This is a genomic window from Desulfovibrio sp. JC022, assembly GCF_010470665.1.
GTDB lineage: Bacteria > Desulfobacterota > Desulfovibrionia > Desulfovibrionales > Desulfovibrionaceae > Maridesulfovibrio.
Genome location: NZ_VOPZ01000003.1, coordinates 1 through 57,671, shown reverse-complemented (window position 1 = coordinate 57,671; position 57,671 = coordinate 1). Strand labels below are relative to the sequence as shown.

Below are 57,671 nucleotides of genomic sequence, written 5' to 3'. Positions count from 1 at the left end.
CCGACCCTAAGGCCGGCCCTCTATATTTATCTACGTGGATCTAAATCCAGTAGCTGGTGCTTACTTGAAGCGGCTACGTACGATAGCAACCATGGGAGCAAGCATCAGGAGCAGCCATTCCAGACCGAAGCCAGCTGCGGGGTTGAATACACAACCGGAGGAGCTGGAGGAACCGGGAACGGAGCCGAGTACGACCGGGTCAACAATACCGTAGTTGGTGGAACTGTTGGTATCGTAGCTGCCGTTATCTTTAACAACCCAGTTTACGTAGTAGGTCTGAGTAGGATCAAGAATGGAATCGTTACCCATGTAGGTGTCACCGATGTTCTTGGAAACCCACCATACACCGTCAGTGGTAGTGGCAGCAGAGTCAGCGTAGGTCAGGTCTGCAACGGTAGAACCGTCGTTCATAACCTTGTAGAGACGCAGCTTCTGGATGTTACCACCAACACCTGTTACCTGGAAGGAAGCGGTGTAGTAGAATGCTTTGCTGCCCATCACACCGGAGGAAGTTACGGAGTAACCTTTAACGTCGGTGAGCGGGGTGAAGTCAGAGGGCAGGCCAGTCCACTGTGCGAGCAGAGTTTTCTGGGTGTAACCAGTGCTGTTACGGAGGTAGCGGCCGAGGTTCGCGCCGGTCATGGTAGCGTTATCCTGGTAGCCGGAGTTACCGATAGGAGCGGTAGTTGCTGCGGTGGGGATCAGGAATGCCAGCGAGCGGTAAGTAGCGTCAGTTGCAACGGTCTCGTAGATACCTACGGTGAACACTTTGTCAGCAGACTGCTTACCGTAAAAGTAACCGCGTACGGTCCTGCCGTCAGTGTCGTAGATAGTCATGTTGGACTGATCAATAGCGAACTGAGAGGTGGACTCAACAGCAACGGAATAACCGGTCAGAGACTGGTCAGCTTTAACCATACCTGCGGATACAGCACCGGCATCAGCGGTCAGAACACGTGCGTTACCGCGGAGGCCGAGGTTAGCGTCAACGCTGAACTGCATGATACCTGCGGTTGCGTTACCGAGTTCCTGGTTTTCAACACCAGAACCTGCGAATACGAGGTTGAATGCACGGCTCTTAACATCAGAATCGCCGAGGGTAGTAGCATCTTTAACCATCACAGCGAAGAGACGCTGGTCACCAGTGTCAACATAACCGGTGATCATGTTTTCATCAGCGTTGATGGTACCGTTCTGGATAAGGGTAAGATAACCGGCCTTGGCTTTAGCGAGGTGGAGGTAACCACCGGTGGTGCCTTTGGTCATACCGGTTGCGTTGTAGGTAGTGGAAGTTTTGCTGGTTCCATCGGTACCATTCTGCAGATAGTAAGCAACATTTACGTTGTCAGTACCGGTGAGAGCACCGATTTCAACCTGACCGTAGATAGTTACGGGCTGAGCTTTTCTGATACCGTATGCATAGAAGGACCAGGAAGTGTTAGCAGAGTTTTTGAAAGTACCGTTCTGGTAAATCATGGGCATGGAAACACCAAAACCAGGCCAGTTGGCGTAGATACCCTTCTTACCAGCAGCAACTGCTACAGCGGTGCTGTTGTAAGTAGAGTTAACAAGACCAACCATCATCTGGTAGTTACCGGCTGGAACGAAGTAAGTGGTAGAGTTCAGGGTGTTGTTACCGGGCTCGTAAGTAGTCAGACCGGAAACATTACCAAACAACTGGTCAAAATTGAGGTGCGGGTGGTTTGCAACGTTAGCGGTACCAAGAGAGTTGTTACCGAAGTCTCTCTGACGAGCAACAGAACCGTTGGTGAAAGAGATGGTACCGTTGAAGGAGCCTTCAGTCACGGCTGCTGAAGAGTTGACGTAAAAGAGGTCACTCTTAGTAGCACCAGAAAGGTTACTGGTAACGAAGACTACTGTACCCTGAGTTCTACCAAGAACTTTGGTGGTAGCGTTAAGGCCGAGGCCTGTAAAGTACAGGGAAGTACCGTTGTTACCTACACCGCCACCGTAGGTAGCACGGTCGCCACCGATGGAGCCGTTGTAGTAAGCCGGGAATTCAGCAGTAATTGCTGCGAATGCGCTGGATACGCAGAACACGAGCAGTACTGTAAAAATACCGATAAGTTTTTTCATAATGAAAAACTCTCCATGTTTGTTTGCGAATGCCTGAAAACCCCGTGTTTTCAACCCATTTCACAAATTTATAAAATTACTCATACAGGAAGCACTGCCAAAAGACAAGCCCCAAACACATTAAATCACCTCATAAATTCTGACCATAGGGTAGCCGTCATAAACGAGTTTGAAATTATTTTTCACTTCCGGATCAGATGGATTTGAAAGAAGCAGCTTCAATAAAAGACTGTTCCTCGTAAACTCATCAACCAGATAACTCTGGCTGGCAACTGTGTTGATAACTACAAAGGGGCCGACTGCATCCGGAAAAACCCTGAATTCTCCCCGCCCCTTTTGCGCAACATCATAACCGGAAATGGGGACAACGCCGCCGCCATGAAAAATAATCCTGCCGTTATCCCTGTCAAGATTAAAGCCTTCACCAATAGATGAAACATTAGGATGCGTCCCCTGACCGGTGGCTAAATTGAATGAACCGTAATACAAAAGCCAGTATGCAAGCCGGACATCAGACCAGCTGGCAACTATAAACTGTTTGGGTGAACTGCTGTATCCAAGCTGTTTTGCCCCCATTGAGTAGATAAGCTTCTGGACATCATCCACATTCATTTTTTCCCAGGCCAGATAGGGTGCGCCGTTATGCGCGGCACTGTACTTCATGAACTGGCTGGCCTGAAGGTAGGACGGGGTGGTATATGCAAAGGCAAGCGGAAACAGCAAAGGCCCGCCATGCCTGCCGCCGTCGGCAAAAGATTTTCTTCCCGTAAAATACATTGTTGCGTAGCCCCAATCCCACCAGGTCCAGAAGGTACTGTCTTCAGGAGCAAATTCAGAAGCTGCGATCAAAGCCTTTGCATGTTCTTTATAAATGATCGTGGAAGGTGCTGTTTTTTGATATTGAGGAAAAATACTTACCATCAAAAAAATAACCATACAGCCGGAAGCCACAATCCTACACAAGAGATTATTCTTCCGATACGTCAGAAACCTGTCCAGAATCCAGTACAGCAGATATGCTCCGCCCAGGCCTATAACTATTCCGGAAAACATGGAGAACCGCCCGCCAAGCTTGGCAGCAGCCAGAGACATGACTGCAAAAGGCAGCAGGAACAGAGTACAAGGACGACGGTATAAAACAAAAAGAAATCCGAGCAATCCAAAAACAGACAAGTAGGTATTACCTGTCAGATTTTGCAGCAAAACACCCCATTCAATATTCTGCGCCTCAATAACACTCTGAGTTATACCGGGATAATGAATTTTTGCCTGCTCAGTAGTTGCAACATCAGCAACAGGCTTGAGGTATGACAGAATCTTCTGGCCAAGAAAAAGCAACTGCATGCCTGCCTCGCTGAAGATCAACAAGGCGGCTATAAGAGAAAGATAAACATAGATATTTCCCAAAAGAGGAACATCGCCTGCTTTCAAACGCTGATTAGCGGCTATCAAAACCAGGGCCAAAGCTATTCCAATCCAGCCCCACAAAGCTGCCGCACTGAAAAGAACCAAACCTTTGAGCAATTCAGGCCGGTTCTCCCTGCTTCCGCAAAATAGAGCCAGAAAAACAGACGCAAACAATGCAAACAGGCCAAACAAAAAAACATCACCGTGCCAAAGCCGGCCATAACTGACCAAAGCCCCGGCACTGAGAGGAATCAGATACTGCCATAGAGCAGGCTTGAACTTTGCAACCTGCTCCTCAAAAGAAAACCACCCCCTACGCATCCCCCAGCTCAACCATCTGGCCAGCAGAAGCGAAATCAACAGGGGAAACAGAAGAGTCACCAGATCAGTATCATAATAACTCAGCCTTGTTCTGAAATAAAACATCGGAACTGAAGTAGCATAAACCCCGGCACAGAACCCTATCCACGGCCCGGCAACAAGCATGCCCCAGGCAAAAGCTGCTATGCCTGTAAAACCTGCAAACACAGCCGGAAGCCAGAAGCCGATATTCCCGTACTTTGCCCCGGTAACAGCACCTATTACTTTGACAAGTCCAGACATGGGGTTGGTGGCAGCCTTGCCGACACCCTTGGCACCAGCAAGCCAGCAATAAGCATCGTGCGTACCCATGATAAACTCGCCATCAACCATAAATGCCGGATTATCCCATTTAGGATAATTCATCGCCCGCAGGCCGAAAGCAAAAACAAATGAAAGGACTGCAAACAACAGAAAGACCTTCCAATCAACAGCCCATCCCGATTTGTGGGATTCATCACGAGTATTCATAATTATATACCTGTAAAAAATAATTTAACTGCAAAAGCAGCCCGCAGAACTAGAGCTTGGTAACCCTGACCACTTCTTCAAGGGTGGTTACACCCTCTTTCACAAGGCGGACGCCGTGGTCGACCATGGTTTCGCGGCCCATTTCCCTGGCGTAGGCCTTGATCTGATCGGAAGAGGCAACCTCCATGATCAGGCCGCGCATATCCTCGGTGACCGGGATAAGCTCATAAACACCGCGCCGCCCGCTGAACCCGGTGAAGTTGCAATGCTCACACCCGGCCCCGGCTGTCTGCGAGAGAGGCAGTCCTTCTGTTTCCTCAAAAAGCTTATAGGTGTTCTCGGAAACTTCCACCGTTCTGGAACAATGCTTACAATTGACGCGCACCAGACGCTGACCGAGAACAAGAGAAAGGGAAGAAGCAAGCAAGAAAGGCTCAATACCCATGTCGAGCATCCTGGTCACGGCCGTGGCTGCATCATTGGTATGCAGGGTGGAAAGCACAAGGTGACCGGTAAGTGAAGCCTGTACTGCGGTGCTGGCTGTCTCCTGATCTCGGATTTCACCAACCAGAATAATATCCGGGTCCTGCCTGAGGAAAGAGCGGATTGTGGTGGCAAAAGTCATGCCCGCAGCCTTGTTAACCTGCACCTGATTGACCCCGGAGAGCTGGTATTCCACCGGATCTTCAACAGTTACAATGTTCTTGTCATCGCGCGGAAGCTCACTGAGCCCGGCGTAAAGACTGGTGGTTTTACCGGAACCGGTGGGACCGGTAACAAGCACAATACCGTGAGGCTGGGCCAGAACCTTCCTGAAAAGTTCAAGGTCAGGGCCTTTAAGGCCGAGATCTTCAAGGTTGAGAATGTTTTTGGAACGATCCAGAATACGCAGAACAGCTTTTTCACCGCTCATGGTCGGGATGGTGGAAACACGGACATCAACTTCCTTCTGTCCGAGTTTGAGAAAAATACGTCCGTCCTGCGGCTTGCGGCTTTCCGCAACGTCCATTTCCCCCATAACTTTAATACGGGCGATAACAGTAGCCTGAAGACCTTTATCCAGCCGCTTTACAGCCTTAAGTACACCATCCTGACGGTAGCGTACTACAAAGCCATTGCCTTGTCCTTCAAAATGGATATCACTGGCTCCGGTAGAAATGGCTTGATGCAGGGTTTTGTTGACCAGCCTGACTATGGGTGCGTCATCATGAGACCAGCCGAGCAGATCCTGACCATCTTCGCCCTCGGCATCATCAGAATCAGATTCGATGGCACTCTCTTCTTCCCAGACCGTGAGAGCCTGCTCAAGCAGAGGAAAAAAATCCTCTTCAGATACAATTTCAGAAACTACATTCTTACCCATTTTCCAAGCCAAAAAATCAGCCATAGGCAAAGAGGTTTCATTCTGGAGAAGAACCTTAATTTCTTTATCCCCAACTTCCACAGGAATAAATTCATTCCGCTGAGGGAATGTCAAAAAAAGATCCACCACCTCACGCGGGACCAAATTCAAATCGTAAGCACTGCTCAATGTATTGCCCTGCTAACCATCAGACATGGACGAAGTAACATCTTCGGATTCTTTGGAATCGCTTCCGATGGTATTAAATTCTTCATTAATAAAATTTTCAAACCGCTTACGCTGACTCCTGTACTTATCCATCTTGGCCTTACTCAAGGCCTCAAGCCCCTCGGTGGTCTGAATTATCCGTGCGGAAAGAAAAACCATCAAAGTGTTTTTATTGCCACTGTTAGTGGTGGTTTTGAACAGCCATCCCAGCAAAGGCAAATCAGAAAGATAGGGAACTCCGGCTTCGGTATGAGTTTTATCACTTTGAATCAACCCGCCGATAACCATGGTTGAACCATCAGCAAGCAGAACCGTAGTATCAGTTATGCGGTCATTAGTAATGGGTAAATCAGTGGTACTGGCAGAAGAAACAGTATTATAAGTCTGATATACTTTTAATTTGATCAGTCCGTCTTCACGGTTGATTCTGGGTGTAATCTTAAGTTTAATACCAACATCTTTGTACGAGTAGGTGGAAACAACGCCACTGCCGGTGGTGGTACTTTCGCCAGTTTTATATGGCCTGTTTTCACCGACGAATATCTCTGCCTCAGCGTTGTCCAAAGTCATTATCTGGGGCGCAGAAATGAGATTAAAATCAGTTGCAGATTTTGTGAAGTTTACTAAGGCCCCAATTGACGGGAAACTCTTGCCTGCATATGAGATGGTATCACCCAGCACCCCCATGGAATATCCACCGGGTACACTGGAAGGATTAGTTCCATAGGCCGGAAGAGCACTGTCTTTAGTTTTCGTATAACCTAAAGTGGCAACACTCCCTCCCATATCAATTCCACCCTGCCATTCCACTCCGAATTCCTTGGCGTTATCCAGTTTTGTTTCCAGAACCAAGGCTTCAATATAAACCTGATCCTGCGCCTGATCCAACTGCTCAACAAAATTATCAATCTGCGGCAATTGATCGGCACTGGCCATAACAATCAAAGTGTTGGTGGTTTCATCGGCAGAAACTTGAATTTCATCTGAATTGCCGGAAGACGATGTGGAAGCATCAGATGCGGAACTCTTAGAAGAAGCAGTTGATCCGGACTTGGAATCTTTTCCACTATCTTTAGAACTACCGGAAGAAGGTATTCCTCCGCCGGTAACAAGGCTCTTCAAAACATCTCCGGCAACAACGGCCTCAATGTTATGCAACCTGTAAATTTTCATTTTTGAATAGGATTCGCTGCCCTTGTCCAGTCTGGAAATAAGACTCTTGATGGTAGAAATTTGATCATTACTCCCCGACACGAGCAAACTATTAGCCCAATCCAGAGACTCAATAACAGGAGGCGTTCCGGTCTTTCCGGAAGTAGAAAGTTTTTTATAAAACGATGTCAGTTTACTGGCCACGGTCTTGGAACTTGTCTTTTCAAGCTCAATCAATGCTGATTCCTGCTGGGCACCGGCACGCTTCAAAATCCCCAACAGCTTTTTCATTTTATTAACATTACTCTGTAGATCACGGACCATAACCGCATCAGCCATGGGAACAGGGGTAACCTGACCTATACGGGACGAAACCTGCGAAAGCACACTTTGCACCTTAGCCGGAACCATTTTACCTTCAAGCTGAAAAACAGAGGTAATTATCTCTTCACCCTTACCCTGCGAAGGCGAAGCCTTGATATCAGGAGAAATTAATTTTGCATCCCGCATCGGCAACACATAAGTCACGTTATCTCTAGTGACCGCATGAAATCCAGCACCTGTCAAAACCTGTTGAAAAACAGCCATGAGCTCCGGTTCAGTCAGAGACTGTCCGGCATAAATGCTGATATGCGACCCGGGCAAGGCCCCTTTCTGGAAAACAATATTCCTGCCGGTATAACGCCCTACGAATTTGATGAATTCAACAAGGGAAATACTTTCAAGGTTGGCATGAACAGAGTCGCCCCCCTCTGGCTGGGCCACGGCAACAGAGACCATAAGCACCATGGACAAAACCAAAGCCACAAAAAATCTACAAAAATTCTTCAGCATATTAAGCGCCATAAGCTCCACCGGGATTTCCGGTAAGAATCATTTTTTATCTGCATAGAATTACAGCCAGCAATCCAGCCGACAATTCTAACGTTCTGACAATTAAAAGAGTTGCATCCCTGCAAACATCCTACACTTGTAAACGCCCGTCAAGGTTTCCCCAATCAGGGGAAATCACATAAACTGATAAAACAAAAATGCGTTGTAGGCAAAGTGGATGAGGGTAGCCGAAACAACGCTGCGATATCTTTGCCAGATATACCCAAAAACAAAAGAAGGAAAAAAAGTAAGCAACGCCCAATGTGCAGGTTGATGGATCAAATGCATGCATGCAAAAGTCAATGAGGCCAAAAGATTCGCTATGCTTAATGGCCCCAGTCTCCATCGGTACTTAAGTAATCGATCAATTCCTTCCTGCAATAAAAACCTGAAAAAGAACTCCTCGAACAATGCCTTGAGAAACAACACTTTCAAAGGAAGCTGGAGATCCGGCTCGGGGACATAAAGCCCGACAAATCCTAAAGAAAAAAATAAATAAAAAATAGGATCGGTAAGACTTATCGCTCCCAATTTGAACTGATACCAAATCCCTTTCAAGATTCGATTTACGAAAAAATCATAAACCATATATTTCTTTATCTACTCAATAGTTAATCATTACAAGGTCATGAGAGGGTCTTCATTATCAAGAACCTCAAAGGATTACATCTTGTAGCAGGTTTAAACCCTATCTAAAACCCTTAAAAGCACATCTTCCGGCATAACCTTTGTCAGACAAGCCAAGTCACCACGGTCACAACTTTCCCGGCCACACGGCTCACAGTCAAGTCCTGCCACAACCTCCTCGTGCTCAGGAGAAGGAAAAACCCAGCTTCCGGACGAACCGGGCATAACAATACTCTGAGTTCCAACAGCGACGGCAAAATGCCTTGGAGCGGAGCAATTCCCGATATGCAATACTGCCCGCTCAATCAGGGCCGCCATAATTCTCAATGAGCCCGGCTTCTCAACCATGACACACTTATCGGCCACTCCGGATTCTTCCCTTACCTTAAGGGCAACATCTTTTTCACCGGGACCGTAAAGCAGATAGAATTTGAATTGGGGCCGTTTTTCAGAAATTAAACGGATCAGTCTGCCATAATATTCTTCTGGCCACTTACGAGTATGCCGTCTGTGAGAAGCATCAATAGTTATCAGCGGTTCTTCATCAGCAACACCCAATGACTTCAGGCAGGACTTTGCTTCAGCCCGTTCTTCATCAGAAACAAAAATTTTAGGACACTCGGAATTCCAATTAATTCCCAGAGGCTTAAGCACACCGGCCTTATACATGGCGGCATAACCGTCCGGTATGGACTGGGGCCAATGGGTATACAGCCAGCGATTATACCACGGCGGCATCTCGGCAAGCTTGACCGGGGCATCGCTGAAAAGCACCACCCAGCGACAACGGGGAAGCTGCTGAAAATCGACAATCAAATCATATCCAGCCCGACCTACTTTCCAATAAAAAGATAAGGCCTTGAACGGGTTACGTAATTCCTTCTTATTTATGGCCCAAATATGGCTGACTGCCGGATTGTTATCAAATACCTGCGTACACTTATCTTCTGTCAGAACATGAATTTCAGCATGGGGATATCTTTTATGAAGCAGGGAGACAGAAGGAGTTGCCAAAACCACATCACCGATCTGACGCAACTGGCAAACAAGTATCTTCTTTGGATTAATTGATGATATATCTTTCACTTTTAAAAGCTCACAAACCTTGTTTAAAACAATCACGACAGCCGAAAGGCAGAGAAATAAAGCATACCCGACCGGCAAAGTCCAGACTTAGTAAACCAAAAATAACTACCGACAGCCTGCAAGTAAACCAGCCCGTGGCCCCGGTCAAGCTCACGACTTCAAGCACCGACGGCTTTTTAAAAACAACTTTGACAAAAACAGCACAGATCAATTAAATTAAAACTAAGTACATTCCCTTCATTCACTACACAAAATTAAACGGGAGAAATCATGAAAAGACTGACTTTGTGCTTCATTGTTTTACTCATTACGGCCCTAGCATTGCCCAGCGCCTCCTTTTCAGCAGACACAAAGATGAAAGACACAACTTTACAGCTCAGCTACTCTCCCATTGATATTGTCCTGCCTCCCTGCCCGGTTAAAATCGCGGTAGTCAAATTTACGGAGAGCAAACCAATTAATAAAATCGGACAGAGCAAGCTTTTCAATTACTATCCTTCCGTCGACATCGGAACTTGGATGGGACAGGCGGTATACAATCAGCTCAAAGCCGAAGGCTTAAACGTTGAATACTTTGAAACCATGGACGAAGCCGGCGACCTTTTCATCATCACCGGCATAGCTAACAAGGTATACATAAACCGCCCCGGACAACTGGAAATGGATTACAAAGTCAGGCTGGACGGTATGGTAACCAGAAACAACAAACTTCTCTTTGCACAGAACTATACCTCCAAACAAAATAAGGATCTGTCCAACACCGGAGACAACGCCGGTAAACTTATGGCCGGACTACACGACATCTTCAGCCTCTTCCTCCCGCAAGCAATAAAAACCATAAACGAAAACAAATAATTACCTGCATAACAAACAATACAAACCAATGCCCGGTACATCTCGTGTGCACCGGGCATTTTATATACACAAAAGAAGGTATATTATTTTGCCCTGCAAGCTTGCTTAGTGCATAAAATACCGCTATTAGAACCATCCCCGGCCTGCATCATATCCGATACTACTTTATCCTTAACAATCTTCTTTTGAAGGCGCCCAGCGCAATACAGTAACAAGAGCAATGAACAGCTTTATCAATAATATAGAATACTATCTTCCAGAGCATACAATTGACTGCCACGAGCTGGATAGAATCAAACCGCACTGGCATGTACGCAACTCACTCCCCAAAACCGGAGTGCGCTACCTGCACCATTCCGAAAAAGATGAAACAACCTTGCAGATGGCACATAAGGCCGCGTCAAAAATTCTGGAAGGTCTTTCCGAGGATGAGCAACCGGACACCTTGATCGTCTGTACTCAGACCCCGGACCAACTTTTGCCCCATGTCTCAGCCTGCTTGCAGCATGAGCTGGGACTTCCGTCATCAACCAAGTGCTTTGATGTAAGCCTCGGTTGCAGCGGATACTGCTATGGCCTCTCCATTGCTTACGGGTACATGGCTGCCGGAATTTCTGAGCGAGTACTTTTCGTAACCGTGGATAATTACTCCAAAGCTATTGACCCTGAGAATAAGACTTCTTTCCTTATTTTTTCAGACGGAGCAGCAGCGACAATTATCGATAAGCCCACGGCTGCACCCTCATTCCTTTTCGGGACTGACGGAAGCCGCAGCGAATCAATACGCTGTCTTAACACCGGAATCAGCGTTGTCACCGGAAAGAAAGCCGACACTCCAATCGCAAGACCGGATATGCAAATGGATGGTTTCAAAGTTTTTCAATTCACAGTAAAAACCATTCCCGACGAAATCAGAAAGCTGGCCGAACAGGCCGGAACAGGCATGGAAGGAATTGATCTTTTTGTATTCCATCAGGCCAGCAACAAGGTTCTTGAATCACTTGCCGACAAACTGGACATTCCGGAAGATAAGATGATCATGGATCTGTACGAGGTAGGGAACACCACTTCCTCCACCATCCCCATCGCCCTTAAGCGGGCAGAGAAAAGCGGCAAACTTCGCCGGGGAGACACAATCATGCTCTTCGGTTTCGGGATCGGCCTGAGCTGGTCAGGAACAGTGCTCAAATATTAAAAATCTCCCCGGAATCCATTTCCCGGGGAGATTTTTCACTTCATCTATCGGCAGGACCAACTAAAGCTTCACTTTTTCCAGAATAAATTCTTTCACCCTCGCCACGGATTCTTCAAGCGTTTCCTTATCAGTTTCCACAATAAGGTCAGGATGTTCAGGAACTTCATATGGTGCTGAGATTCCGGTATAATTTTTAATTTTACCCTCTCTGGCCAGCTTGTAGTATCCTTTCACATCCCGATCCTCGCAAATAGCAAGGGGGCAGGTGATGAATATTTCATAAAAATCATTCTCACCTATAACATCTCGAGCCATTTGCCTGTCACTAAGCAAGGGAGAAATAAAAGCGCAGAGGCATACTGTGCTGTTTTCAACAAACAGCTTTGACACTTCTGCGATACGTCGAATATTTTCAGTCCGAGCAGTAGGAGAGAAACTCAAATCCGCACATAAACCGTGACGAACATTGTCTCCGTCAAAAACATACACCCGCATCATAGAATCAAAAAGCTCCTTTTCCACTGCATGAGCAATAGTGGATTTTCCCGATCCTGAAAGACCAGTAAACCAGAAAACAGCAGCTCTGTGCTTATTCCGATATTCCCTGTTTTGACGGGAAACCTCTCCCCTAAACTTCTTAATATTCTTTTTCTCTTTACTCATATTTGACCGCATTTATTCACATTTAAACATTCATAAATTGATTACTGATAAACACCCTATTCCTCCTACTCGGCAAGAAACATTGGGTCAATCCTCTGCTTTATGCAAGTACACATCCTGTTGCGGAAAGGGCATGACAATCCCCTCTTTATTAAAACGCTTGTAAATATCCCGACTGAGTGTATGGATAAGCCGGCCCCGGTCATGAGGACGGGCTGCCCAGCAAAGCAACTCGAACTCCAGGGATGATTCACCGAATCTGCGAAATCTGACCCTTGGTTCAGGATTTGAAATGGCAAGCCCGTTATTTTCCGCCAGCTCCATGAGAATTTCTTCCACCCGGTCTACGTCTGAACCATAGGCCACACCAAGCTTAATACGCACTCTGAAATGAGGATGAGGCCTGCTCTGGTTGACCACCTTGCCGTTGGTGATAACCGAGTTGGGAATGGTAATCATGATGTCGTCACGGGTCTGTATCTTTGTGCTGCGCATTCCCACAGCCTTGACCTCACCGCGGTCTCCATTATCAAGCACAATGTAATCACCGGCCCTGAATGGACGGTCCATAAAAATAGAAACACCGCCGAAAAAATTCGCCAGAGTCTCGCGGGCCGCTAAAGCAATGGCCATACCGGCAATACCTGCTGAAGCAAAAATTGCCGTAACAGGGATACCAAAGTAACTGCCAACATTATAGAAAAGAACAAAAACCAGAACAAATGAACCCAGCCGGCATCCAAGCTTAATCACGTCGGCATCAAGTGCTTCTTCTTTCACCTTTGCAGTAACAAGTATCCCGCGCATAAGCACGTCGCCACCGATAATGATGGCAACACCTGCAAAAACTGCAAAAATCAACTCCATCAGCATGGTCACAACGGAAAGAACGTCCCCGGTAATATTGATCTGGTCGTCAACAATGTATTCAATAACAATGCAGACCAGCATGGCATAAAGAGGAAAAAGCAACCTTTCCAAACGCCAACTCCACTTGCGGGACCTATTTTTCTGAGCCCGGTGCCAAAGCCAGAATCCCCACAAACTTGAGCCTCCAAGAATAACGATCAACGCAAGAGCTATCCATTGCCAGACAGCCTGCCCCAGATAGCCGCCCTTCATCCACTCAGGCAATTTTTTTAAAAAACCATCCGGGATCATCCAACCGGAAGAATATATATACTGCTCATAAAATCCGGTATATTCATCCCCTTTGTCGCCACGATAGGGTAAATGATCCACTTCATTGTAATATTCTTCCAGCCGGCGCACTGTTTCAGGGGTGATCAAATATGCGCCCATACGCGGACCATCAGGGCAACGCCCTATAGTTATCTCAGTGTGCGGGATTCGCCAGAGTAGAATTTTATGCTTCTTAACTTCATACTTATCCGGGACATCGGCCATGTCCGGCAGTTCAATACGATCAAGTATCTCCCGCAAACGCAAAACTGATTCAATACTGACATCAGAGACCAGAGTTGGGGGAACTTTACTGAAATCAAAACAGCGTTCAGCTCGCTGTAAAAACTCTCTGGCAAGAAAAATATCTTCCTCAGCCGCTGTTGCCGCCTCATAAAGCTTATCCGTGTAGTGGATAAAACTTGTAAGAGTCGCCCTCGGGCTGGATGTATCCGGCGGTTCCAACGGGAAAATATTGGAAGCCAGCCCCTGCTGGGCCAGCAGCATTGAAATGGCCAACATGAAGAACAAGTAACGCAGGCAGGATTTCATATAAGTCCCCTTTTTCAATTTCTGCCACACCTTAACACGATCAAACCTAAATTTTCCATTGTTAAAACCACGAAAAAACCCGTCCCTGAAAACCAGAGACGGGTCACCTAAACAAATTTAATCTCGACAAATCAACCTAGAAAATCCACCAGAACTTTCCAGATGCGCTCTGAAGCATGACCATCCCAGCCGTCGATTTTCGGAGCCGGATTACCTGTCTTTTTAAGGGCTGCCTCGGTTTCACGCAAAATATTTTCTCCGGAAATTCCAGCCAGCACATTGGTACCCTGTTCAATAGTCACCGGGCGTTCAGTATTCTTACGCACTGTCACGCAGGGAACACCCAGCGCAGTTGTTTCTTCCTGCAATCCGCCGCTGTCGGTAATTACCACCTGCGCATCTTTCCACAGATACAGGGATTCTCTAAAAGAAAGGGGCGGGAAGGTATGTACATTCTCAGAAAATGAAATCCCGAACTGAGCCATCATCTTTTCGGTACGAGGATGGATGGGGAACAACAGAGGCAATTCTTCGGCAATCTTGTTCAAAGCCTCAACAATCCCTTCCAGAACCTCACGCTTATCAACATTGGAGGGACGGTGCATGGTCATGAATCCATAACGACCAACTTTCTCCTTCAATTCCCGGCTCTGATAATCGGTAACAACTTCCGGTCCCAGACGGTCCACATTATGAAAAAGATTGTCGATCATCACGTTACCCACATGAAAAACATCATCCGCACTCTTGCCTTCGCGAAGCAGGTTTTCCCGGCCATGATCTTCAGTGGTAAAAAACAAGTTACTGATGGAATCAGTAACCATGCGATTAATTTCTTCGGGCATGTCCATATCGCCACTACGCAATCCGGCTTCAACGTGAGCCACAGGGATATGCAATTTACGCGCAGTCACAGAGCAGGCCAGAGTGGAGTTTACATCGCCCACCACCACAACAAGATCAGGCTTCTCTTCCATGCACATCTTCTCGAAAGCAATCATAATCGCCCCGGTCTGTTCCGCATGGGTTCCGGTGGATTTGCCCATATTGAACTTGGGTTTGGGAATATCCAGATCTTCAAAAAAGACCTGTGACATCTGGCGATCGTAATGCTGTCCGGTATAGACCATCTCGCACTGAATGGAATCAATGTTCCTCGCAGCACGAAAAATCGGCGCAACTTTCATCAGGTTGGGTCTAGCCCCAGCAACAAGAAATACTTTTTTCATATAATTTTCCTAAATAACCTATTCAGGACCAAAAAGTTTATTTTGCAATTCATCTAAAGTGCGACAGGTCTCGGACTGATAAATAGGTCCGTAGCCGAGCCTTTTAGCCTGCTTGAGACGAGTGTCCCCGCCTGATGCAGGCCTGATGCGACCATTCAAGTCCACCTCACCCCAGAAAACTGCTCCGGGCTGTAATGGACGATCATAAAACGAGGACAGCACTGCGGCCACCACACCCAGATCAAGTCCGGGGTCACGCATGGCCAGGCCGCCGCCGATCTTGGCATAAATATCCAGCTGACCCAAGTTCAAATTGAGCCGTTTTTCCAGAACTGCCAGAATCAGGTTTAATCTGTTGGTATCAAAGCCCAGCGCGGTACGACGCGGAATGGACAAAACAGTCCGGCTGGCAAGAGCCTGCACTTCCACGGCAAAAGGCTTATGCCCGTCCATGGCCATGACCACCGCAGCCCCGGAACAGGAATCATCCCGGTCGCCGAGAAAAAGAGTTGAAGGATCTTCCACGATCTCCATACCTGCTTCGCGCATGGAAAAAACCACAAGTTCATCACTGGGGCCGAACCTGTTTTTAAGCACCCGCATAATGCGCATCATATGCTTGCGGTCACCCTCAAGATACAGAACCGTATCGACCATGTGCTCCAGCAGCTTCGGCCCGGCAATCTGCCCATCTTTGGTCACATGCCCTACGATAACCAATGTAGTACTGGTTTTCTTGGCTGCTTCAACCAGCTCCGAGGAAACCGCCCGCACCTGACTGACGCTGCCCGGAATGCCATCCGCACGAGGCGAAGTCAGAGTCTGCACCGAATCCACAATCATCAAATCCGGCTTGTCCGGTGCTTCCAGAATGGAAAGAGCTTCTTCTGCATTTGTGGAAGCCACCGCCAACAGGCCGGATTGCAGCACGCCCAGACGGTCTGCTCTGCCCCGGATCTGAGCCAGTGATTCTTCGCCTGAAAAATAAACGGCATTGTTGCCCATGCGGCATTGTTCCGCCGCCAGTTGCAGCAACAAAGTAGATTTACCAATGCCCGGTTCCCCGCCCACAAGCACGGCACCGCCCGGAACGAATCCTTTACCCAGCACGGTATCAAGAGGCTTGAACCCGGTAGAACGGGCCTCAGTATGCTCAATGGGAATCTCGGAAAGCGGAACTGCCAGAGCATTTGCAGGAGCATGGCTCACTCCGCCCTTGCGACGCACCACAACCTTTTCCTGCAAAGTGTTCCACTCGCCGCAGCGAGGACACTGGCCCTGCCATTTTAAAGCCTGCGCCCCGCAATTAGTACAAACAAAAACATCTTTAGTTTTCATGGTGGATGCCTCCGGCGGCTGGGGAAGGGAAAACTTTTGCAAAAGTTTTCCCTTCCCCAGACCCCATCCCTTTCAAAACCTTTTAGTATGCTTCGCTCTTAACTTTTAAAAAAACGAAACTGAAATTTTACAAAATAAAAAGGCGGGAGATTTAGCTAAAAGCCATATCTCCCGCCATTATTAACTTCTAATCAGCACAATCTCTCAAGCTGTTACCCAGTAAAAACTATTAAAAGTTTTTGGGATTCTTAAACCCTTTTGCAAAAGGGTTTAAGCCCCCGGAGGGACTCCCGGTAGGGCCGCCGGAGGCATGCTTCTATTTCTTAGGCGGATTCTTGGCGTCTACTACGTTGATGACATACTCTTTAACTGCGGGCGAGGGCTTGAAAAATACGACCATGAACGGCGTATCCATACCCGGCTTGAGCAGCGTATTGTTGGAGAGTATGCCGACCTTGGAGCCAAGTCCGGCCTCTATTTCCTCTTTGGACTGCACTTCCAGCTGAAACAGGGAAAGTGTGTTTCCGCAAAGCAGACGCTTGGAATCGAGTACCTGTCCCTTGTCATCGAAAAGCTGTGCTTCAACTTCAATCAGCTCTTTGGGCTTGCTGAAGTTGTTAACCACCTTACCTTCGATGATGAACAGCTGTCCGGCCTTGTCATTGTTGACGTAGAACTGGCGCAGATCCTTAAAGGAGAACTTGCTGAACCGCTTGGAAGGCGGCTCGTTGGAATCAGCGGTTCCGGCATCATCGGAAGAGATAAAAGGAATGCTGAAAGGCAGGGATTCCCAGGCCTTGAAGTACCATGCGGCCCCGGCACCACCTCCGAAAAGAAGTAAGAGCACGAGGGTAATGATCAGCCCTTTCTTGCCCTTTTTCTTAGCTTTCTTGGACGGAGGAGCGTCAAGGTCGTCATCAAGATCGAATCCGGCTATTTCTCCATCATCAAGGGAGAGGCCGTCATCTTCGTCAAAATCCTCTTCTTCAAAGTCCTCGTCTTCCTCAAAATCTTCCTCTTCCACCTCGCCGTCATCTTCCTCTATCTCTTCATCGTCATCAAAAAGATTATCTTCGGAAAGCTCAGCACCGTCATCGTCATCACCGAAAAGGTCATCATCGTCAAAGAGGTCGTCACTTTCGTCTGCTTCAGATGCGGGTGCTGCTGACGCAGCGGGCTCTTCGGTTTCATCGTCGTCGCCGAAAAGCTCATCATCTATATCAAAATCATCTTCCGGAGCTGCTGCTTCCTCAGCAACAGGCTCGGCAAGGGGATCATCATCGTCGTCAAAAAGGTCGGCCCCGATTTCGGCATCAGCTGAATTATCATCAGAACCGAAAAGATCATCTTCAAGGTCGTCCGAATCATCTGCCGCAGGAGCTTCCGGCTCATCAGCACCGAGATCACCGAACGGGTCCTCACCAAGCTCATCACCCAATTCATCGGCGGCCTCATCAAAAAGGTCATCGTCAAAATCCGGCTCAGACTCAGGTTCCGGCTCGGGTTCCGGTTCCGGCTCAGGTTCCGGTTCCGGTTCCGGTTCCGGCTCAGGTTCCGGTTCCGGTTCCGGTTCCGGTTCCGGCTCAGGTTCAGGCTTTGGTTCCGGTTTCGGTTCCGGCGCAGACTTGGGCTGCTCCTCTTCAAGCATGGACTCAACTTCATCCTCCGGCTCGGGAGCGGGAGGAGTTACCTTAAAAATATTTCCGCATTTGGAGCATTTTACTTTGGCTCCGCCTGCCGGAATCTTACTTTCCGGTAAATTGAATTTGGTCTCGCAATTTGAACACGTAATAATCATGGACCACTATACCTGCCATTGAATAAGTTTAACCGACTCGTTTTATTGCAATTTTATAAACAGAACCCTAAAATCTAGGCATTCTCAAGTTCATACACTGCACTTAAATACCTGTATTTTTCAGCATAGTCCATTCCGTATCCCACAAGAAAGCCGTGGTCGAGAATAAAACCGGGAAATTCAACTTCCAGATCGATTTCGCGACGCTCCCTCTTATCAATCAGAGCACAGGTCTTTACGCTCAGCGGGTTACGTTTTTCAAACACATGCTTAAGGAATTCTACGGAATGTCCGGTGTCAACAATGTCTTCAACAATCAAGACATGCTTGTCGGCAATGGATACTTCAAGGTCCTTGGAAAAATTCATATTTCCGGTGCGGCTGGTTCCGGCTCCGTAGCTGGAGAGGCGCACGAAATCTATTTCAGGATCAAGGCTCAGGGCGCGGGTGATATCAGCGAAAAAGAGGTAGGCCCCTTTAAGTACGCATACACAAACCAGCGGTTCCTGACCGTATGTTTCGGAGATATCTTTACCGAGCTTCTCAATTCTTTCAGCGATTATTTCTTTAGAAAAAACTTCTTTAAGGCTATGGCCCATGACAGTTTTCCTTATTTATTTCAGTTTCATGATCATTGGAATTTCATCGCAATCCGGGAATTGGGGACAGTTGATGCAGTCCGCCCAGATTTTCTGGGGCAGCACATGTTTGTCTGTCTCCACAAAGCCCAGCTTTGCAAAAAACTTCTCAATATTAGTCAAAACAAAAACGTCGCAAACACCCAGTTCACGCGCTTCCTGAATACAGGCTTCCACCATCTGTGCACCCAGATTGGAACCCCGTGCTTCAGGCACAACAACCAGAGACCGCACTTCTGCCAGACAATCCCAGCTTATGGCAAGTGCACAACAGCCGATAATCTTACCGTCTTCAGCCTCGGCAACAAAAAAATCGCGCAGATGCCCGTAAATGGAATTCAAAGGCCGGGGCAGAACCATGGCGTCCCTTGTCCGGTCTTTAATAATAGAGTGGATGTTCTTGGCATCCTCCATGGAGGCCTTTCTGATCTTTACCATCCTCGTCTACCGATCCTTTAACATCTTATTAATATATCTTTCAAACATGGCACCGGGGTAGCTTCCTTCCTTGTCGAAAACCCGCTGCCCCGCAGGGTCGAAAAGCATGGTTCTGGGGATGGATTGAATCCTGAAAGCACCGCCCACATCATCTGCCGCAAAATAAACCGGATAATTGAACTTTTCTTCATTGAGCATAAATTCATCAACTAAATCACTGCTTTCATCAACAGAGACACTGATCATCACCAGCTCATCATCAGAAAATTTCTTGCGCAGCTCAATGAGCTCCGGGATTTCCGCACGGCAGGGAGGGCACCAAGTGGCCCAGAAATTAATCAGTACCGCCTTGCCTTTATTCTTAGCAATAATGTCCTGAATTCCCTGGGCGTTGATGGTATCAACACCTTCAGCGGTCTCAGCCTTGTTGCACCCGGCAACGAGAACCAGCATCAGGATCACGAACAAGCTTAATTTATTAAATATTCTCATATATTCCCTCAAAACAAAATTGAGATTCAGGAAGTTATAAACAGTCCACTAGCAGATTCCATGAAATAATTCAAAAATCCGCATGCAGCCTTACTGCAACAGGTTCTTGGCTACTTTTACCGCAGCCACCGCATCGGTGGACCAGCCGTCTGCACCGATGGATTCGCAAAATCCCCCGGTAATAACCGCACCGCCAATCATGACCTTAATGTCGAGGTCGCGTTCTTTGATCAGGCTAATGGTCTCTTCCATCTTGACCATGGTAGTAGTCATCAGCGCGGAAAGTCCCACAATCTTGGCCCCGTTTTCTTCAGCAGCATCTACTATAGTCTCAGCAGGTACGTCTTTGCCGAGATCAATGACATTGTAGCCGTGGTTCTTGAGCATCAGACAGACAATATTCTTGCCGATGTCGTGAATATCGCCTTCCACAGTAGCCATGATGATGGTGGCTTTTTCCTCCACGTCACCGGACGCTTCGAGCAAGGGCTTGAGCTTTTCAAAACCCTTCTGCAATGTCTCAGCGGACTGGAGCAGCTGCGGCAGGAAATATTCCTTGCGTTCATATCTCTCACCCACTTCCATAATAGCCGGAATGAGATCTTCATTAACCATTTCAAATGGCTTACGCCCGCCTTCAAGATCACGTTCCACAAGGGCTACGATGGAGCCGCGGTCACCCTTAACGACAGCATCAAAAAGATTTTCCGCACCGGTTTTTTCCTCTTTCCTGTCTCCCGCAGCCCCGGACTGACCGCCGTCACCGGAAGGAGTCCACTCGGCATAACGTTCAATGTACTGTTCAGCCTGCGGATCACGGCAGAGCATAACTTCGTTGGCATAGAGTGCTTCACGCAGCCGCACCGAGTTGGGGTTGGAAATAAACGCAGCCATACCCTGCCCCTGACAGAGAGTCAGGAAACTTGAATTGAGCAGCTCACGGGCCGGAAGTCCGAAAGATATATTGGACAGGCCAAGCACGGTGGGCAGGTTCCATTCCTCGCGGCAATGCTTGATAAAATCAAGGCAGTGACGGGCCGCCATGGGCTTGGAGGATACGGTCAGGGCCAGAGCATCGACCATGATCAGCCTGCGCGGGATGCCCAGATCATCAGCCTGCTTGAGCAGTTCGGAGACAACCTCAACTTTTTCAGCACAGGTGATGGGTAATTTGCTGCCGACAATGGGCAGCAGGATAAACGGGGCACCGAATTTCTTGCACAAGGGGCCGAGTCGCTCCATACGTCCGGGTTCACCGCTGATGGAGTTGACCAAAGCTGATCCGGGATATTCCCAGAGAGCCGCTTCAACCGCATCCGGGTTGGTGGAATCAATGGAGAGCGGTGCGGAATGCTGGGAGAAAATTTCTTTGACCAGAGCGGGCAGAATTTCAACCTCATCCACCATGGGAGCGCCTACGTTCACGTCCAGCACCGGCGCACCCACTGCAATCTGCTCTTCAGCAAATTTCATGGCTTCAGTAAACTGGCCTTTCTGGAGTTCCGCGATGAGCTGCTTCTTGCCGGTGGGGTTGATGCGTTCACCGATGATCACTCCACGCTGCTCAAAACCGATCTTTACAGTCTGGGCACGGGAAGTCAGCACTATCTGGCAGTCTTCCTGCGGTACGGGACGCTTCCAGCTGGCATCACCGACTTTGTTACGCAGGGCGCGGATGTGATCCGGGCCGGTTCCGCAGCAACCGCCGATAAATTTAGCACCCACATCTACAAATTTTGCGGACTGCCGGGCAAAAGGTTCAGGCTGAAGACGGAACACGGTGTTGCGGTTCTCGTCCAGTTCGGGCAATCCGGCATTGGCTTCCACCAGCAGGGGGGAAGAAAGACGCGGCTGCATATTTTCCAGCACTTCCAGAATCTGCTCCGGTCCGGCGGAACAGTTGGTACCCATAAGTTCAACACCCATGTTCTGCATGGTATCGATGAATGTGGCCGGAGAAGTCCCGGTCAAACAGGCAGCCGGAGACTCAAAGGTCATGGACAGGGCCACGGGCAAATCGCAGACTTCACGGGCGGCAATGACCACGGCGCGGGCTTCGGCCAGATCGAAATGGGTTTCACCGAGAATCAGGTCAACTCCGCCTTCCACGAGGCCCTTGATTTGTTCCTTGTAAATTTCGACCATTTCTTTAAAGGTCATCTCACCCAGAGGCTGCACAAAATGTCCGGTGGGACCGACGCTACCGGCAACAAATACGTTATCCCCGGCAACAGAACGGGCCAGAAGGGCCATCTCACGGTTCAGGCCGATGACATCCACATCCGCGCCCAGCTTGGGCCTGCTGCCGCCGAAGGTGTTGGAGGTCAGCACATTGGCCCCGGCATCCACATAATCTTTATGTACGGACTTGATTACATCAGGACGCTCCAGTCCCCACATCTCCGGTGACATGCCTGCGGGCAGCCCTCTGCTCTGCAAAAAGGTTCCGTAACCACCGTCAAAGAAATATATTTTCCCGTCACTGAGGGCTTTGCGAAAATCAGGCATGTCTAACGCTCCACTTTTTTATTTAATTTTAAATCTCAGCCAAAAAGCTGATCATAATTTTTACTTTTTGATGAAATCTTATCCTGTAGAATAGCAGCGAACAGCAGTAGGTCCGCGATAGTCAGCAAAAACGGAATGCTCCGCTTCACCTCTTGATTCTAATTTTTTGAAAAAAGTACAAAAAACAGTTCCTGAGAACTCCAAAAGAAGGGTATAATGTGTTGAAAACGCTTCTACTTAAAAACATTGAAAAGGACAAATAAAAACTATACCCTTACAAGTTACAGATAAGAACTTATGTTTACAATAAAATATTCAAATAAATTCAGTCGAACAGGGAAATATAAACTGGACAATGCCATCTAAAAAAGAACCGGTAGATCTTGAGCCTGTTGAAAATGAAGAGGTAAAAACTCCCCCCAAGGGCGATTTCCTGCCTACGCCAAGAGCCAAAGGTGAAGTCGCAACCAAGGACCCTCTTCACTTGTATCTCCAAGAAATCAGCCGCTTTCCCCTGCTGGAACCGGATGAAGAATTTCAGCTTGCCAAACGGGTGCAGGAGAACGGAGACCAGGAAGCGGCCTTCAGGCTGGTTTCCTCGCATTTGAGGCTGGTGGTTAAGATCGCCATGGATTTCCAGCGCCGCTGGATGCAGAATGTGCTCGACCTTATTCAGGAAGGTAACGTGGGTCTGATGAAGGCCGTAAATAAATTTGATCCCGACAAAGGCATCAAATTTTCCTACTATGCCGCCTTCTGGGTCAAGGCCTACATCCTTAAATACATTATGGATAACTGGCGCATGGTCAAGATCGGCACCACCCAGACCCAGCGCAAACTTTTTTACAATCTGAACAAGGAACGCCAAAGATTACAGGCTCTCGGCTTTGACCCGACCACCTCCGAGCTTTCAAAAAAACTGAATGTAAGCGAAGAGGAAATTACTGAAATGGACCAGCGGCTGGCCAAGAACGACCTCTCCCTGAACCTTAAGTTCGGTGAAGATTCCGAGGCCACACGCATGGATTTTCTTCCTGATCTTGGGCCCGGAGTAGAAGAAACCCTTGCCAACAAGGAGATTTCCACATTACTGCTTGACCAGCTCAGGGTAATTGTTCCAAATCTCAATGAAAAGGAACAGGTAATCCTGAACGACCGCCTTCTGTCCGATTCCCCCAGAACACTCAGGGAGATCGGAGAAGAGTTCGGGGTAACGAGGGAAAGAGTTCGCCAGATTGAAGCAAGACTGCTGAAAAAATTGAGGGAACATCTGGCTGAATCAGTTAAAGACTTTTCACAGGACTGGATACCTGAAAATGAATAAGCTGCTTACCGACCTTAAGAAAGAAGCAAAAGCAATGGCATCGGCCCTGCCCGTGCCGGTTTTTTACCGTGATCTGGAAACCCAGATCGAATTTGCAAGAGATATGTTTTTCGACCATCCGCTGATCATCAGGTTGCAGGAAGACGTGCTGCCTTTCCTTTATGATGAGTACGCCCATGGCATCTACCACTCCAAAAAAGTAGCCATCGAGGCCGGTGCCATCATCCTCAAGGAAGGGGACGACATGGACGGAGACCGCGTCCGCGAGCTGGTCCTGCTGGCCCAATTCTGCGGGTTGCTCCATGACTGCTGCCGTCTGGATGAGAACCATGCCATCCGTGGCTCTGAAACATCCAAGGTTATTCTCAACAACTACCCCCTTTCCGAACGCAACAAGGAACTCATTGCCGAGTCCATTGCCCGGCACGAAGCCTTCAAGCCGGAAAAACCCATTGAAAACGATCCGGAGCTGGCTCTCTTGAGCGGCGCACTCTACGATGCGGATAAATTCCGCTGGGGACCGGACAACTTCTCCACAACTCTCTGGGAAATCTGCGATTACGAAGACTGGACTGTTGAAGAAATCATTAAAAAATTCCCCAAAGGATTAGAAATAATCAAGTCCATTGAATCAACATTCCGCACTGAAACCGGAAGGGAGTACGGTCCGGAAATGATTTCGCAGGGCATTAACATCGGCTCCGCAATCTACGAAAAATTGGTCGAATTATCCAAAGATCCCAAATATATCCCGCAGGAAGAACCTGAAAGGCTTGTATGATACAAACTACCGGCTCCTCACGCTGCCCGCTGAAGGCTGTTGCTGTAACCGCCCTTTTGGCCCTGCTTATGTTGCAGGGTTGTGCAACTAAAAACACTGCCCGCCCCGAGTTTCAGCTCCCGCTGAGCCCGGAAGCGCAGTTGACATACGATTATCTGGTCTACATGGACTACCGCTCAAGGCTGGGACAGGCCATGAGCGGCCTTAAGACACCCCAGAAAATCAATGAAGTTGCCCGGCTGCAAAAAGACGCAATGACCGTTTTAAACCGGATCATCGCCGTAGAGCCGCAGGAAAAACTGTATCTGGACAAATTCGCCCTTTACTGGACTTCGCAGCAGATTGATGAGGCACGGGTCGTCCTTAAAGAAGCCCTTGCCAAATACCCCATGAGCCGGGACCTGACCATCAGCCTTGCAAATACCTACCTGGTAGACAACCGCAATGCTGATGCTGAGGGAGTGCTCAAGGAGTACCTGCTCAAAAAACCGGACGATCTGGCGGTGACCGGGCATCTGGCCCGCATTTATCTGGAGCAGAAAAAATTCGCGCAGGCCCTTGATATCCTCAAGGTCATCCCCAAAGATAAACGCACCGCTCAGATCCACTATCTGCATGCCAAAGCCAGCGCAGGACTGGGACTGACCCGGCAGGCCATCCGCAGCCTGAATAAAGCCGTAAAAGTCAAACCTGATTTCATTGAAGCATGGGGCGAACTGGCCTACATGCACGAGCTGGAAAAAGATTACGACGCCGCAGAAAAAATTTATACCAGAATGCTCGAATTCCCGGATGTGTCCAACCATATCCGGTTGCGGCTAATGGAACTCTGCCTCAAGCTCAACAACCCTGAACGGGCACTGAAACTGGCCATGGAAGGACCACGCAACAAAGCCTTCCTGCTGGAAGCAGCACAGCAATTCATCAGCGGAAAATTTTATGGTCAGGCCTCCATTCTGCTGGACCTTTTCGCACAACAGAAAACCGTCCCTGATTCATACTATTTCTTCAAGGCATCCATTGCCTACGAAGGTGAGGATGACCCGGCCAAGGCCCTGAGCTACCTCAACAAGATTTCTCAGCAAAGCGAACACTATGATCGCAGTCTGCAATTCCGGGCGCACCTGCTTATGGACCTCGAACGTAACAAGCAGGCCCTTGAAGTCATCAGGAAAGGCGAAGAAAAATTTCCTGATGCGGTGAATTTCTATCTGCTGGAAGCTGGTCTCCATTCAGCGGCACAAGACAACAAAGCTGCTAAAGACGCCCTGTTGCGCGGAAATACGAATGTCCCCGGACATCCGCAAATTCTTTTCCAGCTGGGAATGATGGAAGAGCAGGAAGGCAATCTGGACCAGACTCTTAAATATATGGAACAGATCATTTCCAGTTACCCGGACCATGCCGACGCGCTAAACTTCGTGGGCTACATCCTCGCCGACCGCAACGAGCAGCTTGACCGGGCCATGGTACTCATCAGCAGGGCCAACAGGTTGGAGCCGGATAACGGCTACATTCTCGACTCGCTGGCCTGGGTCAACTACCGCATAGGTGACTTCGAAGAGGCTTGGAAAGTCATCAAGCGTGCTGTCTCCCTGCGCCCCAAACAGCCCGAACTCTGGGACCATTACGGAGATATTGCCGCCGCACTGGGTAAGAAAAAATCCGCTGCAAAAGGCTATCGCAAAGCTCTTGAGCTTAAGCCTGAAAACGCTGACCAGATTCGCCAGAAACTTAAAGAGTTATGATTTCAAACTTCCGCTGCACGGCCCTGATTCTGTTGATCGTGATTTTCGCGCTTGGCGGATGCGCCTCCCGGACTCAGGTGAGCCGCCCTGACATCGCGATTGCACCGCAAAGCCTGTATGCTGCATTCCAAAACACATACGGCAACTGCAATGCAACGGGACTCCGGGCCAAAGCCAGCCTTTATTACACATCAAGAGGTTCCGGGCACCGCACGACCATGACCTTATGGGGCGAATACGCATCTCCTCTGCGGCTGGACGTTCGCGCCGGCATCGGGGCCTACATCGCCCATATACGCGAAGACGATAACGGGCTGACCGCCTTTTACCCGGATCAGAAAACCGCATATACGCACTCTTCTCCGGTCCGTGCGGTACATTTACTCGGCCTGCCCTTTCCATTCTCCTTGAAAGACCTTGCAGGACTTATCTCCGGCTGTTATCCCAACCTGATACCAAAATCATACGATACCGCAGTCCCCGTTGCTGAAAACGGGAATCTGCGTTTTAGCTTTGACAACGGACCCGTCAGTACCATCGTGCTGACGGAACAGGGAACCCCGGTGGAAATATCGGGACGGGGCGAAATTCCATGGCGCATGGAGCTGTCTTCCTATGAAGAGGACGGGTCAGGCAAACTGCTGCCGGAAAAAATCGCCGTTTACACAGAATTGGGTGACAAAGCCCTGCTGCGTATAAAATCCCGGAACTTCACATCCAAACCGTGGCAGCAAAAAGCTCTTCAGCTCAAGCTGCCCGAGGGTTCCGAGGAAATTCGTCTCGACCGCAACGGATACGTGAAAATTGATTAAAATGTTAAGCTTTTCATAACGGAGGGAAGTATGAGCGGGCAGGATTTTAATTCTAATGAAAAAAGTAGTGGACTTCTTGAAAACTTTAAACTAGGTCTCGATGTCTGGCTGGCGGAGATGAAAGGAATCGTTTCCAGACTTCTGGGAAATTTCGAAGTCTGCCAGCTTACAAAGCGTCTTGAGAAAGAATATGCGCTTCTTGGAAAACTCACTACAGGTGATGTTGACGGGGACGCGGAACTGTGTAAAAAGCAGATCGAATTTTTCAAAGATGAAATCAGCAGGCTCCGCAAAGAGCAGGCTGCTAAGCGCGACGTAAAATATCGCGACAATGAACGTAAAATGGATATTTAACCGGTAACGGTTTCATAATAGAGTGGTGGGGTTCCCGAGTGGCCAAAGGGAACAGACTGTAAATCTGTCGGCAACGCCTTCGGAGGTTCGAATCCTCCCCCCACCACCACTTTGATTCCTCGGTTGAATCCATAAAAAACCAAAAGTACAGGGTGTTACAAACACAGTGAGCACAGCCTGAAATCCATAGTTCTGCGGGAATGCTTCTCGACAGAACTGTTTTTTTGTGTGCCTGTTGCTGTTTCAAGCGTCCTGCGCGGGAGATCTGGATATGGCCGGTAAAGTTGTAATCGGTTCGGACCACGGGGGCTTCACCCTCAAGACATTTGCCATCAAACTGCTCACTGATATGGGCTACGATGTGGTAGACGCCGGACCTGAAGAAGCTGTCAGCTGCGACTATCCTGTTTACGCCGAAAAAGTAGCCGATATGGTTACCGGGGAAAGCATTCCCGGAATCCTGATCTGCGGAACCGGACTCGGCATGTCCATGGCTGCAAACAAGCACAAGGGCATCCGCGCCGCCATGTGTACCAATGAGTACATGGCTAAAATGGCACGCGCACACAACAACGCAAACATCCTCTGCCTCGGCGAACGAGTAATCGGGCCCGGATTGGCGGAAGAAATCATCCGCGCCTTCATGACCTCCGAGTTTGAAGGTGACCGGCACATGCGTAGAATCAATCTTTTCGATAAATAGTAGAAATCCCGTCAGCATAATTGCAGGCGGGATTCTTTAATTTATAACATTAGACAGCATTCTCCAGGAAAGTGAGACGGTTAACTGTCAGACTTGAATGCTGAATAAAATATCATCCATTAATAGGGGACTCAAAAAATGAGTAACAACCAGTTGGACCAGAAAGCGGTCAACGTTGTCAAAGGCTTGATCATGGACTCCATCCGCAAGGCCAATTCCGGTCATCCCGGCGGTTCCATGTCTTCCGCAGACTTTGCCTACGTCCTGTACAAGGACTTCCTTAAATTCGATCCCAGCAATCCTGAATGGGCTGATCGCGACCGTTTTGTTATGGCCGCCGGTCACGAATCTCCGCTTCTCTACTCCATCCTGCACCTCTGCGGACTGCTGACTATTGAAGATCTCAAACAGTTCCGCCAGCTGGACTCCATCACCCCCGGCCACCCCGAACACGACATGACCCCCGGAGTTGAAGCCACTTCCGGCCCTCTGGGTCAGGGTTTCTGTGTCGGTGTCGGTATGGCTACCGCTGAGGCTTTCCTCAACGCCAACACCAACGATGACGTAGTAGACCACTACACCTACGTACTTTCCTCTGACGGTGACTTTCAGGAGCCCGTCGCACTCGGCGCTGCAACCCTCGCCGGACTCTGGGGACTGGGTAAACTGGTAGTTTACTACGATTCCAACGACATCCAGCTCGCAGGACCCACCAGCAAGTGCGACTGCACCGACTTCAAAAAAGTTTTCGAAGCCATGTGCTGGCACGTTGTGGAAATCGACGGTCACGACCACCAAGCGATTCGCGAAGCAGTAAAAGCAGGTCAGGCTGAAACTTCCAAGCCTACCCTGATCATCGGTAAAACCGTAATGGCTAAAGGCGCAGCAACCTGCGAAGGCAGCCACTCCACTCACGGTTCCCCGCTTTCCCATGATGAAATTGAAGCCACCAAGAAATGCTTCGGTCTTCCTGAAAAAGAAACTTTCTACGTTCCCGAAGATGTTGTTGAACATTTTCAGGCTCGGTTCCCCGATCTCAAAGCACTGGCAGCTCAGTGGAAAGAAAAATCAGATGCAGCACTTGCCGCTGACGAAAAAATCGCCGCTTTCTGGGCGCAGTCCAACACCCCGCGTAGCGAGATCAAACTTGAACTGCCCGAATTTGAAGCAGGTCAGTCCATTGCAACCCGTAAGGCTTGGGGCGCATGTCTCGACGCCATCACCGATGCTCTGCCCACTCTCGTAGGTGGTTCTGCGGATCTCGATCCCTCCAACCAGACTGCGAACTTCCGCAAAAAGGTTGGCGACTTCGCCATTGACGGCAAGACCGCGCGTAACCTCGCTTTCGGTGTCCGTGAGTTCCCCATGTCCGTTATCCTTAACGGTATGGCCCTGCACGGCGGCGTAATCCCCTTTGGTGCAACTTTCCTGACCTTCTCCGACTATTGCAGAAACGGCATGCGCATGTCCGCATTGCAGCACCTGCCGGTCCTCTACATCTACACTCACGATTCTTTCTACGTAGGTGAAGACGGTCCCACTCATCAGCCCATTGAGCACGTATCTTCTCTGCGTCTCATCCCGAACATGCTGATCCTCCGCCCCGCAGATGCCCGCGAAACCGCAGCATGTCTCGAAATCGCCATGGCCCAGACCAAGCGTCCTTCCTCCCTCATGCTCACCCGTCAGGGACTGCCCGTCCTCGGCAAAGATGAGTACCCGCAGGTTGAAGAAGGCGTTAAGCGCGGTGGTTACATCGTGAAGGATTGCGAAGGCACCCCGGACATGATCGCCATTGCCGCAGGTTCCGAAGTATCCCTCGCCATTGAAGCTGCTTCCATGATTGAAGGCAAAAAGATCCGCGTGGTCTCCATGCCCTCCGTGGAACTCTTCGAAGAGCAGGATCAGCAGTACAAAGATTCCGTACTCGATCCCAATGTCCGCACCCGCGTGGCAGCAGAAGCAGGCCGCCCCGAAGGCTGGTACAAGTACGTAGGCCTCGACGGCGCAGTACTCGGCATCGACCACTTCGGCGCATCCGCACCCGCAACCCAGCTTGCAGAGAAATACGGCTTCACCGCCGCCAACCTCGCCGAGCTGATGAAGAAACAGTTCTAGTAGCTGGTTCGATACATAAAAATTGAAAATCCCCCCGGAACGGTTGTTCCGGGGGGATTTTTTGTTATCTGTTCTTGGGAAAAGCACTTGCTAATTCATAATATAGACTTGCAACAACAATTATATCCTGACAATATCAAGGCGCAAATATTAGATTAAATTTCGGGGAGATATAATTATGAGTGAGAAAGAGCTGAAGACTATTGAGGATTTGCGGGAATTGAGTGATCGGGCTAAGAACTTTGCATATATCTCTAACATGGACAAGTGCTTTGAATTTCTAAATAGAGGTTTAGAAGCTGCTGCCAAAATAGCACCTAGCTATGAGCTATACTTCGAAAGTGAAATCTATCGATATAAAAACAATTTTCCTTTAGCTATTTCTCTCCTAGAAGAAGCAATTGAAACAACACATGACGATGATTTCTTAATTCAAGCTCTTGGAGTGACACACTACTTTAACGGTAGTTACAAACAAGCAATATGCTTACATAACAAAGCTCTTGAGATCAACAAATCGGACTATAGAACATGGAACAATAAAGGATTATGCTACATAGCTATTGAAGAACACTCCAATGCACTTGACTTTTTCAACAAAGCTATTGAATTAAACCCTCATGACCATAAAGCATACACAAACAAAGGGATAGTTTACTTAGAATTAAAAGAATTTTCAAAAGCTCACGAGATTTTAGACATAGCAATAAAAAAACAGCCCAAAGACTACGACACATGGAGAGTTAAAGCCTTTGTTTACGCACAAACTAATGATCACTTAAACACTATTAAATGTTTAGATAAAGTTATCAAAATAAAACCAGACTATGCAGCTGCATGGAGAGACAAAGGCATTACTCTCTATACTCTTGGCAATACAGCAGAAGCCATACAAAACTTGGAAGAAGCATGCCGATTAGACCCTCAAAATAAATCACATGCATCCGACCTCAGCTACGTAAAAGCTAAGGCGAAATCAGCCGAAAAAGATCAACAAATAGATCCCCCTCAAGAACCATCCACCGCATGTGAAAAAACTGATGAAAGCCAAAACGCAGGTGTCTTAAAATCTTTTGTGGAAGACGCCAGAGAAAAATTTAAATACGACATTGATAAATTCAAAGACTACATGTCGCAAACAGAAAAACTCATCGACAAACACATAGAAGCCAAACCTCCACTTCAAGAGGATAAAAGCCTGTTCTTCGTACTGCGCAAATGGAACTCCTACACCCCCATTCTTGCGGGTATCAATGGCGAGGATTCTGTCGGCGGCGGATATTTCCTCTACCACAAGGGCGAAGGGGTTGTGGTTGATCCGGGCTACAACTTCATTGATAACTTCCACCGGGCAGGCCTGCGCATTGCAGACATCAAGCATATCGTCATCACCCACGCTCACAACGACCACACTGTGGACTTCGAATCCCTGCTCTCGCTTTTTTACAAATTCAATAGAGATAGAGATGAAAAACAGGAGCTTAATTTTTACCTGAACGTCAGTTCCATGAACAAGCTAAGCAGTTTGCTGGAGTTCAAAAACAAATACCAAAAGATTCATCCCATCAGCCCCGGACAAAACTTTTCTCTAGATGAGGAAGGTGATTTAGTAATGCGGGTACTGCCAGCTTACCACAATGACACTATTGCTGAGCGCTACGCCATCGGTGTCCACTTTCAAGTCAAAACAGAACATGGTGAACGAAACATTGTCCTCACTGCGGACACGGGCTTGCTGCCTCCCATAACAAAGACCGTTAAGAAAAAGAAAATTTCGTGCGTAGACCCCGATAAAAAAGAGATCTGGCAGCTCTACGATATTGAAAAGAATAAAATTGATCTGCTCATTCCACACATAGGTTCGGTCCGTCCGGAAGAATTTGATGTAAACATGGACACCCAATTTGATGAACTATTTTACCCCAACCATTTAGGAGTAATGGGAACCTTGAGGGTAATCACATGTCTGCACCCGGAACTGGCTGTTATTTCGGAGTTCGGTGAAGAGCTTAAGGAATTCAGACCGAAGCTGATGCAGCTATTGTCCGAGGTAACACTCGAACATTGCGATACAAACGGGTGTGCTCCAATCAACGTGGTCCCCGGTGATCTGCCCTTTGTTTACGATATTACGGAAAAAAGCGTTTATTGTGTCCTATGTGAAGATTTCAAACCGGCAACCGATATCCGCTTCCGGGAAATCCCTATCAAAGAAGGCGATGACGCCTTTACGTACTTTGACAAAAACCATGACGAAGCAGGTGAATACCGACAATTACGCAAGGCAACGGACAGATTCATTAAAGAGTGTAGAAATCAGACCGCTTGCTATTTTGAAGACTAATTAGCCAGATAGAAAAATTGAAAATCCCCCCGGAACGGTTGTTCCGGGGGGATTTTTTTGCCCTAAAATATTGCGGTTAGAATCCCTACCCCACCAAAGCATCCGCCACAGCAACACAAACAGCCAAAGCCGCATGATCACTCTGCCCGGAGAATTTTTTGTCATCCTTGGTGAGAGTCGCGCGCCAATCGGTTTCAGTCATGCTGCCCCGGCTTAGGTCTACCAGCTTGAACTTCCAGCCCTCGGTTTCCATTTTTTCGGTGATCTTCAGAGCCTCATGGATATCTTCCATGGCCCGCTCGGGCATGTTGTCACCGAGCTTTTCCTTGAGCAGAGCTTCCAGACTTTCATATGTATATTCAGCCATCTTTATTTCCTCCAAATGGTACGGTTATTCTCAACCTGCCCAATGAACCATTGAACCGGAAACAAGTCAATTTCCCAAATCCAGAACAAAAAAACCGCCGGACCATTAAGTCCGGCGGTTTTAAATTCTTCTCAATGACAAATACTAATTATCCAAAGCTTCCTTAGCTTTGTCCTTGGCATCCTCGTAGGCATCTTTGGCCTGATCGCTCATCTCATCAGCTTTGTCTTTGGCCTGTTCCATGGCCTGATCAAACTGCTTGCCGAGCTTTTCGCCCGCACCTTCGTTATCTTCACAACCGGAAACAACAGCCATCATGGCAACCAGACACAAAACATAAACGACTTTTTTCAACCAATTCATAAAATACCTCCAAAATTGTTCCACTCCAACAAAGGGATACGGATTGTTAGCTATAGCAAATTCCCCCGGCCCCAATGGCAAAGCCTTAATGGGGAGTGCAGAGGGCCCTCGGCCTTCTGCCCGCCGGAGGCGAAATCATTTCATCCCAAAAGCGCGAAGCGCATCCTAACTTCTTACTGCAACCCCAACTCAACACGCGGCCCGGTTCCTTTTCCGGTAGCGGACATTCCCTTAAGGAACACACGCCCCGGCTCAATACCGGACTCTTCAACCAGCTTGGTACGGACCTTCTCAGCCCTGCGCCGCGCTAAGTCGGCAAGCTGAGTATCAGAGATCTTGATGTGATCCCGCAGGGCCTTTTCCATATCCGGTACAGGCTGAGCCACCACTATACCCAGAAAGTTCGTAGGCCTTTCAAAGGTCGCATCCTTGTAAGCTTCTTCCAGATATTCGGGATACTCTTCCTCGCTGACGACCACTTCTTCAACAGATGCAGGGGCATTCTCATCGCCTTCAAGATCGAGAAACTTAGGCATGGCAACCTGCCTGCGGAACTCGGCCTCTTCCATGGCCGGGATATCCTCGGGCGCGGTGAATCCGCTGATCTCAAGTTTGAGTCCCGGACGGTCCTGCATCGCCTTGGCAACAGACTCGACCTTGGACAATTCGCCTTCCTTAAAACCAGCCTTGCCGGGTTCAAAAGCCATGACATCCATATCCTCACCACCGCCTACCAGCGCGCCTATCAAGGCGAAGGGCGAAGTAACGGCCTTAACCAGCAGGTTGACAATGGCCCGCCCGATAACCTTGCCCAGCTTGAATTGAGGATCGGAAAGATCACCCTCCACCGGAATATCCAGCCGGATGTTGCCGCTGCTATCCCGGAGCAAAGCCAGACCGAGGCCGATGGGGATGTTCGGAGCATCCGGGTTATCCACCTTCTCGCCCACCTCAAACTGGTAGATATCAAAAACATTATCCACGGCAACGATCTTGCCGCGCAGCTTCACTCCTACATCCGAGCTAAGCATGCCGGTACTGACCGGATAGGCGATAAATTTTTCCGTATAGGGCGAAAGCTGGGTCATATCCAGATTGGCAAGGGAGACGGTGATATCGGTATCCGCACCTTCGGATGTGGGCTGCAGATAACCTTCAGCCACCAGCGGTGATTGGCTATCAAGGGTGGCATTAAATGAAATATCGGTTCGCTCGCCATGGGGAAGTTCAAGGCCCCGCACCGCAGAACGCATCTTGGTAATATCCAGCTCAAAAGCCGGAGACACGGCGTAATCCTTAAAAGTGACCGTACCGTTGCTCATAAAAATTTTATTTACGGAAACAAAGTTTTCCTTCTTTTCATCGGCAGTCGGCTCTTCAAGCTCTGCAACTCCGTCAGCAGGAGCAACACCCTCCGCCCGCGCCACTTCGGCTTTTTCAGCTGCCTGCTCAGCCTGCGCTTCAACGGCATCTTCATCCACAGGTTCAGCCCGCTGCCCGGTCAACATACGGGCAATATTAAAAGTACCGTCCTGCTCGCGCTCAAGATTTGCCTGCGGAGCCAGTACAGCAATAGACCCTACTTTAACTTTAAGCGGTGCGGACCGGAAATCTATTTCGCGCACAGCCAGATCATCGAGATGGAAGAATTGCTTGTTACCCTGATTGTCACGGATAAGCAGATCCTTAAGCTGAACCTTGCCTGTGTATCCAGCCATGGGTTCATTTGCCGCTGAAAAATTCCAGTTCCCGTGCACATCAATATGCCCGCGGGCGATATTCAGCTGCATCTGCGGGGGGAGATAGCCGTTAAAATCACGCAGGCGCAGCTTGCGGACCTGCACACTGCCCTTTCCCTTAAGAGACTGCGGCCCGGCCTGTCCGTTAATTTTGATGGAACCGCGCTTGTTAATGAGAGCCGAAAGAGCCAGTTTGAAAGGCTTTTTCTCCGGGAAAGTCAGCCCGTTGAGTCCGATTTTGATGTCATTGATACTGGTTACCGTCTTCTTCGTGGCAGCCCGGTCAGTTAATTCAAAGGCTGAATCAGCAAGGTTGAACCTGTTCAGGGTAACTTTCCATGGCTCCCCCTCCGCATCAGCTGCTTCTGTTGATTCTTCGGACTGCTTGGCTGGAATACCAACTCCCTTGGATTTGACCTGTTTCTGATGCTTTTCAATCTGCTTAAGCAGGTCAATACCCTTTTTATCGCGCATAAGCCGGATCAGGAGTTTGTTGAGATCAATGGAGTCTATGAACACGGATTTTTTGTTTACGTCCACTGTGCCATTGCTCATGGCAAATCCGCCCAACCCGATCAATGTCTTACCACCGCCCTTGGGTTGCAGATCAAGAGAATCGACATTGACCCGGATATTTTCCAGCCGCACTGAACCATTCTGCGCTGCGAACTGAAAATCACTGCCCAGCCCGACCTTACCGCGGGCAACATCAAGGGGCAGGGGATCATCCAGATAAACATGATAATCAGGAATATCGAGATCTTCCACAGCTGCTGAACCGTTTACCGACAGGGGAATAACTGTCATACCGCCCTGCCCGCTGATAATTTCAGTAGAGTTGGAACCTATACGAAAATCCCATGTCCCGGCCCCGTTCTCGGCAGTACTAACGTTCCCGGCATGAACCATGATCGGCCCGATTTTCTTGTTGAATCCTTTACCTAAACTATTGTCGGTAAAATCCACCAGCCCGTTCTCAAGTTTAAAATCCTTGACCAACGCAGCCAATGCAGGACCGCTTTCAGCCTCGGTTCCAGCTTCTGTTTTCTTGGATTCCTTACCGGCCTCAATTGAGGGAGACAAATAATCAAGCAGATCCGGGCTGCCGTCTTTTTTAAGACCAACCTTCAGGTAAGGATCACTCAAACGGATGGATGAAATTTTAAGCAGACGCTGAAGAATGCTGACCTCTTCCACATCAACATCAAGCCCCTTGAATTTAAGCAGGGAAGGACCTTTTCTGGCCGCAAGATCGAAATCAGAAATATTGGCCTTGCCCCTGATCAGCACCTTGGGCAACAGGGATTCCCCGCGCTCAAAGGAAAGCACCAGATCGGAACTCAGACTACCGCTTTTAAGCTCAGTCGTCTCGTAAATAGGCAGGTAGGGCCAGTACTCAGCCAGCTGCGCATTCTTAAGGGAAAAGTCAAACTCGGTCTTCAGACTTTCATTAAAAGGCAGGGTGTGCCCCTTCAAAATAAAGGGCGTGCCATTGATGACCATATTAAGGGTCGGCTGCACCTGTTTATCATTATCCCGGCTCAGGGAAGAGGTAAAAGGTACGAATAAATCCAGCCCGGCGATCTCATGGCGCACATCACGAACTTTATCGTAAACCTTGCAAGTTCCATTGGTTACGTCTAAATCACGAACAATAAACGGGAAAAGAGACTTTTCCTGATCTGCTCCCTCGGACTGCTCTTCAACGTCACCTTCCGGGATAAGATCAGAAACACTGCTCCCACCCCGGAAAATAGACAAATCCACCTGCGGGTCCACAATTCTGATCTGGTCCAGAATCAGGGACAGCCGGAACAGGGAAAATGAATCCAGATTAAGATCAAATGTTTTAAATGCAAACAGATTCCCTTCCCCTTCTTTCTTGCCTATCTCAAAACCATGAATGGAGAGATGCAGGGTATAAGGGTTCAGTTCTACCTGCTCAATACGTACATCCCTGTTCAGCAGCGGGGGCAGCTTGGAAAGGGCAACTTTCTTGATGGTAAAGGGAACAAGAAGAAAACCAACAAGTGTATAAAAAACAAGCAATCCGACTATGATCACCCCGGCTTTGCCCGGACGATTAAGCCTGCTCCATTGTTCGCGAATTTTATTAGGCATGGAATTCTAGGACCTCCGATATAACTTCGAAATAGCTCCGATCACTTATTAATACATCATTACGGCTTGAAAAGACAGTTTCATATCAATTGTAACGCACTGCAATCATGGAGTTGAACAAATGGTTGGCGGCTGATAGGTTAAGCCCGGAAACGGGAGGAAAAGATTTCTAATGAAAGCAGAAAGATCAATGATAAACATGACTCAGCAAGCATGCCCGACCTTCACTATGTGGGGTGGGCTGATCTTATGGCTGGGCTTTTTCATTCTTTTCCTTCCCGGAGCAGCACAGGCCAGCTCACTGCAACTCAAAAATATGGTGCTGGACAATCAGGCCGGTTCCATCATGGCCCGCTTCGGTATTGAACTTACCGCCGACACACAGGTGGAAGAAGCCCTGCAAAACGGCATGAAACTCAAACTTGAGTGCAAAGCCTCACTATTTGAACACAAAAGCGTCTGGCTGGATTCAAAGGTTGCGGGCAAAACATACAGTAGTAAATTATACTTCGACTCTCTATCCAACCAGTTTGTGTTGGAAAAACCGGGAGCCAAGATATTCAAAAATAAAAGCCTATCCATCCTCCTGCGTGATGAATGGAAAAGCTTTGTCCTCGATCTGGGCCCATGGTCCACCCTTAAACGGGGAGAAAGGTACAACCTGCGTTTAAAAGTCCGGCTGGACCGCACTGAAGTTCCGGCATGGCTGAAGAACACCCTCTTTTTCTGGTCATGGGACGTAATCCCGGCCGCAACATACCAGCTGGATTTCACCTATTGATTTCAGGACCGCCATGACCGAGCAGAACATTAAAATCAGTGTACCCGACACCAAAGAACGCAAACGCAGACAGCGCGAATATTATATTGCCTTCTTCTGCCTGCTGGTGTTTGTGGGTCTGGGTTTTGTGCAGCTCAAGTATATCGGGGTCAACTCCTATCTTTTCGTGGGATTGTTCAACCTGAACTTCATCCTGCTGCTCATTGTCCTGTTCATCGTGGTCCGCAACGGGGTCAAGCTGCTCCTTGAGCGGCGGCGCAGGGTGCTGGGCTCCAAACTGCGAACGCGCATGGTTCTTTCTTTCATGTCCCTTTCACTGGTGCCGACCCTGCTCATGTTCTTCATGGCTATGCAGTTCGTACAGATTTCCGTGGACTACTGGTTCAAGAATCAGGTTGAAGAATCCATGGTCCAATCCCTTGAATTGGGAAGGGCCTTTTATGCTTCGGCACAGGAAGGTTTAGAACGGCGCGGCGACAACATCCTTGAGACCATCAAGGAGAGCCGCTACGCATGGGGCGGTAAATCCATGAAAAAATTCCTCGGTAAAAAACTGGGGGAATATGACCTCGGCCTGCTGGGGGTTATCCGGCCCGACCGCAAGAAGATCAACTGGTATTCGCAAGGATCATGGGACAAGGCCTGGGCTGAAATCAACGCCAAGGTTGACTGGGAGGACATGAAAAAGAAACCCCGCTTCTGGTCCACCATCCATCCCATGCCCGGTAACGACATGGTCATCGGGATTCTCCCGGTTGACGATGGCAAAACCGGATTCCTGATCATCGGGGAAAACATCGGACAGGGACTGCTCTACAAGCTGGACCGGGTTGTGCGCGGGCTTGATGAATACAAACAGTTAAAAACTTTGAAGTATCCGCTCAAAATGAGCCTTTACCTGACCCTCGGCGTAACGACCCTGCTGATTATCCTCGGTTCCATCTGGTTCGGGTTCCGGCTTTCCAAAGAACTTTCCGCGCCTATTCAGGCTTTGGCTGCGGGTTCGCAGCGCATTGCCCGCGGCGACCTTACAGTACGCCTTGAAGACCGCTCGGACGATGAGCTGGGCTTCATGGTCCAATCCTTCAACCGCATGGCTGAAGATCTTGAAGAGAGCCAGAAAAGCCTGAAAACTGCTAACGACAGACTGGCCCAGCAGAATCAGGAACTGGAACGCAGAGGCCGCTACATGGAAGCGGTACTCAACAACATCACCGCCGGGGTTATCTCCCTTAACGAAGAAGGAAAGATCAGCACCGTAAACTCAGCCATTGAAGAAATGCTGGGTATCGAAGCCCGCTTTGTGCACGGCAGAGATCCGCTGGCCCTGCTGCCTGAAGGTGATCTGGCCTCACTTATTGCCGAGGCACGCTCCCACATGGCCACCAGCCCCTTTTCCCAGTGGCAGAGACAGCTTTCCCTTACCGTGGAAGGACGGCACAGGAAATTTCTGGTCAACGTAGTGGCCCTCAAAGCCGGGGAATCAAGCACCGGCATCGTGGCTGTATTTGAAGATATTACCGAACTGGAAAAAATGCAGCGCATTGCTGCATGGCGTGAAGTTGCAAGACGCATTGCCCACGAAATCAAGAACCCGCTTACGCCCATCAAGCTTTCGGCCCAGCGGCTGCAACGCAAATTCGGTCCTGAAATAGAGGATAGTGTTTTCAGGGAAAGTACAGACCTGATCATCTCTCAGGTGGAACACCTGCAACAGATGGTTCAGGAATTTTCCGCCTACGCCAAGCTGCCTGAAGTGCGGCTCAAGCCGGACAACATTGGCCCCCTGCTTGAAGAAGTAGTCAGCCTGTACCGCAACAGCCACAGCAATATTGAATGGTCCCTGAGCTTTGATGGCGACCTGCCACAGCTGGAACTTGACCGCGAAGCCATGCGCCGCACCCTGATCAACCTGCTCACCAATGCTGCGGAAGCACTGGATGAATGCGAATCGCCAGCTGTCACCATCACCGCCATGCATGATGCCACCCTCGGCTGGCTGAGGGTGGAGGTACAGGATAACGGCCCCGGTCTTTCCGCCGATGAACGTTCAAGAATGTTCGAACCATACTTTTCCAGTAAAAAAAGCGGAACCGGACTCGGCCTGACCATCGTCAAATCAATCGTGACCGACCATCGCGGATTCATCAGGGTCAAACCGGCTGAACCGCACGGAACCATTTTCGTGCTGGAACTGCCCACCTGATATATTATTCCTTATGCTTGCCTCGAACTTATAATATCGTTTAGTATAGTACCGTGCCTCAAGAATAATCGCTTTTCCTGTGACCAGTAACAATGGAATTCACATGATTTCTTACTCTGAAAAAAGTGCTGGCAACAAAGCCCCTTCCCGCATCTTGGTTGTGGAAGATGAAGCTATCGTTTCTCTGGACATACAAGGAAGGCTTAAAAAACTCGGCTACCATGTGGCCGGGATAGCCACATCCGGCGAACAGGCTGTGCAGATTCTAGAAGAATGCAATCCCGACCTAATCCTCATGGACATCATGCTGGAAGGAGATATGGACGGCATAGACACTGCGGCTGCAATCAACAAAGAATGTAATATTCCCATCATTTACCTTACAGCCTATGCTGATAATGACACCCTTAAAAGAGCCAAGATAACCGAACCTTTCGGCTACATTATCAAACCCTTTGAAGACCGGGAACTGAACCTGACCATAGAAATGGCCCTCTACAAGCACCGTGCGGAAACCACCCTTAATGAAAACCGCCGCTGGCTGAAAACCACTTTTGACAGCATAGATGATGCTGTCATTACCACCGACCACCATGGACGTATCAAGTCCATGAACAAATCCGCATGTTCGCTCATGGGTAACGACATTGATTGCTTATTCGGCCATGATTTTCAGGAAACTGTCAGTATTTTTGACTCAGGGACAATGAAATCCATTGATTTTTTTTCCGGTAACGATTCCATAATCGGTGACGCAATCCTCAAAAGTCCACATGGAATGACCCCTGTATCCATAAACATTTCCGGTATTGAGGAAAAAGCAGATGTTGTGGGCAAGGTCGTGGTACTACGCGATATTTCTGAACTGAAAAAAAGTGAGGATGCCCTTAAGGAAAGCCTTACTCAGCTGCGGAGAACTTTTGATGAAACTGTAGCTTCCCTGACCGCCATGTCTGAAAAACGCGATCCCTACACCTCCGGGCATCAGCAGCGGGTGGCGGAACTGGCCTGCCGCATAGCCGTAAAAATGAAACTTTCCGCTGAGGAAATCAACAGCATCAGGATCGCCGGAATTCTGCACGATGTGGGTAAAATATCCATCCCGGCTGAAATTCTTTCCAAACCGACCCGCTTGACCGACCTTGAAATGAACCTGATGAAAACCCATAGCGAAGCCGGCTATGAAATCCTGAAAGGCATTTCCTTTCCATGGCCTGTAGCCAAGATTGTTATCCAACACCATGAACGCATGGACGGAACCGGCTACCCCAACGGACTCAGTGGGGATAGCATCCTGCAAGCAGCCCGGATCATCTCCGTAGCTGACGTGGTGGAAGCCATGAGCTCCCACCGTCCCTATCGCGCGGCACTGGGGTTGCCCAAAGCCATGGCTGAAATTGCGCGCGGACGGGGAACATCGTATGATCCCGAAGTGGTTGATGCCTGCACCCAACTGATTGAAGAAGATAATTTTTCCTTTGAAACATAGACGGAAGACAGATGAACAAAAATATACTGATTGTGGATGACGAAGACGGCATCAGGTACTCCCTGCGCGGAATTCTTGAAGATGAAGGATTTGCTGTCAGCGATGCTGAATCCGGCGAAATAGCTTTGAAACATCTTGCCGAAGAACAGCCCGACCTTGTCTTTCTTGATATCTGGCTTCCGGGCATGGACGGTCTTAAAGTCCTCGACCATATCAAAAAAGAATGGGACTGGCTGCCTGTGGTCATGATCTCCGGCCACGGCAACATTGAAACCGCTGTTTCCGCCATCAAAAAAGGAGCTTTCGACTTTATTGAAAAGCCGCTCTCTCTTGAAAAGGTGGTCATCACTGCTGAAAAAGCCGTGGAATTCTCCCGCTTGCAATCAGAAAACAAGGCCCTGCGCACCCGTATTGCCGCAGAACAACCCGCCAAACTTACCGGACAATCCGAATCCATTGATTCCATGCGCGAAGTCATCGGGCAAGTCGCCCCCACTGACGCATGGGTACTCATTACCGGTGAAAACGGAACCGGCAAGGAAATTGTAGCCCGCTCCATTCATTCCCAAAGCCAGCGATCAACCAACCCCCTTGTGGCGGTAAACTGCGCAGCCATTCCTGAAGAACTGATTGAATCAGAACTATTCGGTCATGAGAAAGGAGCCTTCACCGGAGCGGAAAAAGCGCAGGAAGGTAAATTCGAACTGGCCGACAACGGCACCCTGTTTCTGGATGAAATCGGCGACATGAGCCTGAAAACACAGGCCAAAATCCTGCGAATCCTGCAAGAACAACGATTTGAAAGGGTCGGCGGCAGGAAAACCATCAATGTGGACGTGCGCGTAATCGCCGCGACCAACAAAGACCTGTTTCAGGAAATCAAAAACGGTAACTTCCGTGAGGACCTTTACTATCGGCTGAAAGTCTTCCCGCTGGAAGTCCCCCCCCTGCGTGACCGGGCAAAGGACATTCCTTTGCTGATCAATGAATTTATCACCAGTCTCAACCGCCAGCACGGCTTCAAACCACTGGCCTTTACTGACTCGGCCCTCAAAGTGCTGACCCAATACTCGTGGCCCGGAAATGTAAGGGAATTGAAAAATTTTGTGGAAAGAATGCTGATCATGTTCGGCGGCAAAGAAGTCGGCCCGGACAAACTGCCCCCGGAAATCTCCAACGGTCCGCGTAATGAGAGAACAGGCACTGATCAGGAACAACAGCCACACCCTCTTCCCGAGGGCGAGGTGGATTTCAAAAAGGCCCGTGCGGACTTTGAAGCCCAGTTCCTTGAAGCAAAACTCCGCGAGTATAAAGGTAATGTGTCAAAACTGGCTGAAGCAGTGGGACTTGAAAGAAGCTCCCTCTACCGCAAGCTCAAAGCTTACGAGATTCAAGTGGACTGATTTCGGCCTTGGTCGTTGCTGACAATCAAACTATCACTCTTTCCACTTCTTTTATCGTCGTACATAGCTGCATCAGCATACTTGACCAGATTTTCACTGTCCGTTGCATGTGTGGGAAAAATGGCCGCACCGGCACTGAAGCTGATCATCACCTTTTTCATGCTTAGCTGTATCGGAGCGGAAAACTGTGTATAAACCTTGGAACAAATTTTCTTAAGCTGTTCAGGAGAATTCACTTCAGGCAAGATTACTGCAAATTCATCACCGCCAAGACGGGCCACAGTATCAGATTTACGCAAACTGGCTTTTAGCCTGTTCCCAAAACTGATTAAAAGTTCATCACCCGCAGCATGTCCTAATGTATCATTAATTTTCTTGAATCCATTAAGGTCAAGGTAGACAAGGGCAAAACCGCGCCCGTAACGCCCTGAACTCTCAATAAGATTCTCCAGCCTATCAAAGAAAAGTTTACGATTGGGCAGTCCGGTCAGGGAATCATGCATGGCTGTCTTAAGCAACTGTTCCTGATAAAGCCGACGCTTGGTGAGAGACAATGCCAGAATCCATGCTCCGGACGCGACAAACAGTATAAAAACACCGCCCAGCAAAGCCATATTGAAAAACAACTCCACGGCGCTTTCCTCCATAACTCCTTCAGGCAGATGTGAAGCAAGCACCCAGAAATAACCTGCGGAACTGACCAGCATCCTGCTCGGCAAATACGGCCCGCCAGCTCCGGTGCTGGAGCGGTACCCCTCACGCAGGGGATGAATGGTTACAAAGGTAAACAGTCCATTTGCTGAACGAAACTGCCCCTTCTTTTCCTTGAGCATGCGTTCCCATTCATCCGGATATATTTTCGCAAAGGAAAGGTTCATGCGATCAGGCAGCATAAACCCCCATTCGCTGGCCCGGTCAGGTCCTAGGAGCCAATAACCTTTTGAATTAAGCAGCATTTTCACACTGGGGGCAGCGGTATCAATACTTGAAATACGTTCAAGCATATCCTGGGCAAGATAATTAAAAACCAAGACCCCGTCCTTGTTGCCCTCGGAATCAAAAACCGGAGTCCCAAAACGAACAACCGGCTTGTAGGGCTTTTCCACATGCCCGCGCTCTATATTCAAATCAAGGGGTGAAATAAAGACTTCACGCTCTTCAAGAGGAAGACAGTCAGCAAAATAATAACGCCGGGATTTGTCCTGAAGTTTTTCATCCATGACAACCCAAGGGTCACCTTTATTATAGTTAACCCTTATTTTTTCCATGCCGGAACTATCTAAGAAAACGACATGGTTGTACTTCTTCTTACAAAACAAAAAATTGTAAAACTCTTTTTCAACGATGCGTTTTTCGCCTTTGTGTTCAGAGTTACAAAAATCAATAAGCGGAGATTGCCCGGCAAGGAAAAGAAGGTCGCTGACAATAAAATCAAAGCTGTCTTTGATCACTTCTTCCTGTAAATCAACCGAAGCCTGCTCTCTCATCTTCAGTTGGTCCAAATGGTTATTATTCTCCGTAATAAAGAAAAAAGACATCATTGCGACCACAATACTGCCCGCAAAAATAAAGATCAGTAAAAAAAGCTTCAGGCTTTTTCTCTGCACATGTCTTAGTTCATTATCAATCATGATATTCAACTCCGTCCACGGCACTGGTAACTCAGGGCCAATACCCAAAAAAAAGGCAACCTCATAATATATAACACGAGATTGCCCTGAATTAACACTAAAAAAGTCTAAGGTCCAAGCCAGCGCACGACCCCTGTATCAGTATCGTAAACAGCACCCATAAGCTGAGCCTTGCCGGAGCGAACCTTTTCAAGAATAGCCGGACATTGGCCCAGAATTTCACGCATGACCTGACGGACATTTGTTTCCGCAACTTTATCTACCAGCTCTCCGCCCTTGAGCGAAGGATAAAGTACGCGGGTCATCTTGACTGCCGGCTCCAGTTTACCCATGAGCTGCACCAGATGCCCTCTCAGCTCCACCTTGTCGATAGCCGCTTTGATCAAAGTTGAACGGGTATGCCCCATAACCACCAGCAACGGTGTTTCAAGGGCCAGCATGGAGTATTCAACCGAGGCCAGAGTATCCGATCCGGCCACGTTACCCGCCAGACGCACAGTGAAAAGATCACCGAGACCGCGATCAAAAATCAACACCGGATCAACCCGTGAATCAGAAGCAGTAACCACAGTGGCAAAAGGATTCTGTCCCCTTAAGGCCAGAACCTTGCGTTGATGGGAGGTCTGGTTGGGATAGACACTGGTTCCTTTTACAAAACGCAAGTTTCCTTCCATAAGCAACACCAGCGCCTGGTCTGCCCCCCTCTGTTGCTGATCCAAGCCGGGCGCGGAAGTTCCGTTATCAGCCAGAGCATTGGTACATGGGAAATTTAACAGGAATGCAGTTATGAAAAATAAAAATAATTTCCTCAATTAGAGACTCCGCCGGTTGCAATTGGTTGAACTCAATACAGGCACCATACATACCCCGACCATGTTTATGCAAGAGGCGGCTGGAAAATTACTTTTATAGAAGTATGTAAAGTTTTTCTCCCGCATACCGATCAGATATGCAAGACATCAATCGGGAGGGTGTCAGGAACTGAATGCGAAAGACGCAAGTTCCTTAAAACCATGTCCGGTCCTTCACCCGGGTAAGGCCTTCGCAAGAACGCTTTACCTCGCTGAACGGCCCGACATGGTTTTTATTATTTCTTTGAACGCATCACGAAATAGAGTCCGCTCAAACTAAACAGGGTGGCCCAGATCCGGTACATAAGAAAAATGGACGCCCCGGCAGTGACTGTTCCGCAGGACCCCAGATAAAGCAGGGTTTCAAAAGCCGCTTCATTGACCCCCAGCCCGGCAGCGGGAGCGGGAATTACCCCGGCAAGAAAGGAAAGCGGAGCCGCGAAAAATATCTCATTGAAATCAGGCAATACCGGGATATTCTGAATCCGGGAAAGCAGATAAAGAGAGTAAATAAGAGCAAGGTGCTGTACTGCAGTCAGTCCTGCAATTTTTAAAACCGTTGTTGTGGAATTCCGGTAAACAAGCAGAGCTGAAACAACCTCTCCGAGTTTCTCTCCAAGTTTCGATCCCTTGAAAAATCTCCTGTAAACAAAACCTGTCTCCAGAAATTCAGGGGCAATCAAAGGCGCAACAAGAGACAATGAAGCGGCGTAAAAAAGCACCGGCCCCACTTCCCGGCCCAGAAATCCTGAATCGGAAATGCAGAGCAATCCAGCCAGAACAGGAAAGGTTATCCCAGCCAGAAAACCGAACATCCGTCCGCGCACAAGAGCCAGAAATCCGAGCAACACGCTCAGCCAGATCAAACAGAGAATTCCCAGCATGGGACAGGCAATAATCCGCAATTCCGGCGAGTGCTCCACAAGAGACCAATTGAAAGCCATACCCAGCCCGCCGAACATGAACAGCCCCATAATACCGATAATGCGGTCCACAATGATGGCCGCACCGACTCGTGCGCCCTCTCCGGTAATACGGGTGGTGTAAAAATAACGGGCCACATCTCCACTGGCCGATCCCATGACGCATTGGGTGAAAAAATACATAATCGCGGAAATGGAAAAACTATCACCAGGCTTGATCGTAAGCCCCGCTCCCTTAAGCAGCTCCACGTAACGCAAGGCCGCCAAACTCATCCCCGCAGCGATAATCAGGCAAGCCGCACTCAGCCCCGGAATATGTTCCGGGGCAACCATGAGATATTCCGGCCTGATTCCCCCGGATTTGACTAACCAGAAAAGAAGTCCCCCGGCAAAGAGGGACTTTATAATATTTGATATGAAAACCTTGGTCCGGCTTGTTTCAGGTTCAGGATGACTCAATTCTACTCCGCATCATCTTCCAGCTTTGTGCAGTCCAGACGCATTTCCACAAGGTCTTCTTCATAATTTTCGCTGATTTCAAATCCGAATTTACGGGAAAGTCCCTGCATGGCCTTGTTTTCAAAAAGGGTCTGCCCCACCAGCCAATGGGTTCCCCGTTCCTTTGTGTAACGGATGATCTTATGAAAAAGCATGGAGCCCAGCCCGGTTCCCTTTAGATCGGAACGGATCACAATGGCGAACTCCGCTTCCGAATTATCCGGCTTGGTGGAGGTGCGCACAACGCCGAGGGTTTCCGGCTTGCCGTCCTCACCCATGGCTGTGGCTATAAAGGCCATCTCGCGGTCATAATTGATCTGGGTGAAGCGGGACATATCCTTGTGGTCAAAATCCCTGCGCACCACGCCGAAAAAGCGCATACGCATATCTTCATCCGAAACCTGTTCCAAAAATTTATAGTGGGCCGGTTCATCTTCGGGACGGATGGGCCGCAAAGTAACCTGCCTGCTGTCCCGGAGCACAACGCATTCCTCAAGTTCACGGGGATAAGGACGGATAGCCAGTTGCGGGCAATCCTCCCGGCATTCAGCCACCATAATCTTGGCACCAAGTGCCAGAACCCCGGTATCATCACCGTAAAGGGGATTGATATCCAGATGCACGATCTGAGGGATATCGATAAAAAGCTGCGAAACCTGAATCAGGGTCAGGCAAAGATCTTCAATATCCGCAGGGGGCTGGGTCGGTGTGCCGGAAAGCAACCGTGAAATACGGGTCCTGCTGATGAGTTCACGGGCAAGACTCATATTCAGGGGAACCATGGCCACGGCCTGATCGCGGACAACCTCGCGGGTCATACCCCCATGACCGAAATGAATGATCGGCCCGAAGGTGGAATCCGCAGCAGCGGAAATAAAAAGTTCGTGCGCTCCCAGCCTGCGGCCCATTTTCTGGACCGTGAATCCTTCGATGTAGGCATCAGGACGTTGACGATTGACGCGGGTCAGCATGGTCGCTGCCGCTTCCCATACTTTTTCCGGGCTCTCAAGGTCAAGAACCACCCCGCCCACATCATAAGGCTGATTGATTTGCGGGGAACGTATCTTAAGGGCCACCGGACAACCGATTTCATCAGCCGCAATAACTGCTTCACGGGCGGAAAGGGCCACCCTTGTTTCAACCACGGGCAGACCGTAAGCCGCGAGAACCTTGCGCGCTTCGGGTTCGTTAAGTTCCTGACGTCCCTCGGAAAGAGCCTTGTGTACTGTTTCGCGGGCAGTGGTGGTATCCGGGAAAAAATCAGTAGGCAGGGAATCCGGTGTTTCAGTGAGCAATTCCTGGTTACGCTGATACTCCGCCATGTACATAAAAGCGCGCACGGCCTGATCCGCACTCTCGTAAGTGGGAATGCCATGAACAGAAAAAATCTTCCGCGATTTGCGGGACATATCCGATCCCAGCCATGAGGTCAGCACCATACGCCGGACCTTTTTCAACCCCTTGGCAAGTATTTCAGCGACTTCAGCACTGGCTATCCCGGCAAAAGGCACATGGACCACCAGCACGGCGTCCACGCCCTTGTCCTTGATCAGTATCTTAAGGGCATCAAGATATTTCTGACCGGGAGTATCGAATTTTATGGTCACCGGATTGGCACCGCTCCACTCCCCGTCAAAGACAACATCCAGCTTCTCCACGGTTTCATCGGAAAGTTTGGCTAGCTTGCCGCCCCTGCGAATCAGGCCGTCAGCAGCGGTTAGTCCGGCACTGGTCCCGTTCACAATAATCGCCAATCTGTCCCCGCGCACCGGCTGGCGCAAGCTGGCAAGGGTCTGGGCTGCGTCAAACATGCCGTCAATAGTCTGCACCCGCAGCATCCCGGCCCTGCGGAAAGCCACATCGTAGACTTCCTCGGCACGGGCGATCATAGTGTTGTCCAAACGGGACAACTCATGAGTGACCTGCTGCAAAGCCTGCCCCGGACGGATCGCCAGAACCGGCTTGTTGCGCGAGGCCGCACGGGCCGCAGACATAAAATCGCGGGCATCGTTAATTGATTCAATGTAAAGCAGAATAGAGCGCGTCTGGGCATCGGAGCCGAGATAGTCGAGCACGTCCCCGAAAGTGAGATCAATACGGCTGCCCAGAGAAACAACATGGGAAAAACCGATATCATTGGTAGCCGCCCAATCCAGAACCGTAGGAATAAAACTGTCCGACTGGGAAACAAAAGCGATTTTACCCGCTTTGGCCGGAAGGGGGGCGAGGCTGGCATTAAGATTCAGGGCCGGAACAATGAAACCGAGGCTCTTGGGACCGAGAATTCGCATCTGAGGAGAATTGGCTGCCCGCAGAAGTTCCGCCCTCAGCCTGACCCTTTCCTTTTCAGGGATAGCACTGAACCCCGGACCGATCAGGGCACAGGCCTTAACTCCAATGGCACTGAGCCTTTCAATAAGCGGAGGACACTCCTGAAGCGGCAAACAAATAACCGCAAGGTCCGGGACCTTGGGCAGATCCGCCACATCCTTGTAAGTCAGAACCCCGGAAATAGCCTCGGCAGCAGTACTTACCGGCATCACCGGGCCGAGAAATCCCCCGCCCATCAGGTTGCGCATAAGGATATTTCCCGCATTGGCGGGGTCATTGGTTGCACCTATTACAGCAACTGATCCGGGCTGAAAAAGATATTCCAGATTGATAACGCTCATGAAGGCCTCTTGTTAGGGTTCCGCCGCTTAACCGTCCACAAACTTATACATACCTGCTGATCAAGCTGCATATCAAGCATAAAGCGGTCAACACGAGCCTAAATATGGAATTACCGCGTATGGTGATGGTCCACAGCCCTGTTCAACCCGGCTGAAACAGCGTATATGATCAATAGAAGAGTGCACGAACCAGCATAAAATTTCATGAGCCGGAGCCGGAAAATATGAGTGATAACAGAATTGAGAACCTGATGACCGAAGAACGCACCTTTGATCCGCCGCAGGAAATGCCGCAGCAAATACTAGACAAGGCCAACCTTACAGCGAATAAATATGAACAGGCCTGTCGCATGGCGGACAAAGACCCGGAAGCTTTCTGGGCTGAAAGAGCCCGCGAGCTGCTGCACTGGAAACGTGATTTTAAAACCGCTCTTGAATCTGATCCCCAAAAGAATGAATACAAATGGTTTTCAGGCGGAAGACTCAACGCTTCTGAAAACTGCCTTGACCGCCATCTGGAAAACGGCAAACGCAACAAGGCAGCCCTGATCTGGCAGGGAGAACCGGAAGAAGAAGTCCGGGTCTTCACCTATCATATGCTGCACCGCAAAGTCTGCCGCTTTGCCAATGTGCTTAAAAAGATGGGTGTTTCCAAAGGTGACCGGGTAGCCATATACCTGCCCATGGTACCGGAACTGGTCATCTCCATGCTGGCCTGCGCCCGCATCGGGGCTGTGCACTCGGTTATTTTCGCCGGATTTTCAGCTGTAAGCCTGCAAAACCGCATTATCGACTGCGACGCTAAAATCCTCATTGCCGCAGACGGAGTCCTGCGCGGGGGAAAAACCATTCCCCTGAAACGCAATGTGGATGAAGCTCTTTTCGAGTGCCCCTCGGTTGAGCAGGTCATCATGGTCAAACGCACCGGTAGCGAAATCGATTTCATTGAGGGCCGCGACACATGGTGGCAGGAGGAAATGGCAAGCTCGGACATTGAAGACTATTGCAAGCCTGAATCCATGCGTTCCACAGACCCGCTGTTCATCCTGCACACCTCCGGCAGTACCGGAAAGCCCAAGGGCATTGTTCACAGTACCGGCGGCTACATGACCATCACTGCCCACACTACCCAGTGGGTTTTCGATCTTAAGGATGACGATGTTCACTGGTGCACTGCCGACATCGGTTGGATCACCGGGCACAGCTATACTGTATACGGGCCGCTGGCTTTGGGTGCCACGACCCTGCTTTTCGAAGGAGTTCCCGCATATCCCCGCCCGGACCGTTACTGGGAGATTATCAACCGTTACGGTGTAAATATCTTTTACACTACTCCCACAGCCATTCGTGCGCTCATGCGCGAAGGTTCGCAGTGGACGGAGAAGTATGAACTTTCAACCTTACGCATCCTTGGCTCTGTAGGAGAACCCATCAACCCGGAAGTCTGGGTCTGGTTTCACGAACATATAGGCAAAGGAAAACTGCCCCTGCTGGACACATGGTGGCAGACCGAGACCGGAGGCATCCTTATCTCACCCCTGCCCTATGTGGACAAACTCAAACCCGGCTCCACCGGAAAACCTCTTCCGGGGATAAGTACAGCCATCGTGCGCAGTGACGGAAATGAAGCCTCTCCCAACGAAGGCGGGCACCTGCTGATCACAAAACCATGGCCGGGCATGCTGACGGCTATCCACAATGACAAGGAACGCTACCGGAAAACATACTTTGAACGTTTTCCCGGCAGCTACGAAACAGGGGACGGAGCACGCATTGACGAAGACGGCTTCCATTGGATTATGGGCCGCCTTGACGATGTTATCAATGTTTCCGGGCACCGCTTAGGCACAACCGAGATTGAATCGGCACTCATTGCCCATCCCGATGTGACTGAAGCCGCAGTGGTAGGTATTCCCCACGAAATCAAGGGACAGTCAGTCTACGCCTATGTGACCCTGCGCAGCGGGCTAGATGAAGATGATGAAATGCGCGCGGCCCTGTGTGAATGGATCAGTGAAAAAATAAGTCCCATTGCCGTGCCTGAAGCCATTCAGTTCTCTGAAGGATTGCCCAAAACCCGTTCCGGCAAGATAATGCGCCGCATCCTGCGCCGTATCGCAGTGGGTGAAAATGATCTCGGCGACACCACCACCCTTTCGGATGCCTCGGTGATCAACGATCTCATTGAAGGCCAGAAAATTCTTTTCGAGTAGAACATGAGTAACCATGAACAACTAACCAGCTGTCAGAAGCTTGTCCGCAAATGTAATATCCTTGTTCTGGCAACATCAGGCGAAGACGGAATACACACTTCGCTAATGGCTTACGCCAGTTCTGCGGACTGCAACGAGATCTACATGGTCAGCAGCAGGAAAAGCCGTAAATGGAAGAACCTTTCTCAAAATCCGCAGGTCAGCCTGCTGATAGATGACCGGGACGGCAAACTGTCTGACAGACGGAATGAAATCAAAGCCCTGACTGTCAAAGGGATTTTTATCCCGGTTACGGACGACGCTGAAATCAAGACCATTAAGTCTGCAATTGCCGAAACGGCACCGGCAATTGCAGACGCGTTTTCCGGGCCTGAGAATTCCGTTATACGCATCAAGGCTGATTCATTTCAGCTCCTGAACGGCCCGCAGAATTCCTTTTACATAGACCTCCATTAAAAAATCGCAACACTCTGGACCGTAAATAAATTTACCACTTCATATTACTATGTTATATTTGTCCCGTAGAATCAGACTTCCATTACTCTGACCGGGAGACAAATGTTCAAGTCCATGAAAGCGATCCTGCTTTTTTTTGCCGCCGGGCTGGTCATAGCGACCACTGCCGGACTGACTTACTTTGCCCAGCGCACAGTAACGGACTCGGTTATGGAGTCTGAGTTCGCCCATGCGCAAGCCATTGTGGACGCCGTCTATCAAGAGCTAGACACCCAGTATCAAAGTATTATTTTTTCCGAAAAGTCCGCCATTTCCGCCCGCAAGCAGCATCTTAAAAATATAGTGGGAATGTCCATTGATCTTATCCGGCTCAATTACGATAAATACACTAGTGGAGTATTGTCAGAAGCCGAAGCCAAAAAACTCAGCATCGAACAATTAAAAAGCATGCGCTACGATGACGGGACAGGGTATATCTGGATAAATGACGACACCATTCCAATCCCTCGTATGGTCATGCACCCGACCATACCTGCTCTGGATGGGAAAATACTCGATGATCCCCGCTTTAAAGGGGTGCGCAACAGCGAGGAAAATATCTTTGCTGCCTTTCGCGATATCTGTAAGAAATTCGGATCAGGATACACTGAATACCTATGGCCCAAACCAACTAAGCAAGGACTGACCAAAGAACAACCTAAGCTCTCTTATGTACAGATTTTTAAGGAGTGGGGTTGGGTTGTCGGATCTGGCGTCTACATTGATGATATTGAAAAAGAAGTAAAGATAAGAATTGAAGCCGTACTTAAAGAGCTAAAAAGAAGTTTTCAGAATATAAAGGTCGGTAAAAACGGCTACATTTTTTTGTTTTCAGGCAGTCCGGAACTAATAATCCATCCAAACTATGAAAACATCCCTATAACTGAACTTCTGAACCCTGAAACAGGTAATCCCATTTTCCTTGAACTCATGGAAGCAGCCCACAAAGACGGCATATTTGAATATATTTGGGATAAACCACCGCGCCGCAAGGGCGACTTCACCTTCCGCAAAAGGGCCTATATCAAATATTTTGAACCCTTGGACTGGTACATATGTTCTTCAGCATACATGGATGATCTGGAAAAACCGGGACAGATGCTCAGAAAAGAAATAAGCATGCTCTCCATCGGTGTGCTGGCTCTGGCCCTGCTTTTTGCGACCATCCTTTCCAGCAAGATAGCCCAGCCGCTCACAAAACTGACCGCAGCCGCACGGGCCATCCGTGAAGGAGGCATGTCGGCCTCTGAAATCCCACAGGAAGGACCTAGAGAAATTAAGGAACTGGGTAAGGTTATCAGCCAGATGCTGGAGTCCATAAAATCCGGCATGCAAGAAAAAGAGGAATTGCTGACTGCTCTGGAAGACGGAAACAGACAGCTCTCAGCAAGTAATTACCAGCTCGAAACAAAAATCACAGAACACGCACGGGTGGAAAAAGAATTAATCAAGCTGCGTAACCACCAAAAGAACATTATAGACTCCATGCCCTCCATACTTGTGGGAGTGGATAAAGTCGGCGCGATCACCCTTTGGAACAAGGGAGCCGCCAAATCCAGCGGACTAAGCTTCGAATCCGTAAACGGCAAACAGCTTTCCGCCGTATTTCCCCAGTTGGATAAGGAAATTGACAAGGCTAAGCAGCAAATCATCAATGGAAAAACACAACAAAAAATACGTATCCCGCGGATTGTGAATGGAGAAACCCGCTACGAAAATATCACCATCTACCCTCTGATAAGCGAGGGTTTTGACGGGGCTGTCATCCGTCTTGATGATGTGACCGACAATGTACGTATTGAAGAAATGATGGTCCAGACCGAAAAAATGATGTCCGTGGGCGGACTGGCTGCGGGTATGGCCCATGAAATCAACAACCCGTTAGGGGGTATACTTCAAGGAACCCAGAATATTGAACGCAGGCTGATGCCCGGTCTGTCCAAAAATCAACAAGTCGCTCGGCAAATGGATATTTCCCTTGAAACTATCAATAAATACATAGAAGAACGCGGCATCTTTAAAATTATTTCAGGAGTCCGGGAATCCGCAACCCGTGCGGCAGGAATCATTGCCAATATGCTTAATTTCAGCCGTAAAACTGACGTTCACCGCACCACATGCAGACTGAATGAATTGACCGACAGTGCTATTGCTCTTGCAGAGCAGGACTACAATCTCAAGAAAAAATATGATTTCAGAAAAATCGAGCTGATCAAGGATTACGAAGAAAATCTTCCCTTTGTAATCTGCGCGCCCACAGAAATAGAACAGGTCATGCTTAACCTGCTGGGCAACGCAGCCCATGCCATGAATGACAGCAATTGCGAAAAACCACGGATAGAAATCAAGATATGGCAGGAGGGGGACTATGTAGCCACTTCTGTTTCAGACAACGGTCCGGGCATGGAGGAAAGTGTGCGCAAAAGAGTCTTTGATCCTTTCTTCACCACCAAGCCCAAAGGGGTCGGGACCGGGCTGGGTCTTTCAGTATCCTACTTTATCATCACCGAGAACCACAACGGCAGCTTTACCATAGAATCAACACCGGGAGCCGGGGCCAAATTCATTTTCAGGCTGCCAATCTCCTCCCTGCGCTGATTCAGGGTCAAAATCAACTGCCACCGTAGTTCCCCTCTCCTTGGTGGACTCCATACTGATCGAGCCGCCATGAACCTTTGCGATCAGGCTTGCGGAGTACGTTCCCAGTCCGGTTCCACTGCTTTTGCCTGCGGTGGAATACTTCTCAAAAAAACTATCTCTGACCGCATCCGGAACATCACCGAAATTGTGGACGGAAATAAGCGGATACTCTGCCTGGTCAAGATTAACCGTGACCGGGCTTCCCGTCGGGCTGGCCTCAATGCTGTTTTTAAGCAGATTGGCAAGCATGGAAAAAAGCAATAACTCCTCACCCTGCACATAAAATGAATCATCGTTCCCGGCTTCATTCCCATCAATGAACACCTTAAGTGCTGAGTCGCGGCCTTCAATAATATTCTGAAGATCTGTTGCTATACGTTTGATCAGCGGCACGACATCCACCCGCTCAGGACGTAAACGGTAAGAGCCGGTTTCCATACGGTATAGATCGTAGGATCTGTTAACCAATCCCAGCATGCGGTATCCGGCATCCTGAATATTCTTGATCAGCTCGATTTTATCAGGATCGGCCTCCCCCACCAGCAGCAGATGGGGCAGATTGATAACCGCGTTGAGTGGAGTCTTCAAATCGTGGCGGGTGATGCGCTCCACATCCACACGCAAAAGTTCACCCCGCTCATGATTGATAACATCAATGAGGGTGGAGGCTACAGAACTACAGAAATATTCCAGAAAATCCGTACCCATGTCAGGCTGAAAGCGATCTTCCGAAGGGTCATGGATTGAAATAAGACCGATCAGCCTGCCGGGCGTATATTTATCCCTCAAGCCGAAAGCAAAACAGGAGCCCCCCAATTCCGGACCGACTTCCGGGTCCCCGAAAAAAACATCCGGGCGCATCATCCGGGAAATAGGTCCCAGAAAAACCCGGTTAGGGCCATCATTCAAAGTAGCATCAATATAGCGCATGCAGCCTTTAAGATAAAAGGTCGGAATCTCTGGACAGGGTATGTCCTTGCATAGCTCACGATCCAGAACAACGGCAATCCGCCCTAAGCCCAGTTCGCCCGCAATCCCCCTCAGCGCATCAGGCAGGTCAGCCATGGATTTAAGGCTGTTCACATATTGCAGGGCTTTGCAAAATTTACCGAAAAGCTGCAAATCAGCATTATAAACACTGAAAGCTTCTTTGAGTTTATCCTCAAGCATAGCAATCCGCTCGTCTTTCTCAGCAAGATCATGACGTGCCCCAAGATTTGCATCTTCCTGTGAAAGAAAACCGTCACGGGCATAGGCGTAATTCTCATACATATTCTGGGCAATAAAATCAGCCTGCTCCTCGTTTCCCTCTTTAATGAGCCGTTTCAGGAGATCAAGCTGTTCGCCGAAGTTCTTCAATGTAGGCAGATTATCCATGTTGATTCCTATGCTTATTTTAAAATATTAAGCCGTTATATCAATTCAATGCACAGAATGCCAGTAATCCTGCCAATTCGCCGAGCACCACTGAAGCTCCGAGAAAATCGCCATTTGCACCACCGACCTTTTTAGCCAGCCGGAACAAAAAGAAAATGGAGCATGCACCAAAAGCATAAGCCAGCAATTGCACTGCCGGACTGACCGCGAAAGCCCCCAACAGCACCGTTGTCGCAGCTGCAACGCTAATTGAAAGCCTGTCCGCTCCGCGCATGGACAAGCTGCCCTGCCCCGGCCTTGCCATAGGCTTACCGACCATGCTCATCACAGCATTGCCCAGCCTGCCGAGCACGAAAATCCAGACTACCGCGCCAAAGGCCCCGGCCTCATACACATAATAAAAACAAACAGTTTGCCCCAGCGCAGCCAGCACCAGAGCCAACACCCCGAACACACCGGAACAACTGTCTTTGCTGATCTTCCAGAACCGCTCAGGGTCCGGGTAAGGTCCGGCCCCGTCGGCAATATCCGCAAAGCCGTCAAAGTGCAGCCCACGGGTCAGGTAAGCCGAGGCGGCAACGGTCAGCCATGCCTGAATCCAGAATTTACCCGCAAACAAGCCCAGCCAGAAAGGAAGCACGATCAACCCGCCCAGAACCAGACCGCTAAGCGGCATCCATTTTACAGTGCGCCCGATGTCATCAGCTTCGATTTCCATGACCGGACCGATGCGGGTCATAAAGCCAAGGGTAATTAAAATGTCACGAATTATATTCAAGATGCCTCCGGCGGCCCTTCGGGGACCAGAGAACCTTTTTGGAAAAAGGTTCTCTGGACTCTCCCAAAACTTTTATTAAGGCTTCGCCGCTGTTGCGCGGAAAGACCATTTTGATATCAGCTGATCGCCTGTTTTATTCCAATCCGTCCAGTATCAAGAATTTCCATTTTTTTCTCAACCCGGACCTGATTTACCTGATTCAGGTCCGCCCAGCTCGATACCTTTAAAGTGAATGGGAAAAGGATTGCTTTGAATAATAGGAGTTCAGGGCATACTTCCGCAACTTTAACACAGGTAGCAAATAATGAACTTTTCTGATTACCGGATGGAACGCAGGTCCCGAAAAGAACTCACAACCGGACTGGTGCTTTACGGAGAAAACGAGCCAGCCGAGATGCAGATCGACAAT

The 57,671-nt window shown here is 49.1% G+C and carries 41 protein-coding genes and 1 tRNA gene; 18 read left to right on the top strand and 24 right to left on the bottom strand.

Annotated features, from left to right (window positions below):
* Positions 1 to 60: 60 nt before the first annotated feature.
* From FMS18_RS05470 to FMS18_RS05445, 6 genes are all read right to left on the bottom strand, one after another.
* Positions 61 to 2,097 (bottom strand): hypothetical protein, encoded by a 2,037-nt coding sequence (locus tag FMS18_RS05470; RefSeq protein ID WP_163292742.1) that lies wholly within the window; start codon positions 2,095 to 2,097, stop codon positions 61 to 63.
* Positions 2,098 to 2,217: 120 nt separating this feature from the next.
* Positions 2,218 to 4,335 carry an STT3 domain-containing protein gene (locus tag FMS18_RS05465; RefSeq protein WP_163292741.1) on the bottom strand — a complete coding sequence of 706 codons (2,118 nt, stop codon included), beginning with the start codon at positions 4,333 to 4,335 and terminating at the stop codon, positions 2,218 to 2,220.
* Positions 4,336 to 4,384: 49 nt separating this feature from the next.
* Positions 4,385 to 5,866, bottom strand: coding sequence for a GspE/PulE family protein (locus tag FMS18_RS05460; RefSeq protein WP_203544540.1), 1,482 nt, complete (start codon positions 5,864 to 5,866; stop codon positions 4,385 to 4,387).
* A gap of 12 nt (positions 5,867 to 5,878) precedes the next feature.
* Positions 5,879 to 7,903, bottom strand: coding sequence for a type II secretion system secretin GspD (gene gspD / locus FMS18_RS05455; RefSeq protein WP_163292740.1), 2,025 nt, complete (start codon positions 7,901 to 7,903; stop codon positions 5,879 to 5,881).
* A 162-nt stretch (positions 7,904 to 8,065) separates the two neighbouring features.
* A complete protein-coding gene (mrtJ, locus tag FMS18_RS05450) occupies positions 8,066 to 8,518 on the bottom strand; it encodes a JDVT-CTERM system glutamic-type intramembrane protease (RefSeq protein ID WP_203544539.1) in 453 nt (150 codons plus the stop codon).
* A 93-nt stretch (positions 8,519 to 8,611) separates the two neighbouring features.
* Positions 8,612 to 9,643, bottom strand: a complete 1,032-nt coding sequence (locus tag FMS18_RS05445; RefSeq protein WP_163292739.1) for a glycosyltransferase family 9 protein — start codon at positions 9,641 to 9,643, stop codon at positions 8,612 to 8,614.
* A gap of 354 nt (positions 9,644 to 9,997) precedes the next feature.
* Here FMS18_RS05445 and FMS18_RS05440 point away from each other — a divergent pair, with 354 nt between their 5' ends.
* Together FMS18_RS05440 and FMS18_RS05435 are read left to right on the top strand one after the other, a co-directional pair.
* Complete coding sequence (locus FMS18_RS05440) at positions 9,998 to 10,498, top strand: hypothetical protein (protein ID WP_239060952.1); 501 nt, start codon at positions 9,998 to 10,000, stop codon at positions 10,496 to 10,498.
* A 220-nt stretch (positions 10,499 to 10,718) separates the two neighbouring features.
* Positions 10,719 to 11,693: a 3-oxoacyl-ACP synthase III family protein gene (locus tag FMS18_RS05435; protein WP_163292737.1), complete on the top strand. Its 975-nt coding sequence runs from the start codon at positions 10,719 to 10,721 to the stop codon at positions 11,691 to 11,693.
* A 60-nt stretch (positions 11,694 to 11,753) separates the two neighbouring features.
* Here the strand turns inward: FMS18_RS05435 and cysC are convergent, their stop codons facing one another.
* The 9 genes from cysC to FMS18_RS05390 form a co-directional block, all read right to left on the bottom strand.
* Positions 11,754 to 12,356: an adenylyl-sulfate kinase gene (gene cysC, locus FMS18_RS05430; RefSeq protein ID WP_163292736.1), complete on the bottom strand. Its 603-nt coding sequence runs from the start codon at positions 12,354 to 12,356 to the stop codon at positions 11,754 to 11,756.
* A gap of 87 nt (positions 12,357 to 12,443) precedes the next feature.
* Entirely contained in the window at positions 12,444 to 14,090 is a 1,647-nt protein-coding gene (locus tag FMS18_RS05425) for a mechanosensitive ion channel family protein (RefSeq protein ID WP_163292735.1), read from the bottom strand.
* A gap of 131 nt (positions 14,091 to 14,221) precedes the next feature.
* Positions 14,222 to 15,319 carry a non-hydrolyzing UDP-N-acetylglucosamine 2-epimerase gene (wecB, locus tag FMS18_RS05420; RefSeq protein WP_163292734.1) on the bottom strand — a complete coding sequence of 366 codons (1,098 nt, stop codon included), beginning with the start codon at positions 15,317 to 15,319 and terminating at the stop codon, positions 14,222 to 14,224.
* Between the two features lie 18 nt (positions 15,320 to 15,337).
* Positions 15,338 to 16,657 (bottom strand): DNA repair protein RadA, encoded by a 1,320-nt coding sequence (gene radA, locus FMS18_RS05415; RefSeq protein ID WP_163292733.1) that lies wholly within the window; start codon positions 16,655 to 16,657, stop codon positions 15,338 to 15,340.
* Positions 16,658 to 16,973: 316 nt separating this feature from the next.
* Positions 16,974 to 18,455, bottom strand: coding sequence for a DUF3426 domain-containing protein (locus FMS18_RS05410; protein WP_163292732.1), 1,482 nt, complete (start codon positions 18,453 to 18,455; stop codon positions 16,974 to 16,976).
* Positions 18,456 to 18,529: 74 nt separating this feature from the next.
* On the bottom strand, positions 18,530 to 19,054 hold the full coding sequence (gene hpt / locus FMS18_RS05405) for a hypoxanthine phosphoribosyltransferase (RefSeq protein WP_163292731.1): 525 nt from the start codon (positions 19,052 to 19,054) through the stop codon (positions 18,530 to 18,532).
* A gap of 15 nt (positions 19,055 to 19,069) precedes the next feature.
* Positions 19,070 to 19,531, bottom strand: coding sequence for an N-acetyltransferase (locus tag FMS18_RS05400; RefSeq protein WP_163292730.1), 462 nt, complete (start codon positions 19,529 to 19,531; stop codon positions 19,070 to 19,072).
* Positions 19,532 to 19,537: 6 nt separating this feature from the next.
* Entirely contained in the window at positions 19,538 to 20,023 is a 486-nt protein-coding gene (locus FMS18_RS05395) for a TlpA disulfide reductase family protein (RefSeq protein WP_163292729.1), read from the bottom strand.
* Positions 20,024 to 20,113: 90 nt separating this feature from the next.
* Positions 20,114 to 22,531, bottom strand: coding sequence for a homocysteine S-methyltransferase family protein (locus FMS18_RS05390; RefSeq protein ID WP_163292728.1), 2,418 nt, complete (start codon positions 22,529 to 22,531; stop codon positions 20,114 to 20,116).
* A gap of 355 nt (positions 22,532 to 22,886) precedes the next feature.
* Between FMS18_RS05390 and FMS18_RS05385 the strand changes: the two genes are divergently transcribed.
* The 9 genes from FMS18_RS05385 (at position 22,887) to FMS18_RS05345 (ending at position 32,715) form a co-directional block, all read left to right on the top strand.
* Complete coding sequence (locus FMS18_RS05385) at positions 22,887 to 23,855, top strand: RNA polymerase sigma factor RpoD/SigA (protein WP_163292727.1); 969 nt, start codon at positions 22,887 to 22,889, stop codon at positions 23,853 to 23,855.
* Complete coding sequence (locus FMS18_RS05380) at positions 23,848 to 24,636, top strand: hypothetical protein (protein ID WP_163292726.1); 789 nt, start codon at positions 23,848 to 23,850, stop codon at positions 24,634 to 24,636. The genes FMS18_RS05385 and FMS18_RS05380 overlap by 8 nt, the downstream gene beginning before the upstream one ends.
* The gene (locus tag FMS18_RS05375; RefSeq protein WP_163292725.1) at positions 24,633 to 26,384 is read left to right on the top strand and encodes a tetratricopeptide repeat protein; all 1,752 of its coding nucleotides are present in this window, start codon (positions 24,633 to 24,635) and stop codon (positions 26,382 to 26,384) included. The genes FMS18_RS05380 and FMS18_RS05375 overlap by 4 nt, the downstream gene beginning before the upstream one ends.
* Complete coding sequence (locus FMS18_RS05370; RefSeq protein ID WP_163292724.1) at positions 26,381 to 27,196, top strand: hypothetical protein; 816 nt, start codon at positions 26,381 to 26,383, stop codon at positions 27,194 to 27,196. The genes FMS18_RS05375 and FMS18_RS05370 overlap by 4 nt, the downstream gene beginning before the upstream one ends.
* 30 nt (positions 27,197 to 27,226) lie before the next feature.
* Positions 27,227 to 27,550, top strand: a complete 324-nt coding sequence (locus tag FMS18_RS05365; RefSeq protein ID WP_163292723.1) for a hypothetical protein — start codon at positions 27,227 to 27,229, stop codon at positions 27,548 to 27,550.
* 24 nt (positions 27,551 to 27,574) lie between these two features.
* Positions 27,575 to 27,659 (top strand) — tRNA-Tyr (locus FMS18_RS05360).
* Positions 27,660 to 27,821: 162 nt separating this feature from the next.
* A complete protein-coding gene (gene rpiB / locus FMS18_RS05355) occupies positions 27,822 to 28,253 on the top strand; it encodes a ribose 5-phosphate isomerase B (protein WP_163292722.1) in 432 nt (143 codons plus the stop codon).
* Between the two features lie 138 nt (positions 28,254 to 28,391).
* Positions 28,392 to 30,371 carry a transketolase gene (gene tkt, locus FMS18_RS05350; protein ID WP_163292721.1) on the top strand — a complete coding sequence of 660 codons (1,980 nt, stop codon included), beginning with the start codon at positions 28,392 to 28,394 and terminating at the stop codon, positions 30,369 to 30,371.
* 178 nt (positions 30,372 to 30,549) lie between these two features.
* Positions 30,550 to 32,715, top strand: coding sequence for a tetratricopeptide repeat protein (locus FMS18_RS05345; RefSeq protein WP_163292720.1), 2,166 nt, complete (start codon positions 30,550 to 30,552; stop codon positions 32,713 to 32,715).
* 85 nt (positions 32,716 to 32,800) lie between these two features.
* On the opposite strand, the gene FMS18_RS05340 is transcribed toward FMS18_RS05345, so the two are convergent.
* The 3 genes from FMS18_RS05340 to FMS18_RS05330 all read right to left on the bottom strand — a co-directional run bounded on the left by FMS18_RS05340 (position 32,801) and on the right by FMS18_RS05330 (position 37,305).
* Positions 32,801 to 33,082 carry a hypothetical protein gene (locus FMS18_RS05340; RefSeq protein WP_163292719.1) on the bottom strand — a complete coding sequence of 94 codons (282 nt, stop codon included), beginning with the start codon at positions 33,080 to 33,082 and terminating at the stop codon, positions 32,801 to 32,803.
* Positions 33,083 to 33,226: 144 nt separating this feature from the next.
* Entirely contained in the window at positions 33,227 to 33,445 is a 219-nt protein-coding gene (locus tag FMS18_RS05335; protein WP_163292718.1) for a YtxH domain-containing protein, read from the bottom strand.
* Positions 33,446 to 33,618: 173 nt separating this feature from the next.
* The gene (locus FMS18_RS05330) at positions 33,619 to 37,305 is read right to left on the bottom strand and encodes a DUF748 domain-containing protein (protein ID WP_163292717.1); all 3,687 of its coding nucleotides are present in this window, start codon (positions 37,303 to 37,305) and stop codon (positions 33,619 to 33,621) included.
* A 172-nt stretch (positions 37,306 to 37,477) separates the two neighbouring features.
* Here FMS18_RS05330 and FMS18_RS05325 point away from each other — a divergent pair, with 172 nt between their 5' ends.
* The 4 genes from FMS18_RS05325 (at position 37,478) to FMS18_RS05310 (ending at position 43,184) form a co-directional block, all read left to right on the top strand.
* Complete coding sequence (locus FMS18_RS05325; protein ID WP_163292716.1) at positions 37,478 to 38,086, top strand: DUF4390 domain-containing protein; 609 nt, start codon at positions 37,478 to 37,480, stop codon at positions 38,084 to 38,086.
* A gap of 13 nt (positions 38,087 to 38,099) precedes the next feature.
* A complete protein-coding gene (locus FMS18_RS05320; RefSeq protein WP_163292715.1) occupies positions 38,100 to 40,292 on the top strand; it encodes a PAS domain-containing sensor histidine kinase in 2,193 nt (730 codons plus the stop codon).
* Positions 40,293 to 40,395: 103 nt separating this feature from the next.
* Complete coding sequence (locus tag FMS18_RS05315) at positions 40,396 to 41,781, top strand: HD domain-containing phosphohydrolase (protein WP_163292714.1); 1,386 nt, start codon at positions 40,396 to 40,398, stop codon at positions 41,779 to 41,781.
* An 11-nt stretch (positions 41,782 to 41,792) separates the two neighbouring features.
* The gene (locus FMS18_RS05310) at positions 41,793 to 43,184 is read left to right on the top strand and encodes a sigma-54 dependent transcriptional regulator (RefSeq protein WP_163292713.1); all 1,392 of its coding nucleotides are present in this window, start codon (positions 41,793 to 41,795) and stop codon (positions 43,182 to 43,184) included.
* On the opposite strand, the gene FMS18_RS05305 is transcribed toward FMS18_RS05310, so the two are convergent.
* The 4 genes from FMS18_RS05305 to FMS18_RS05290 all read right to left on the bottom strand — a co-directional run bounded on the left by FMS18_RS05305 (position 43,172) and on the right by FMS18_RS05290 (position 49,759).
* A complete protein-coding gene (locus FMS18_RS05305) occupies positions 43,172 to 44,815 on the bottom strand; it encodes a diguanylate cyclase (RefSeq protein ID WP_163292712.1) in 1,644 nt (547 codons plus the stop codon). The genes FMS18_RS05310 and FMS18_RS05305 overlap by 13 nt on opposite strands.
* A 107-nt stretch (positions 44,816 to 44,922) precedes the next feature.
* Complete coding sequence (locus FMS18_RS05300) at positions 44,923 to 45,489, bottom strand: carbonic anhydrase (protein ID WP_239060951.1); 567 nt, start codon at positions 45,487 to 45,489, stop codon at positions 44,923 to 44,925.
* 413 nt (positions 45,490 to 45,902) lie between these two features.
* Complete coding sequence (locus tag FMS18_RS05295; RefSeq protein ID WP_163292710.1) at positions 45,903 to 47,048, bottom strand: lysylphosphatidylglycerol synthase transmembrane domain-containing protein; 1,146 nt, start codon at positions 47,046 to 47,048, stop codon at positions 45,903 to 45,905.
* Between the two features lie 2 nt (positions 47,049 to 47,050).
* A complete protein-coding gene (locus tag FMS18_RS05290; protein ID WP_163292709.1) occupies positions 47,051 to 49,759 on the bottom strand; it encodes a bifunctional acetate--CoA ligase family protein/GNAT family N-acetyltransferase in 2,709 nt (902 codons plus the stop codon).
* 224 nt (positions 49,760 to 49,983) lie between these two features.
* On the opposite strand from FMS18_RS05290, the gene acs reads away from it, so the two are divergent.
* The 3 genes from acs to FMS18_RS05275 all read left to right on the top strand — a co-directional run bounded on the left by acs (position 49,984) and on the right by FMS18_RS05275 (position 55,065).
* The gene (acs, locus tag FMS18_RS05285) at positions 49,984 to 51,972 is read left to right on the top strand and encodes an acetate--CoA ligase (RefSeq protein ID WP_163292708.1); all 1,989 of its coding nucleotides are present in this window, start codon (positions 49,984 to 49,986) and stop codon (positions 51,970 to 51,972) included.
* A gap of 3 nt (positions 51,973 to 51,975) precedes the next feature.
* Positions 51,976 to 52,428 carry a pyridoxamine 5'-phosphate oxidase family protein gene (locus FMS18_RS05280; RefSeq protein WP_163292707.1) on the top strand — a complete coding sequence of 151 codons (453 nt, stop codon included), beginning with the start codon at positions 51,976 to 51,978 and terminating at the stop codon, positions 52,426 to 52,428.
* A 102-nt stretch (positions 52,429 to 52,530) separates the two neighbouring features.
* Positions 52,531 to 55,065 carry a cache domain-containing protein gene (locus FMS18_RS05275; RefSeq protein WP_163292706.1) on the top strand — a complete coding sequence of 845 codons (2,535 nt, stop codon included), beginning with the start codon at positions 52,531 to 52,533 and terminating at the stop codon, positions 55,063 to 55,065.
* On the opposite strand, the gene FMS18_RS05270 is transcribed toward FMS18_RS05275, so the two are convergent.
* Both FMS18_RS05270 and FMS18_RS05265 read right to left on the bottom strand, forming a co-directional pair.
* Entirely contained in the window at positions 55,006 to 56,484 is a 1,479-nt protein-coding gene (locus FMS18_RS05270; RefSeq protein WP_163292705.1) for an ATP-binding protein, read from the bottom strand. The genes FMS18_RS05275 and FMS18_RS05270 overlap by 60 nt on opposite strands.
* A 40-nt stretch (positions 56,485 to 56,524) precedes the next feature.
* The gene (locus FMS18_RS05265) at positions 56,525 to 57,262 is read right to left on the bottom strand and encodes an adenosylcobinamide-GDP ribazoletransferase (protein WP_239060950.1); all 738 of its coding nucleotides are present in this window, start codon (positions 57,260 to 57,262) and stop codon (positions 56,525 to 56,527) included.
* Positions 57,263 to 57,671: the final 409 nt, after the last annotated feature.

Coding starts and splice junctions, on each gene's coding strand:
- FMS18_RS05310 (WP_163292713.1), top strand. CDS start 41,793: ATGAACAAAAATATACTGATTGTGGATGACGAAGACGGCATCAGGTAC.
- FMS18_RS05275 (WP_163292706.1), top strand. CDS start 52,531: ATGTTCAAGTCCATGAAAGCGATCCTGCTTTTTTTTGCCGCCGGGCTG.
- FMS18_RS05470 (WP_163292742.1), bottom strand. CDS start 2,097: ATGAAAAAACTTATCGGTATTTTTACAGTACTGCTCGTGTTCTGCGTA.
- FMS18_RS05305 (WP_163292712.1), bottom strand. CDS start 44,815: ATGATTGATAATGAACTAAGACATGTGCAGAGAAAAAGCCTGAAGCTT.
- FMS18_RS05380 (WP_163292726.1), top strand. CDS start 23,848: ATGAATAAGCTGCTTACCGACCTTAAGAAAGAAGCAAAAGCAATGGCA.
- radA (WP_163292733.1), bottom strand. CDS start 16,657: ATGAAAACTAAAGATGTTTTTGTTTGTACTAATTGCGGGGCGCAGGCT.
- FMS18_RS05330 (WP_163292717.1), bottom strand. CDS start 37,305: ATGCCTAATAAAATTCGCGAACAATGGAGCAGGCTTAATCGTCCGGGC.
- FMS18_RS05465 (WP_163292741.1), bottom strand. CDS start 4,335: ATGAATACTCGTGATGAATCCCACAAATCGGGATGGGCTGTTGATTGG.
- FMS18_RS05390 (WP_163292728.1), bottom strand. CDS start 22,531: ATGCCTGATTTTCGCAAAGCCCTCAGTGACGGGAAAATATATTTCTTT.
- FMS18_RS05435 (WP_163292737.1), top strand. CDS start 10,719: ATGAACAGCTTTATCAATAATATAGAATACTATCTTCCAGAGCATACA.
- wecB (WP_163292734.1), bottom strand. CDS start 15,319: ATGAAAAAAGTATTTCTTGTTGCTGGGGCTAGACCCAACCTGATGAAA.
- hpt (WP_163292731.1), bottom strand. CDS start 19,054: ATGGGCCATAGCCTTAAAGAAGTTTTTTCTAAAGAAATAATCGCTGAA.
- FMS18_RS05335 (WP_163292718.1), bottom strand. CDS start 33,445: ATGAATTGGTTGAAAAAAGTCGTTTATGTTTTGTGTCTGGTTGCCATG.
- FMS18_RS05325 (WP_163292716.1), top strand. CDS start 37,478: ATGAAAGCAGAAAGATCAATGATAAACATGACTCAGCAAGCATGCCCG.
- FMS18_RS05365 (WP_163292723.1), top strand. CDS start 27,227: ATGAGCGGGCAGGATTTTAATTCTAATGAAAAAAGTAGTGGACTTCTT.
- FMS18_RS05375 (WP_163292725.1), top strand. CDS start 24,633: ATGATACAAACTACCGGCTCCTCACGCTGCCCGCTGAAGGCTGTTGCT.
- FMS18_RS05395 (WP_163292729.1), bottom strand. CDS start 20,023: ATGAGAATATTTAATAAATTAAGCTTGTTCGTGATCCTGATGCTGGTT.
- FMS18_RS05340 (WP_163292719.1), bottom strand. CDS start 33,082: ATGGCTGAATATACATATGAAAGTCTGGAAGCTCTGCTCAAGGAAAAG.
- FMS18_RS05320 (WP_163292715.1), top strand. CDS start 38,100: ATGACCGAGCAGAACATTAAAATCAGTGTACCCGACACCAAAGAACGC.
- cysC (WP_163292736.1), bottom strand. CDS start 12,356: ATGAGTAAAGAGAAAAAGAATATTAAGAAGTTTAGGGGAGAGGTTTCC.
- gspD (WP_163292740.1), bottom strand. CDS start 7,903: ATGGCGCTTAATATGCTGAAGAATTTTTGTAGATTTTTTGTGGCTTTG.
- FMS18_RS05385 (WP_163292727.1), top strand. CDS start 22,887: ATGCCATCTAAAAAAGAACCGGTAGATCTTGAGCCTGTTGAAAATGAA.
- FMS18_RS05440 (WP_239060952.1), top strand. CDS start 9,998: ATGAAAGACACAACTTTACAGCTCAGCTACTCTCCCATTGATATTGTC.
- FMS18_RS05270 (WP_163292705.1), bottom strand. CDS start 56,484: ATGGATAATCTGCCTACATTGAAGAACTTCGGCGAACAGCTTGATCTC.
- FMS18_RS05280 (WP_163292707.1), top strand. CDS start 51,976: ATGAGTAACCATGAACAACTAACCAGCTGTCAGAAGCTTGTCCGCAAA.
- FMS18_RS05345 (WP_163292720.1), top strand. CDS start 30,550: ATGAGTGAGAAAGAGCTGAAGACTATTGAGGATTTGCGGGAATTGAGT.
- FMS18_RS05370 (WP_163292724.1), top strand. CDS start 26,381: ATGATTTCAAACTTCCGCTGCACGGCCCTGATTCTGTTGATCGTGATT.
- FMS18_RS05425 (WP_163292735.1), bottom strand. CDS start 14,090: ATGAAATCCTGCCTGCGTTACTTGTTCTTCATGTTGGCCATTTCAATG.
- FMS18_RS05410 (WP_163292732.1), bottom strand. CDS start 18,455: ATGATTATTACGTGTTCAAATTGCGAGACCAAATTCAATTTACCGGAA.
- tkt (WP_163292721.1), top strand. CDS start 28,392: ATGAGTAACAACCAGTTGGACCAGAAAGCGGTCAACGTTGTCAAAGGC.
- FMS18_RS05400 (WP_163292730.1), bottom strand. CDS start 19,531: ATGGTAAAGATCAGAAAGGCCTCCATGGAGGATGCCAAGAACATCCAC.
- acs (WP_163292708.1), top strand. CDS start 49,984: ATGAGTGATAACAGAATTGAGAACCTGATGACCGAAGAACGCACCTTT.
- rpiB (WP_163292722.1), top strand. CDS start 27,822: ATGGCCGGTAAAGTTGTAATCGGTTCGGACCACGGGGGCTTCACCCTC.
- mrtJ (WP_203544539.1), bottom strand. CDS start 8,518: ATGGTTTATGATTTTTTCGTAAATCGAATCTTGAAAGGGATTTGGTAT.
- FMS18_RS05300 (WP_239060951.1), bottom strand. CDS start 45,489: ATGGAAGGAAACTTGCGTTTTGTAAAAGGAACCAGTGTCTATCCCAAC.
- FMS18_RS05315 (WP_163292714.1), top strand. CDS start 40,396: ATGATTTCTTACTCTGAAAAAAGTGCTGGCAACAAAGCCCCTTCCCGC.
- FMS18_RS05290 (WP_163292709.1), bottom strand. CDS start 49,759: ATGAGCGTTATCAATCTGGAATATCTTTTTCAGCCCGGATCAGTTGCT.